The following is a 44,668-nucleotide window of genomic DNA, read 5'->3' as shown; positions in this document are numbered from 1 at the left end:
GCAAGTAACTTGGACCAGTGTTGATCATTTAGCATTGTTCGAGGCATAGCGAGTGTAAAATTGGGTTTGGCGATTTAATTTTACTATCTCGCTATTTTTTTAATCAACAAATGTCAACAGACCCTAATAAAATTTTGTGCTTCAAATACTTTGCTTATTGAACAAAACGCGATAAATCTTCTTCAGGACGAGCAGTTAGCACTTCTACACCATTTTTTGTTACAAGTAGCGTATGTTCGTACTGTGCAGACAAGCTATGATCTTTAGTAACGACAGTCCATTTGTCGCCAAGAAGTTTGGTTTTCCAGTCACCACCGTTCACCATTGGTTCGATGGTAAAGGTCATGCCTTCTTCTAAGATCATGCCTGTATTGGGTTGACCGTAGTGTAAAACTTGTGGTTCGTCGTGGAAAACAGTACCGATACCATGACCACAGTATTCACGTACAACGCCAAAACGTTCTGATTCCACATATTGTTGAATAGCATTACCAATATCACCCATGGTTGCGCCTGGTTTTACCACCGCCATACCACGGTACATGGCTTCTTGAGCAACTTTACATAAACGGTTCGCTAAAATAGATGTTTCACCGCCTACGATATACATCATGTTGGTATCACCGTGGTAACCATCTTTAATCACAGTGACATCGATGTTTAAGATGTCACCTTTTTTTAACTTTTTGCTTTCAGATGGAATACCGTGACACACCACATGGTTCACTGAAGTACAGATCACGTGCTGGAACGCTGGACGACCCGGCGCAGCACCATAACCTAAACAAGCAGGAATAGCTTCTTGTTTGTTGACAATATAGTCATGACAAATCGTATCAAGTTCTAGGGTAGTCACACCTGGAACAATATGCGGTTTGATCATATCCAAAACTTCTGCCGCCAGTCGACCCGCGACGCGCATTTTTTCAATTTCGTCAGGCGTTTTAATTAATCGACGTGGAGCTTCGTAAGTACTGTTCATGATCTCTAAAAACTTTTGGAAATTTGTATGTGACTATGGTATAAATAGCCGCCCATTTTATCAAATGCTTTTTCGTGAATATCTTTCACGAGCTTTGTGCGATGGGGCAATAAAATCCGCACATATATCGACACATTTCTCTGGGTGCCTTTTTAGGTGGAGAATGCGGGTATATGGAGGCCTAACCCAAACTTTAAGGTAAAGAAAATGGCAGATTACAACGTAAGCATGCGCGACCTTCTTCAAGCAGGCGCACACTTCGGTCACCAAACACGTTTTTGGAATCCAAAAATGCGCGAATACATCTTCGGCGCGCGCAACAAAATTCACATCATCAACCTTGAGCACACTGTTCCTGCGTTAAATGATGCTTTGAACTTTGCTAACAACTTGGCTAGCAAAAAGAACAAAGTTTTGTTCGTTGGTACAAAACGTGCAGCTTCTGCAATCATCCGTGAACAAGCTCAACGTGCAGGTCAACCATATGTTGATCACCGCTGGTTGGGTGGTATGTTGACTAACTGGAAAACTCTTCGCCAGTCAATCAACCGTCTAAAAGACCTTCAAACTCAATCTACTGACGGTACTTTCGCTAAACTTACTAAACGTGAAGCTTTAGAACGTACTCGTGAGATGGAAAAACTTGAACGCGCTCTTGGCGGCGTTAAAAACATGGGTGGTTTACCTGACGCATTATTCGTAATCGATGTTGATCACGAAGCAATTGCAATTAAAGAAGCTAAAAACCTTGGTATTCCTGTTATCGGTATCGTTGATACAAACTCTAACCCAGACAACGTAGACTACGTTATCCCTGGTAACGACGATGCAATCCGTGCAGTTACTCTTTACGCTTCTGCTATGGCTGATGCGATTCTTGCTGGTAAAGAATATGCTCAATCACAAGCAAATGCACAAGCTAAAGGCGAAGAAGCTCCTGCTTCTGAGGCTTAATGCGTTTGACGTAAGCTTGTCATTTTTGCGACACGTGATGGTGGCAAAGTAAGCGTCATGTATGCAGACGGCCCAAGAGACAGCTCTGGGCCGTTTCTGTTCTAAAAAGAATTCATTTTCTACCGTATTTAGGAGATTAACATGACTGCAGTTACAGCAAGCATGGTTAAAGAATTGCGCGATCGTACTGGTCTTGCAATGATGGAATGTAAAAAAGCATTAACAGAAGCGGGCGGTGACATCGAATTAGCGATCGACAACCTTCGTAAATCTGGTCAAGCTAAAGCTGCTAAAAAAGCGGGTAACATTGCTGCTGACGGCGCGATCACTATCGCTCAAGAAGGCAACAAAGCAATCCTTGTAGAAGTTAACTGTCAAACTGACTTCGTTGCTAAAGACGAAAACTTTGCTGGTTTCTCTGCTAAAGTTGCTGCTGCTGCGCTTGCTGCTGGTGTAACTGACGTTGCTCAAATTGCTGAATTGAAACTTGAAGATGGTGCTACTGTAGAAGAAGCTCGTATCGCGCTTGTTCAAAAAATCGGTGAAAACATCCAAGTGCGTCGTGCTCAAATCGTTGAAGGCGACAACCTTGCAGTTTACAAACACGGTTTAAAAATCGGTGTTGTAGTTGCATACGCTGGTGATGCTGAAACTGGTAAAGGTTTGGCTATGCACATCGCTGCATTCAACCCAGTTGCTGTAAACGAAGCTGGCGTTTCTGCTGAACTTATCGCTAAAGAAAAAGAAATTGCTGAAGCGAAAGCAATTGAATCTGGTAAACCAGCAAACATCGTTGAAAAAATGGTAACTGGTTCAGTTCAGAAATACTTGAACGAAGTTGTTCTTGAGAACCAAATGTACGTTATCGACAACGATAAGAAAGTTGCAGAAGTTCTTAAAGCAACTGGTACTACTGTTGCTAACTTCGTACGTTTCGAAGTTGGTGAAGGTATTGAGAAAAAAGCTGAACTTTCTTTCGCTGAAGAAGTCGCTGCTGCTCAAGCTGCTGCAAAATAATCTCTGATTTTTTGTAGAAAAAAGCCCTCGTTTTAGAGGGCTTTTTTTATGGCTGTAGCTTTACTGATTTCAAAGCTATTTAAACTTTATATTGTGTACATTGTTGTTCACAGATTCTATTTTTATCCATATTAATGACTATAATGAGTTGAAAATTTAGATTTAAACTATCTTATGGCAAACAAAACAAATTTAACCATCGGCGGAATTATTGTTGCGCTTACAGCCGCTTATTTCGGAATCGATTTACAACAACAAAAAACTGCACCAGTTCAGACGACAGCGGAACAAAACGCACAGCCACAAATAGAATCAGTACAACCTGCAGATGCTCAACAAAAAGGGCAGAGTGCTGAAGATGTTATTGCGCATGCATTTAAAAATAAACTCAGTAATGTTCAGGTTGAGGGTACAGGTCAAGTGAAAGCGGTACTTCGAGATGATAATGAAGGTAGTCGCCATCAAAAGTTCATTTTGACCTTAAATAATGGTCAAACCCTTTTAGTTGCACATAATATCGATCTAGCCCCACGAATTGATAACTTGCAAAAAGGCGATACAGTTCAATTTTACGGTGAATATGAATATTCAGATCAGGGGGGTGTGATGCACTGGACACATCACGATCCGAATGGACGTCATCAGGATGGTTGGTTAAAGCATCAAGGTAAAACCTATCAATAAAAATCACGTAGTCATTTTTAACTTTAGTCATTTAAATGATCATGATTCAGATGAAGCTATCAACATAAAATTGGATTAACCATATTGAGTAAAAGCCAGTGTTTAAACACTGACTTTTTGGTCGTATAAATAGAAAAAATGATTGGAAATACCAGAGATAAATACACCTATAAATAATAGGGTTTTAAGCATCGAATATGAAGAAAACCGATCTGGAATAACTGAAAAAGAGATCCATGAAATTAATCGTGCTCTAAATGCTCTTTATTTGCGATTTATGGCGTATTTTCCAATTACCAAGTACTTTACCTGAAAATGTATCTAAACACCAAATAGGGCCAATGAGGAGGAATTGGAGATCTTTGAAAAAAGAGGGCTTTTTACCTTCAATTTTATGGCCATAAAATTGACCAATCCATGCGAATACAAAGAGTGCGATATAAAAGCCATATCCAACTGGTAACACCCAAATTAGCCATGCCATGATTAATGTTAACGCGGCCATTGCAACAGCAAGGACAATGTCTAAACGTGCGTAAAAGATAAATGCTAAAGCAAGTAAGACAGCAGTAAGTAGCGCGCTAAAATGCGCCAATATGCCAACGATTGAAAAATAAATCGTGGGTACGCAAATCCAGTGAATCATTTTATTGGTTTTATTTTGATGACTTTCGCTGTATTCATCAAACCATTCGTTGATTGTTTTCATGATAGTCCTTAATCATGGGGGAAGGACTCCAATATAAACAAGAATGGAGGAAGGGTCAAAATCAGGATTACTGATGATTTGAAAGGCTAAGAGGCTACAAATAAAAAAACCACGCTAGGCGTGGTCTGTTAAATGCAGTCACTTCATTGGAGAATTAAGAATTTGGACCGTCTACGCGCTCAATGCTCACATTTGCAGTACCCGCACTGGTAATACCCAATTGCTTAGCAGCACCATAAGATAAATCAAGAACACGGTTACCATGGAATGGACCACGGTCATTTACTTTTACCACGACGCTTTTACCATTATTGCGATTCGTAACACGAATAAAGCAATTAAGTGGCAGGCTACGATGTGCTGCTGTAAGTGCGTTCATGTCAAACGTTTCACCGCTTGCTGTTTTACGACCGTGGAATTGACGACCGTACCAAGAAGCAGTACCTGTTTGAGTGAACTTACGAACAGTATTCGAAGCGACAGTGTTTAACTTTTCAATCACTGAAGGCTCATCTTCAGGGATTTCGATTTTAGCAGCGATGGTTTGACGACGAATTTTATCGCCAGAACGCTCAGTGATTGAAAGGCTACTTAAATTCGTAAAGTTTGAATTGAAGCTTTGAGCTTCTTTATTCAATACACGAGCTGCAAGACGCGAGTTGTCATTATCATGATTGAATGATGACGACTGAACCATCTCAGCTTGTGACTGACTTAGCGCAACTGCCGTGGCAACCGCTAAGGCATATTTAATAATTGATGACTGCATTGTTTATCTCCCAATGGCATATTTACTGGTTCAACTAAGTCGCTGATATCCATGTAAACACGTCTGATATTTCACTTTTGCAACTACATTTAACGAGATGGATAATATTCATGCCATCGATAGGCTGTCTAGTGTTTAATTAAAATACTTTGAAAATGTCTAAAAAATTAACAGTAGTTGGTTAAAAAATAATCAATAATGTAACAAGGTGTGTAAAATGCCGAATAAATGTTCATTTTGATGAAAATATTTGTTGACTTTTTTGCTCTATGGGGGAAAGCCAGTCTTATCGACTGGTAACTTCAGTGCCTAAAAGCCATAGCGCAGTCGCATACATACGGCTTTTGTTATAGGTTGTAATGACCTGAAAATTTGGATAAGTGATGTAATAAATTGGTCCATAACTATCTTGCAATTGGATGACATTGACCAAATCCAGATCATCGATTTTTACCAATGGATTCATAGGGGTTACACCTTGAGCCTTGAGTACACCATAGGGTGTTGGCTGGTTTAAATCCTTTGCAATAATGGCATCTGGGTTGTTTCCGCTATAGCGAGCAGCAAAAGCAATCGGTTGATTACGCTGCCAACCATAATTTGCTAAATAATTTGCAATTGAACCAATGGCATCGACAGCTGAATTACGCAGGTCAACATGACCATTGCCATCGTAGTCCACACCAAATTTTGGAATGTTACTTGGCATAAATTGAGGATAACCCACAGCACCTGCATATGAACCGACGACAGAGTTGGTTGGAACACCATCTTTATATGACCAAGCAATCAGTGCAGCAAGTTCATCTTGGAAATATTGCGCACGGCGTTCATAGCCAAAACCAAGGGTCGCCAAAGCATCACGGGTGATAAAATTACCTTTATTGCTGCCATAGCCTGTTTCAACACCCAAAATGCCTAAAATCACGGATTGAGGCACACCAAATTGTTGTTCTGCACGATTTAAAGTGTCGGCATATTGATTTTTGAAGCGAACGCCGCGTTGAATTGTACTTTCAGCTAAAAAGTTGGTTTTGTATTGGTACCAAGGCTTTGATTCGCCAGGTCTATTCATAATACTAATAATGTTGGGTAGGTTTTTACTGCCTTGCATTGCCCAATCAATTTGATTTTCACTCAGACCATAGGTTTGCATTGCATTTTGTTTAAAGCTTGCATATGCCGGATGAGATTGGAAGTCGTTAGCCTGACAAAAACTGGTCAGTGAAATTGAACCGGCCATAATGGCAATATGTGATAGTTTTTTATAAAAATTTCGATTTAGCATAAATAAAAAATTTCCAGTTGCTTTAGCGATGAGTATGAACAAAATTTCGAGGGGAAAAGATCCTGAAAATTGTGATGACCTTCTGGTTTCATAGCTCATTAAAGGTAAACGTTACCAATAGCAACTAAGATACCACTGACAGCGCATGCTTTCATAAATAGATATACAAAAAAAGACAAAGCAAAGGGTTTTTTCGCAGTTAACATATTGAAAAGTGACATATTCATTTACATAACTTGCAAATATTCACAAATCATTTGAAATAAAGATGACTCTAAAACTCATGCGTCATAAAAACGCAGAACGAGTAAACTTTATCGCGTTGCGAAATACTGTTTAGAAGCTACAAAAGTTGCAATGTTATATCTAAAAATAAAGGGACAGGATTAAAAAGGTACCGCTCTAAAACACCCATATGCAAGCAGTGGTTTATTCATTACATAGTTTTTGTTCGCCAGCGCTTCAATGCTGTTGAAAACGTTGTTATATAAAGTAGAAATATGGACTGAATGATAAAAAAGAAAGAGATTGAATATTAAAATGGACGCATTGAAATTTAAGCCAAAATGACAGCTAACATTAAAATATGATCTGTAATCAGGTTCTTTCTTTTCTGTGTGTATTTTTAAAAATAGTACATTAAATGCACTGTCTTTTAATAAAAATCTGTTCAATTCTAGAACTGTGTTTGCATGACTATATATAGTCATTGTATCGGGATTCGATTTTATGCGTTTAGCCATAAAAAAACCTAGCGGAAGCTAGGTTTTGACGAGTAATGCGATTTATTTGTTAAACATCGCATCATGTGCTTCTGCAAGGGCACCTAGCTCTTCTTTGGTTAGATTTGGGAAAATCTTATCAATTGCAATATGAATAGCTTTAATCACGGCAGAAGAACCGATATCGGCTGCTTTACGCTTAATCATGCCTAAATCGAGTGTTTTATTAAAGTCATTCATAAAATGACGTACTGCAGCTTCAGCAAACTGTTTATACAGCTCACCAAAAGCAGCTTTATTGACATCTACACCCGATTTAATTTCGGTATAACTATTTTTAAGGTTAGTGACCAGTCCTGCATCTAAGCTCAGACCTACACGATGAGCACCGACTGTGTCCTGAAATAAACTTCGTTCTGAAAATTCAATGGATTGTTTCACCACATCATTCGGAGATTTACCCAGTAGCTGCTTTAACAATACAGCGACTGTTGATTTGACATAGCCAGCCAGTTTTTCAGCTGTGTCGCGCTTGTCGCTTGCAGGAAACAGATGAACAGGAGCTAATATAGTTGCACCAATGATTTCTTCATTAATCAGCAAAGCTGTTTTATCACGTAAAGGATAAAGGGGTTCACTCGAATTTTTTTTCGCGTGACCAGTTTGGATACTGCTTAGAAGTTCCTCAGAAGGAATAAAACCAAAAAATGGCATCACTAACCTCAAATTTTTTATTGTCGCGCCAATCGAATGGGGCGAGGCATCCATGTTAAATCCGATACACGACAAGGGTTGATATCCAATCCACCACGGCGTGTATAGGCAGCATATACCATCAGCTGACTTGGTTTTAAATGTTGCCAAATATCGGCAAACATTTGCTCCACACATTGTTCGTGGAAACCATTATGCTGACGGTAAGAAATAATATAAGCCAGAATACTACGATAACAAGGCTTAGTACCTTTATACCGTATAAATACCGTTCCCCAATCAGGTTGACCCGTGACTGGGCAGTTACTTCTTAATAAATGTGAATAAAGTTGAATTTCAACTTCTTCTTGCGTTGCATCTTCATCTAACGAGAGTAAAGCTGCATTTGGATGATTTTCTAACTGGGTGGGTTCTAAGTCATCAATACAGATGCCTTGTGGTTTTGAAATTTCAACATCATCGACATGAAATAGATCAATAGTCACAGCCGCATTGGCTGCAGCAGATAAGTCTTTTTCAACGGTTGCTTGAAACGCTGCCTGAGAATCAAATTTGGTAAAGTTCATACTATTAAAGTAGAGCTTTAAAGATTTGGATTCGATCAGGTTGTCTGAACTTGCAGGCAAAGTTAAACGGCCAATAGCGACTTGAGGCACACCAGAAGCATTTAACCAAGAAATTTCAAAAACATGCCACCAGTCTGTACCTTGGCGGATGCCTTCCACATGGGCATATTGTTCACGTGCAGTGGCACGTGCAATCGGAAACAGAATATCGGGTTGATATTCTGTTGGGTAGTTGGTGTCTTTACCTAAAAGGGATTGTTCTACACTCATTATTCACGCATTCCTGAACCACGAGAAAGTAAATGATACGCCACGCCATAAAGTACAACGCAACATGCAGTAATTACTGTCAGTGAAATGCCGACATTCACATCGCTATGGCCCAAAATACCGTAGCGGAATGCATTGACCATATACACGACAGGGTTGATTAAAGAGAGATTTTGCCAAAAAGGACTCAGTGATGAGATGGCATAGAAAACACCGCCTAAATAAGTCAGCGGAGTCAGGACGAAAGTCGGGATAATCGAAATGTCGTCAAAAGATTTTGCATAAACAGCATTAATAAATCCGCCAAGAGAAAACAGTAGCGAAGTAATGAGAACTGTATATATAGTTACGAAGATATTGGTCAGGTGTAATTCAGTAAAAAATAGGCTCATCGCAGTGACAATAAAGCCGACTAAAACACCACGGCAAACACCACCGATCACATAACCCCAAAGCACCATATGTAACGGCACCGGGCTCATGATTAATTCTTCGATGCTTTTTTGAAATTTTGCACTAAAGAAACTGGATGACACATTGGCATAGCTGTTGGTGATGACCGCCATCATAATTAAGCCGGGCACGATGAACTGCATATAGCTAAAACCACCCATTTGCCCAATGCGTGAACCGACTAAATTACCGAAAATCACAAAGTACAAACTCATGGTGATTGCCGGTGGGAGAAGGGTTTGCGGCCAAATACGCATGAAACGGCGAATTTCTTTATACACTAAGGTGTAGAGGGCAATACACAGTTGGTTAAAATTCATTGTGCTGCACCTTCAAGATTTTTTTCTACCATACGGACAAACAGTTCTTCTAGTCGGTTAGATTTATTACGCATACTACGAACCTGAATACCTTGAGATTCCATGAGTTGGAATAGATCATTTAAGGTATGGGCTTTATCCATAGTGACCTCTAAAGTGACGGGGTCAACTAAGTTGAAACGAACACCAATAATTTCAATATGGATCGGTTCAATGGGTTCGGCTAAATCGAAAATAAAGGTTTCTTCATTTAACTGACTGAGAAAACCTTTCATGCTGGTGTCTTCTTTAATCACACCACGGTCAATAATTGCGATTCGACGGCACAACATTTCTGCTTCTTCTAAATAGTGTGTCGTTAAAATAATAGACGTACCTTTTTCGTTCATTTCTGTGAGGAAATCCCACATCGAACGGCGTAGTTCAATATCAACACCAGCAGTCGGCTCATCTAAAATCAGCAGTTTAGGTTCATGCATCATGGCACGAGCGATCATTAAACGGCGTTTCATACCGCCCGATAACATACGTGCTTGGGTACTGCGTTTTTCCCAAAGACCAAGCTTTTCTAAATATTCCTCTGCACGTTTCTCTGCTATCTTTTTAGAAATACCGTAATAACCAGCTTGAGTCACCAAAATATCAAATGTTTTTTCAAATTGACCAAAGTTAAATTCTTGAGGTACAACGCCCAAACACTGCTTTGCATGCGAGGGATGGGTATCTAAATTGTGCCCAAAAATTTCGACAGTGCCTGAAGTTTTACGGGTTAGTGAACTGATAATACTAATCGTGGTAGATTTTCCTGCACCATTGGGACCTAACAGTGCATAAAATTCACCTTCGGGTACTGTTAAATCAATACCTTTAAGCGCCTGAAACCCATTTTTATAGGTTTTTGACAGCTGCTTTAACGTTAGTGCATCAGTCATAAATAATTCACTCTATAAATAGTGTGAGTATTGTGCGATATCGGGGCAAATAAACCAAGTAAATCGTATGGAATTCTGCATTTTATAAATAGAACGTTGTATAAAGCTTAAGCAGAAAAAAGCCTAACATCTATATAGTTGCTTTACCTTACAGTTTTTTTTGTTATGATGTGCGCAATCCAAAATAAGCGCTCATAGCTCAACTGGATAGAGTACAGGTCTCCGAAGCCTGTGGCGTGGGTTCGAGTCCCGCTGAGCGCACCATTTCCTTGTTTGATCATATCCGAATTAATCCTAATATTATTAAAAATTAATAACTTATATCTACTTATTGTCCGATAATGTCCGAGGGCGTTTTAGGATACCGTAATCTTTTACGGTATTTTTTACGGTACATTCCATTTCTGACAAAAATATACCGTAAAAATGCCTAAATTAGTTATCAGTCTGACTGACTCAAAAATTAAGTCTGCAATATCAATGCAAAAGAAATCATTTGAAAAGAATATTAAGCTTTCAGATGGTGGTGGCCTTTATTTATTGTTAGATAGAAAAGGTGGGGCATATTGGCGTTTTGATTATATTCGCCCAATCTCTAAGAAAAGAGCCACTATAGCTATCGGTATTTATCCAAGTTGTACATTGGCCAGAGCTCGTGCAAAACGAAGTGAGTTTAGAGAACTGCTTGCGCAGAATATTGACCCAGCAATTCAAAAGCAAGATAAACAGTCCCAATGTCGAAATAATAGTTTTAGATCAGTAGCAGATGAATACCGTAAGACTGAAGAGCTGGAATCAAGTACACAACGTCGGAATCAGTTTATCTGGGATAAGCTTTATGTTGCTATTGGTGAGTTCTCCATTGATTCGATAACAGCCACTCAAATTTTGGAAGTATGCCGTCTTTATGAAAGACAAGGTAAGACTGACTCAGCAAAGCGAATGAGAAGTAAAGCATCTCAGGTGTTTCGGTATGCGATTGCTTTGGGTTTATGTCAATTTAATGTTGCTGACCAAATTAGCGGTATTTTGAAGGTGGGTAAAACTAAGCATCGAGCGGCTATTACTGATGAGCAAAAGCTAGGACAACTATTAAAGAATATTAATACACATGCAGGTCGTGGGGATATTGCTATTGATTATGCAGTCAAAATCTTACCCCATGTATTTGTGCGTCCTGGAGAATTACGTGCAGCAAAATGGGCAGATATCGATTTTAAAAATAGAACATGGAGTTATACACCGCCTAAGACCAAAAATCAGACAGCCCTACAACATATTGTTCCTTTGTCTGATCAAGTCTTGAAGCTGTTCCAAGAATTGTATTGCATTACTGGATATACCGAATATTGTTTTGTGTCTATGCGAGATAAAACAAAAACCATCAGTGAATCAACTATTAATAAACGATTGAAACAATATGGTTTTGAAAATGGTGAGACAACAGGGCATGGCTTTAGAGCTACGGCAAGAACTTTATTAGATGAAGTTCTAAAATTTCCTATTGAACGTATAGAACAACAACTTGCACATCAGGTTCGCGATATGCATGGTCGAGCGTACAACCGTACTAAGTATTTGGAGGAGCGTTCAGTGATGATGCAAGCATGGTCTGATTATTTGGATCAATTAACGCATAAAAATGTAGAGTAATTAATTTAATAAATATTAGTAAGTTATAGTTTCAGTTAAGTTGACGCCACCTCTGCGAAATACATACTAAAGAAGAAATTTAAACGATAATTTGTACAACTGATGACATCTCCTGTCATTTTCATGCCTTATCTTCATTTTTCAATTGAATTGATACTTTAAGTAGTTAAGTTTGATAGAAATATTGAAAGGAAATTTGTATGAAAATATGCCCAACTCCATTTACGAACAAACAAAAGAAGAACGCCTTACAACGTATTTCTAGAGCATTAATACTTGGGAAAATAAAGTGGGCTGAATCAAGAAAATTCTATTTAGCAATGTTGCACCTAGCACGTTATTTAGATCGACTAAACTTAATTTAAAGAAAATAAGACTTAATTTTTTGTGAATTGGTGTAACTTTTTGTACATTTAATGTGTTATATTTCAAATATAAATCAAATATAACTTTGATGTTACTTTTTAAAAATTAGAGATAATTAATGAAACGTGATGATTCTACTCATGAGCGTTTAGCTGACCGATTGGCCAATATTTTAACGAAATTAAATATGGGATATCAGTTAAGTATAAAAGAACTAGCCTCAGAATTTGGGGTAAGTACACGTACTATCTCGAGAGATTTTGATCGTCTCAATACTTATTTGCCATTGCTACAAGATAATGAAAATAAAAGATATTACTTAGAATCAAATTATTTAGGGAAAATTGCACCAAAAGATATCCGTAATTTTGCACAGCTCTCAGGAGTTAGTCATTTGTATCCTTCATTGGATATGTCCTTTCTGCGTGAACTTTTAGATAGTCGAGCTCATCAGATTTATAGTGCTAAGGGGTACTCTTTTGAAGATGCAAGTCAGTTTAAAGGACTATTCAAAGTTCTTGGAAAAGCAATTCAAGAATATCGACAAATTGGTTTTGTATATAAAGGAGAACCTAGACTGGTTCAACCTTATCGCTTGATTCATCATCATGGTAGTTGGTATTTGGCAGCAGTTAGAAAAGATCAATTGCGTACTTATCGCATTTCACATATTCAGCTTACGCACTCTTCGCATGATTATTCACAATTTATTCCAGATCAAAATATTGTAAAACTTGTGGAAGATGATGACAGCATCTGGTTTGGACAGGATAAACAGGAAATCATTTTATCTATTGATAGTCAGGTTTCTTTTTATTTTAAGCAACGTCCGATACTGCCCGAGCAGCAAATTGTCAAAGAGTTACATGATGGTGGATTGCTGGTTTCTTCTAAAATTAATCATGACATGCAGTTATTGCCTTTGATTCGATTCTGGATTCCTCATTTAAAAATAGTGAGTCCGAAAGGATTACAGAGACAATTAGAAATAAGTTTAAAAGAATATTTGGTTTTAGGTTAAAAAAAATTTCATTTAAAAAATTATTTATGAGTTGGTTGGATAGGGGTAAGGGTACGTGAATAGTCATATTAATTTAAATCATCCTGAGAATATTTATGATGATTTAAAAGAGAAAATATCAGATTTGATTGCGAAAATTGTTAAAAATGAGCAGGTTTTAGATACTAATTTAGTGGGAGAAAAACTAAATGAATCTAAGCAAATTTTAAGCTTTCAGCAAAAAGAAATTGAAAGGAAGATAGATGAACTTAAACGTAATTCCGAATGGGATTACTTTACGATTGCTTTTTTCGGTGAAACTAATGCAGGTAAATCGACACTTATCGAAGTGTTACGTCTGCTGTTCGCTGAAAAAACTAAAAATGAAATACAAGCAAAATTCAAAGCACTTAAAGATGAATTTTCATTAGATGAAGAAGCATACGGAGAGTTAAAAAATGCTGATAATGAAATTAGTCATAAAATTTTAGAAAATAATAAAAAATTAAAGGAGATAGATCAAACCTATACTCAAAAATTAGAAGATTATCAAAAAATACTTAATGCTCTTAAATATGAGCATGATGAGCAGATTGTTAATCAGTCTTTATTAAATGACCAAAAACTTGAAATTTTTAATACTCAGATTGTGTCTTTAAAAGAGAAAGTTCAATATAAAAAACAAAATATGTCATGGTGGTTAAAAATTATTTATATTTTTAAGCGCCTAGAAGAGGAAAAACAAATTGGTTTAATTGAGTTAGAGTTAATTAAACAGAAAGCGCTATTAGATTCTGAACTGAAAGTATTGAAGCAAAAAATCGAAAAAGAATATGCATTGAAACAATCGCATCTTGCAACGATACAAGATGAATATGAGTTAACCAAAAAACCAATCAACTCTATTACTTTACAATTAGAAAATGAAAAGAAAGTAGTTGAACAGCAGTTACAGCAATTTGAAAAAATGTTGGAGAAGCTAAGAGAGTTTGAAGATGGCCAAATTATGGGGGATGGCCGTAGTGACTTCACTCGAGAGAGTAAAGAGTTTTTATTTGATATTAATGGCACACAGGTCAAATTAATCGATGTGCCAGGAATTGAGGGTGATGAAAAACTAGTTGAGAACGAAATTTCTAAAGCCGTTAAAAAAGCACATGCTGTTTTCTATGTCACAAGTAAAGATGCAGCTCCAAATGAAGGCACACTTCAAAAAATAAAAACGCACCTATCAGATCAGACAGAAGTTTGGACTGTTTACAATAAACCAGTTACATCGCCTAGATCATTAAAAAATGGACTGATCAGTAATGATGATGAAAGAGGTGCCTTAAATGATCTGAATAAACAGATGGAATCAGCATTAGATAAACATTATAAGAATTATACTGTGGTGGCTGGACTTGCTGCATTTTATGCAGTAGCCAATTGCTTGGTGCCATTTGGTGAAAAATATCGTAATCAGATCAAGTTTTTAAATAATTCTGATCGAGATGAATTAAAGGAAAAGTCAGGACTGAGCGCATTTCAAAACCACTTAACTCAAACAGTCATTGGAGACGTACCTTATAAAATTAAGGCGAGTAACCTCAATAAAGCGAATTATGTTCTAAAACAAACAGTAGAGAAGTTAAATAATATTCATAATGGCTTTAGTGATCTAAAGCTGAATATTGATAAGCAAGTGGCTGTCACTAAGCAAGAAATTGATAGTGAATATTTGGACCTAGTGCAAAGCCTTAAAACGATGATTGAAAAAATCATTCAAGATTTTGAGCGTAAGACTCGTCAAGAAGTCTATAAACGGATTGAAAGTGATATTAGTAATGATGAGTTTAAAGGTATTCTGAAGCGACATATTGATAACAATCTTGAATTAGTGAGTAAAGATCTAATTGCTGGTTTTAAAACAGAAACTTCGCAGTTTGATGAAAATTTAAAGGAAAAATTACAGAAACTTTCTTCACGGTTAGCCAGTATTCAAAATAACTTTAAAGCTGATGATGTGACAGGATTGAATAATAATGTTTCATTGAAATTTGATATCAATAATGGCATCAACAAAATGGGACTACTTGGTGTTGGTATTGGTGTAGGTGCTGCAATGTGGTGGAATCCAGTCGGCTGGGTTGCAATATCATTAACGGCTGCGGGTTTGTTATTTAGTTTTGCAAAAGCAATTTGGAGCTTTTTTGATTCAGACTTTAAAAAATCTGAGCAAAAGAAAAGTGTTGATAAAAATTTATCAAATATTGTGAAAGAGCTTAAAAAAGTTGCTAGGGAGAATGTGAGCGATGTTGAAGAAAAAATTGAGCCATCAATATCAGATTTGAAGAAAAAGTTGAATGAGCCAAGTGATCAAATCACAGGGCTTGTAGAAGATATGTATCAATCAATCAATATGTTTAAAACGTTATCAAATAATATTAGCAGTGCTTATGAGGTCAAATAAATGTCTGAAACTTTAAAAAATCATCAGGATAATCAGGCTAAAATTATCAACTTATTGAGTAAATTAGAAGGTTTTATTACACAAGGTCAAGAGTTTGGTTTAGATGTATCAACAGATATTAAAGCTAAGTTAAAGAACTCATTGAATACTTTGCAAGGAGATAAACTTAAAATTGCACTTATAGGTGGATTCTCTGAAGGAAAGACCTCAATTGCTGCTGCATGGTTAGGTAAAATTGACCCAGCAACCATGAATATTAGTGCTTCTGAATCATCAAATGCAGTTAAAATTTATGACATTGATGAAGAGTATCAACTCATTGATACACCAGGATTATATGGTTATAAAGAGCAAGTGAACACCGATGCCCAAGAGATTGAAAAATATAAAGACATCACAAAAAAATATGTAAGTGAAGCACATATTGTTCTTTATGTCATGAACTCTAAAAATCCGATCAAAGAAAGTCATATTGAAGATTTAAAATGGTTGTTTAAAGATCTGAACTTACTTCCACGAACAGTATTTGTTCTTAGCCGTTTTGATGAAGTTGCAGATGTAGAGGATGAATTAGACTACCAAGATAAATTTAAAATTAAAGAGCAAAATGTTAAAGAAAGATTAAGTTCGATCTTATCTCTTTCTATGCAGGAAACCCATAACTTAAAAATAGTGGCAGTTTCAGCAAATCCATTTGATGAAGGTGTTAATTATTGGATGGAAAATCGAGATGAGTTTGAACAATTGTCTCATATCAAATTGTTGCAAAATGCAACTAGTGAAATTGTGAAAAAAAGTGGTGGTTATACTGGTTTAATTGAAGAAACGAGAAAGTCCATTATTAGTGATATTTTGATTAAGAAAATACCTGAAATTGAAGAACAACAATCCCTGCTATCAAAGGAAATGGAAAAACTTAATCAAGTTTATGAAATTGAAACTGGTGCACTGAATGTAATTTCCAAAAAAATTGCCAATGCAAAAACAAATTTAAGATCTAGTTTTAATGGATATTTCCAAGACTTAGTAATGCAGGTCCAAGGTACGAGTCTAGAAACAATTGGTGAATTCGTAGTGAGGGAAGTTGGTGATAAGGGATCAATTATCTCAAGTAAGATTAATGAATATTTTCAAAATGAAACCAATCAAATCAATATTGCATTAAATACACAAGCAGTTAATTTTAACGCAGAAATTGATAATATTGACACCGCTGTTGGGTCATTGACTAAAAAAGGTCTCAATCATTTAGCGAAGAATATTAAGTTGGATAATACAACTATTTTAGCTGCAAGAGATGGCTTAGTTGCGGGTGGGCAATTTATTGGGCTTAATTTAAAAGAAGCTTTAAAGTTCCAACCGTGGGGAGCTGTTAACCTGGCGAGCAACATTAACACAGCATTACCACTTATTGGTATTGCGGTAGAAGCTTGGGATACTTGGAATCAGGCGAAGAAACAAGAAGAGTTTCAGTTGGCAAGAAAGAGTTTAGTAGCGAATTTACAAAACCAGCAAAGAGAGATTTTAGAGTTAATTGATAAAGATGAATTTATTTTAAAATTTTTCCCTATTTACAAAGAACTCAAAGATAAAATTGAAGAGATAAAATTGATGCATATGGATCATGAATCAATGACTAAGTCTTTTGCCTCTTGGAGAAAAGAGGGGATGATTATTGAAGGTGAATTTAGAAGCATATCATAGATTTTATCTTTGCTAATTACCTTAAAAATAATGCTGTTTTATTTGAGAATCTCCTTTTAATTTAAAGGAGATTCTACTGATTTTATGTTGAGGCTATATTGAAGAATTTTTTTTTAAATCATTTAGTTTATACATCGAGTAATCTAAAAAAGATTCTAATACTGCTTGTTATTAATATTTTGGGAATAAGTACAATACTTGGTATTCCAGTAGTAGTTATTTTTGATTTAGCATTTATTTACTATAATTTGAATAGGATTTTCAAAAATCAAGGAGGGATTGGATTTTTATTGAAAATAAATGATATTTTATGGTTGTTTTTGTTATTAGTAATAGTTTTTTTTATTGTGCGAGCAATTGTTTAATAAGTGATAATGTTTAAGTATTTTGTATAAGTAATAAATTATTGGTTTTAAGAATATTTTATTATAAGAGGTTAGTCATTGCTTTAGTTTAATTTAGCTGAAGAACTTCAGAATGTTTCTAGAGCATGTAAAATGATGGGTGTCTCTAGAGATACTTTAGTGTCTGAATGATATTTATTTCATTGTTCTGTAGGGTAATACCCCCTAAAAATAATTGAAGTTTCAAGTAGAGGCCTAGTAGATATACTTAAATCCCCAATACAACTTGATATGGTTTAAATCCATCAAGCACAGCCTCAGAAACTAATTGGATAAATGCTTCAGTTTTACCATAAGCCATCCATTGATCTAAAGCTTCATAGTAAGCCAAACGATTTTCTACTGTAATCACACAAGGCGGATATCCAGCTTTAAGTAATTCGAGATTCATCAATAAGCGTGATGTACGACCATTCCCATCAATAAATGGATGAATGCCTACAAAGTCTGCATGTACTTTAGCTGCACGTTCAATAGGATGTAGCTTATGTGCCTCAGTATTGTACCAATCGACAAGCTGAGCCATTTTATCATTCAACAGTGTATAGTCGGGTGGGTTAGTCGTAGCACCTGAAATCAACACGTTTTGTTGGCGATAACGTCCTGCATTGTCATCATCGATATTTTTTAGAATGAGTTGATGGATATTACGAATCTGCCATTCAGAAAAAGGTTCTTCTTTACGAATAATATCTTCAACATAATAGATCGCATTTCTATGGTTAATTGCCTCGAAATGTTCTCGTAATGCTTTTCCACCAACGGTAATGCCTTCCAAAACCACTTTTGTTTCTAGCAATGTCAGTGTATTGCCTTCAATTGCATTTGAATGATATGTCCAGCGAACAATAAGATCTTCTTGTAGATTTTTTACAATTGCAGGAGAAAGAGGACGATGCTGATCTAATTTTGTTTTTAAGGCATCTATATTGTCAAACATAACTTTCACCCTGAAGTTGTACTCTTGAATGATACATGAAAAAAACAAATATAAAAAAGTAATGTTATAACATATCTTTTAATATTGAATGCGTACGTGTTAAAATCGGGACACCATTTCAAATCCTGTTAATGGATTTGAACAAAATAAATTTTGTGATTCAATGCACTAAATCTAATTTGGGTAAAAAATGGGTACAGGAAAAATGCTATTGGCTTTATGGTTCACTAAATCAATAGCTTGGGAGTTGAGTTCAATTGACGCCATCACAGCTACTTTACTAAATATGGCTATGTATTACGTTATTGATAGCTGGAATGTTAAAGTCTAAAACGTGTTATTATTTTATATAAAATTATGAAATATATAAAAATATAGGTTTATTTTTGTTTGTTTGTTTGTTTGTTTGTTTGTTTGTTTTTTTAATCAATATTATGAAAAAATTATAACAGTAAGAGAAATTAATTTAATAAAAATGGTGTGCTTTTTTAATTTGGTGTGTTGTAACTAAATTTTCATATATATTTAACTAGACATTAATTATTCGATTCAAAAACTTTTCTTTAATCTGGCTTGGAGAATGGAATTGCTTGTTATTCGCTATAAGCCTTGGATCATGATTATACTACTGGTTTTGCTCGTCAGTTTTGCTACATATCGCTGGTGGCAAGGATCATTGTTACCTGGTTATGAAGTCGTATCTAGTCCATTGATTCAGACAGTTGTTGCTTCAGGACGAGTAGAGAAAGTATCTCGGACTCAGATTGGCAGTGAAATTACTGGGGTTGTTCTTGAGCGCTTGGTTCAAGAAGGGGATCAGGTCTATCGAGGGGACGTCCTTTTAGTACTGAAGTCTGATGAAATTTCAGCGCAAGTGCGGCAGGCAGAAGCTGAATTAAAGGAGCTCACAACCACTAGACGGCCGCAAGCAGAAGTCGATTTAGCGAATGCCAAAGTGCAATTAGAACAGGCTCAAAGAGAGGCAGTACGCAGACGAAATGCCGAATTAGGAATATTGTCAGCAGAGGAAAGGGAGAAATCGATAGAGGCAGAAAAACTCGCTCGTAATAATTTGGAATCAGCTCGATTAAAAGTTGCCTCACTAGCCCCAGATAAAGTTGAAGAGACAAAACTACGTGAACGACTCGCTGCACTACAAGCTCAACTCGCCAAGACCAAAATTCGTGCAGAAGTTTCAGGTATTATTTTAACCCGGAATGTTGAGCCGGGGGATTTGGTACAACCGAGTCAGACTCTCTTCACTATTGCATTGGATGGTGCGACTGAAATTCGAGTGCCATTTGATGAACGAAATTTATCACTGCTGGCTTTACAACAAAAAGCAGTAGTGATTGCGGATGCTTATCCAGATCAACCTTTTCCTGCCCATATTAATTTTATTGCCCCAAGTATTGATGCTCAACGTGGCACAGTAGACGTCCGACTAACAGTTGATCCAGTCCCAGATTTTTTGCGTCAAGACATGACGGTATCGGTAAATGTTGAAACCAACCAGCGCGAGCGAACCATGGTCATTCCAAATGATGCTTTAAGCAGTATAAGTGGCAACAAGGCTATGGTTATTTTAGTAAGAGATAGAAAAATTCAACGTCATTCTATCACACTGGGTTTACGTGGTTTGGTCATGTCGGAAGTTGTAGCTGGATTGAAAGAAGGTGATCACGTCCTTACCGATGCAGAATCAGTGCTTAAAGATGGAACTCGTGTCCGAATAGAGCAAACTAAACGTGTCTTGCAGAATCAAACGGATCCGACAAATAGCAAAAATGAATTACCGGTGAAATTCGATTGAAAAACTTTTTTGGGCGACTTTGGGCAGAGTGGACCATCGCAATCAGTTTTTTGCGAGAGGGTCGCACACAGTCGATTATGATTACCATTGGCGTCGCGGTGGGGGTAGCGGTCATTGTGTTCATTAGCGCCTTAATTCAGGGCTTACAATCGAATATTGTAGAAAGGACTTTAGGGACGCAGGCGCATATTCGTTTGCTTTCACCAGATGAGGTGAATCACATTGTGCTACCAGCAGCAGGAACACTTCAGTTGTTACAAGAAGATCAGCGTGCGCAACGCTTACGCTCTATTAATAATTGGCAGCAGATTACTGAGACTTTAGATCAGTTGTCAGTGTTGACGGCGGTTTCTCCTGTGGTCTCTGGTCCTGCATTTGTACAGCGCGGAGATGCGATTCAATCGGTTGCTTTAGTTGGTATCAATCTTGAACGTTATCAACAGATTATTCCGTTAAAGCAATATATGGTGAGTGGTGAATTACGGGTCAGTGCAGATAATGTATTAATTGGGCGTCAATTGGCCAAAGATTTGGGTGTGCAAGTCGGGAGCAAATTAAGGTTAGATACTGGGCAACAGAAAAATGCGGTGGTGAATATCTCTGGAATATTTGAACTGGGCGTGCGTGAATTGGATGCGCGCTATGTTTATCTGGATTTGAAACAGGCGCAATCTTTACTTAATTTGCCGGGTGGGGTGACCGTGATTGATCTGACGATTCAGGATATTTTTAAGGCGGATCAAATTGCCTCGCAAGTCGGACGCCTGACAGGATTAAAAGCAGAAAGCTGGATTGAAACCAATGCTCAATTAATGAATGCGATTACCGCTCAGAGCCTTTCGACCAACATGATTATTGTTTTTGTGGGGATTTCAGTCGCTTTTGGTATTGCCAGTGTGATGTCGGTGAGTGTGGTGCAACGGACTCGGGAAATCGGTATTTTACGTGCGACTGGGGCGACACAAGCGCAAATTTTAAGAGTTTTCTTATTTCAGGGAGCAATTTTTGGTCTGCTTGGTTCCATGCTTGGTAGTGTAGTCAGCTATGGTTTGATCTGGGGATTTAATCAGTTTGGTCCTGGTTTGTTTTATATTTCGATTTCAATCAAGCTTATCTTGTCGGCATTATTCTTAGCGACTTTGACAGGGGTTTTGGCTGCTGCAATACCATCCCGTCGGGCGGCTGCACTCGATCCTGTGGAGGCAATTCGTCATGTTTGATCCATCTCAGGAAGTACTGCGTTTAGAAGCATTACGAAAGTCCTACAATGTTGGGCAACCTAATGAAGTGGAGGTATTACATGGGATTGATCTGTGTATTCAACGTAATGACTTTGCTGCATTAATTGGTCCTTCTGGTTCAGGCAAAAGTACTTTACTGAATATTCTTGGCTTATTAGATCAGCCTAGTCGTGGTGAGTTGTACTTGTTGGGTCAGGCGACAAGCAGTATGGATGATACGGCTCGGACAGCGTTACGTGGCAATAGTATAGGTTTTGTGTTTCAGTTCCATCATCTTATACAGGCCTTTACTGCCTTAAATAATGTACTCATGCCATTAATGCTGAAGCAAGGCAAGCCAGATCAATTTGCGTTGCAATATGCCCATGAATTATTGACCGCCGTTGGCTTAGATAAGTTCGCTGACCGTAAACCGAATGAGCTTTCTGGGGGGCAGCAGCAGCGTGTGGCGATTGCACGTGCACTGATTACTCAGCCTGCGCTATTGTTGGCCGATGAGCCGACAGGTAATCTGGATACTCAAACTGCTGCGGAAATGTTTGAATTATTTCGTAAAGTACATCGCGAACATGACTGTGCAGTCCTTTTGGTGACTCATGATCCTAGATTGTCGGCAACCTGTGATAGAACCATTAATCTGGTGGATGGGAGAATTCAGAGTGATTCCAAACACGAGATGAAATGAGTGCGAATGTGGGTTACTCTTCTGGGAACAGCAGTTCAAAGCAGATGTCTTCTGCGCTATTGACTGCCTGATACATTCCCTGATGAAGCGTTAAAATGGATGCCACAATCGATAGGCCTAAACCACCCGTTTGATGAGGGCTTTGTCTGCTGGAACTGCACTGATAAAAACGCTCAAAGAGATGAGGCAAATGCTCAGGAGCAACTTCCAAACCACTGGTGATCACAGATAATGTAATCATCTGCATATTATTAATGTTCTTTCTGTGGCTAAGCACATAAATAGTTCGGTAATTGCTGCCGTGAATGAGCGCATTTAATATTAGATTATACAGCGCTTGTTGTAACAGTTCAGGATCTGCCGATAGCTCAGTCGCTTCAAGCCTTAAAACAAAATTGCAGTGTTGTTCTTCAGCTTGATACTCGAAAATACTGAATATATTTTCTATAAATGATTGAAGTTGAATCTTCTGTTTGTTTAAGCAAACTTTGTGTGCATCTGCGCGGGCGAGAAATAACATGCTGTCAATCATTCGTTTTAAACGTTGATAGTCCTCCAAGTTGGAAATCAAGAGTTCCTGATACTGTGCGGGACTACGTTCATTCATGAGTAAAATTTCGGTTTGCCCGATTAAATTATTCAATGGGGTTCTAAATTCATGGGCAATGTCTTCAGAGAAGCGATTCAGTTGGCTATATCCCATTTCAATACGGTCAAGCATGGCGTTGATATCGGATGCTAGTTGTTCAATCTCTTGAGGGGGATGAACCAGATTGAGTCGCTGCTCAAGTTGCTGAATATTAATGGCATGGGTTTGTTCTCGCAGAGTTCTTAATGCGTTCAATCCCAGACGGCTAGCAATGGCACAGAGTATGAAAATGGCTAAGATGCCTGTAAATACATAAATGAAAAGACGTTTTTGAAAAGGCGAGATGATGGCTAAACGTTCAGACCACTGTTTGCCTGCAATTAACACATAGGGCTGCTGATTGATTTGAATGGTTTTCCAAGCAATACGGGTGGGGTAAGTATGAGCTGATAAATCTCGGAATTGAATCTGTGGCTGATGGGTAAATTCAGGCAGAGGAATGCCAAGAGAATTGATGTTGATGAGAATCTGATTGCCCTGAATCAATAAAAACAAATTATCCTGATTTCCCAACATGTTTTGATACAGCTTCGGGCGAGCGATAATCTGTTCAATATTACTACTGTCTTGCAGCAAAATTTCCAGTCGCTCAATTCGTTCAACCAAAGCCCGATCTTGCTGAGCAATTAAAATCTGGTTGATACCCAGATAGGTCATAAATGCCACAGCGCACAAGACCATTGCAGCACACCCTGTAACCAAGAGCGTTAATCGGAGTTCTAAAGAGCGAATGGGCTTGAACATTATGCTTCAACCGAAATTTTATAGCCCAAGCCACGGACAGTATGAATTAATTTTATCTCATGCTCCTCGTCAATTTTACTGCGTAAGCGTCGTACCGCGACATCAATAAAATTCGTATCGGTATCAAAATTGATATGCCAAACTTCGGAAGCAATTTGCCTACGCGTAATAATTTCATTTGGGTGCCGCAGCATAAAGTGCAATAAATTAAATTCTTTTTTACTGAGTTCAATTAACTGCTCATGTCGCCAAACTTTATGATGGATTAAGTCCATTTTTAAGTTGCCCATCCATAGCTCGTTTTCCTGAACATACTGTTGCCGTCTCAGTAAGCTTTTAATGCGCGCAAGTAATTCAATATAAGAAAAAGGTTTGGCCAGATAGTCATCGGCACCTAGTTCCAGACCTTTGACCCTATCAATAATCTGGTCTTTGGCAGTGAGAAAAATCACGGGTATATGGGAAAATTGACGCAATACTTTTAAGACTGCCCAGCCATCAATATCGGGCAGCATCACATCTAATATGACCAAGGTATAAGGTTGTATTTTTAGTTTTTCCAAGCCTTCGAGCCCTGAATGAACACATTCAGCGGCATAGCCAGATTCATTTAAGCCCTTCACGAGATATGAGGCGATCTTCACTTCATCTTCGATAATTAGAATACACATTTTGCTCAGACTCATTTTGAAGATGACAACTTTGTAATGTGATTGTCATGCTTCAAATCATTCAGGTTGTATAAGATTTTGTAAAACTTAATTCGGGGCAATCATGATGAACAACCTCAAAGGGTTTGTTTTAACAGTAATGCTGATGAGTAGCAGTACTTTTGCACAAACCATTCAATTGAATCAAGTTTATTCACTCGATTCCAACGCTGCACACATCCTTGTTGATGCCGCAGTGGCTGCTTGTCAAAAAATACAGCACAATATTGCTGTGGTCGTGGTTGATCGGGGAGGAAATACCTTGATGGCGAGTAGGCATGAAAATGTCGGCCCCCATAATTTGGGCGCAGCCGAAAAGAAAGCTTATACCGCTTTATCGACCAAAACAGCGACCTTGCTGTTAAGTCAAAATGCTCATGAAAACAGTGATGCAAAAAATTTAACCACTTTATCTAATTTGCTGTTGTTAGGAGGTGGTTTACCAGTGCGTTATGAAAATCAGGTGGTCGGTGCAATTGGGGTTGCGGGTGCAGGAGGCGCCAAAAATGATCAGTATTGTGCTGAGGCAGCCATTCAGTATAGTTTTAATCGTTAAGGATTCCATTATGTTTAAGAAGTTTTTACCACTCTCAACACTGTTATTAACATCAATGACGTTTGCACAAAATAACCCATTAAGTGTGCATGTGTTAAATCTAGAAAATGGCTTACCTTCTGCTGATGTTGAAGTAGTGCTCGAAAAGAGTTCTGGCAATAAATGGGTGCAGCTGAATCAGCAAGTTACAGGGTCGAATGGTCGTATTACAGCACTTTTTCCTGAAAATCAGCCGTTAGCGCAAGGGATTTATAAGGTCACGTTCAAAACTGGTGACTGGTTCAAAAAGAATAATCAGAGCACTTTTTTCCCAGAAGTCCCCGTTATTTTCAAAGTTGATGGCAGTGTCAGTCACTACCACATTCCCTTATTATTAAGCCCTTATGGATACTCGACCTACCGAGGTAATTGATAATCTAAAGGGCTGGTAAAACTAGCCCTTTTAATTGCTTATAATTAGTAAACGTTAGAAAGAATCACAAAAAATTCATGCCCATATTTTTATACTCTTCACCGAATCAGAATAGATTCAAGTTGTACAAGGGATGTGATGAGGCTTAAAGGCCAAAAATTAGCTTTTACTATTATTTGATTAAAAATGAGAATGGCGTGAATCAATTTGCTGAACAAGATTTATCAAGAATTATCGAAATGGCCTGGGAAGATCGAACTCCTTTTGAAGCTATCCAACGTGAGTATGGTTTAAATGAAGCGACTGTGATTCGTTTGATGCGAAAAAACTTGAAAGTATCTAGTTTTAAAATGTGGCGTGAACGGGTTACCGGTCGAAAAACCAAGCATTTGCAGCTGCGATCACCTGATGTAATTCGGGCTTATTGTTCAAGGCAGTATAAACGTTTCTAAGCGCTTGACTTTGTACACCGTCTGGACTCACGTTTACATCGTTCAGAACAGTATCTGACTTCTTCCCAGCAACGTTGCCATTTCTTACGCCAGTTAAATGGGCGTAAGCAGTGAATACAGATTTTTTTAGGAAGATGATGTTTTTTCATTTTATAACTCATCAATCCGACTAAGGAGCTGCTGCGCATGGGTGATAATCTGCTGCCGATCTTGAAGTTTATCGAGTTGTCGATAGATCATGCCCATACGTGGATGAGTACGAAATATCGCTTCATGCCGAATCATAAAAAACCAGTATAGACTGTTAAATGGACAGCTGTCCGGCTCGGTACGGGTTTTGACATTGTAGGTACAGTGCTTGCAGTAATCTGACATTTTATTAATGTAATTGCCCGAAGCGGCGTAGGGTTTGCTGGCCATTAACCCACCATCAGCGTGCATTACCATGCCCAGCGTGTTCGGTAGTTCTACCCATTCATAGGCATCTGCATATACCGCCAGATACCATTCACTGATCTGCTGCGGGTCTACAGCACTTAACAGGGCAAAGTTGCCAGTAATCATCAAACGCTGGATGTGATGCGCATAGGCATTTTGGAAAGTATTGCGGAAACACTCAGCCATACAGTTCATCCGAGTACGGCCAGTCCAGTAAAATTGTGGCAATGGTGCTGAGTGCTGCAGTGCATTGCGGCTGGCATATTCTGGCATGTACAGCCAGTAAATTCCGCGAACATATTCGCGCCAACCCAGAATCTGCCGGATAAAACCTTCAACTGCATTCAGTGGTACATGACCGGCATGGTAGGCAGCTTCTGCCGCATCACAGACTTCTTTGGAATAGTAGGCCACAGTTTAAATAAGGTGAGAGCAGGCTGTGAAACAGCGTGTCTGTACCCTGTGCCATAGCATCCTGATAATCACCAAAATAAGGCAAACTATAGGCAATAAAATGTTCCAGAACACGCTTGGCATTACTGCGTGTGGTGGCCCAACGGAAATTGGCAAGACTTCCAGAATGCTGGCAAAACTCACGTTTAACCAGTGCAAGCACATCTAAATCAATCTGATCTCGTTCAAAATTAAGTTGCGGGGGCAAGGGCGGACTGCCCAACCAAGCCTTGCGATTGGCGCTGTCATAGTTCCACTGTTGCCCTATGGGCTGCTGTCTCTGCATCAAGTAACCAGTCTGCTTGCGCATTTCTCGGTAAAAATATTCCATACGCAGTGTTTGGTAGCGACTGGCAAAGTGGCGGAACTGCTCCAGACTACAGAAAAAACGGTCGTCATTCAGGCACTGTACGGGCAGTTGTAGCCGTGGGCTCCAGTGCTGTTGAATCTGCTGCTGTAGGCGGTATTCTCCACAGTGTGTAATTACCAGTCCTGTTACGGGGAGCAGTTGTTGTTGTGACTGCACAAAATCCAGCAGGCTACGAATAGGACTATCAGATTCAAAAGCATGATACCGTACACGCCAACCATCAGCTTTAAGCGCCTTGGCAAAGTGACGCATCGCACTAAAAATCAGCGCAATTTTCTGCGGATGATGGGCGACATAAGTGGCTTCCTCAACCACTTCGGCCATCAGAATTACATCCTGAGTGCGATCCAGTACTTTGAGCGTAGCTAGCTGATGATGAAGCTGGTCTCCCAGAATTAAACCGAAACGCATACCAATCTCAAAGTTTATAAACACTAGAACAGTGTAAATGTAGGCAGCTCAATTTTTTGTGAAAATACAGATCATCCCAAAGAGACTGTGTCAGATGCGGATCAACCATTGCACAGAAATCATCATCACTTGAGCAAAGCTGTATTTATCTATAAAAATTTCAAACCATTTTACAATACTCGAATTTAATGATTGTTTAATGCATAGTCGGTGTGAAAATTATGTGATTTTAATCAAAAAGATACAAATTATTGTGTTTGTAATTCAGGCAGCTTTCGCCTAGTATCTGGCTAGAAGTTACTCCATGTAAGCTTCCTTAGTTTTGTCCCATACATCCTCTGTGTGGGATTTTTTTTAATCAAGGAATTGTCATGAGCATACATTCAAAAGCGTATATTTTTAGACAGCAACAATTACTGGTGGATGAGCATTTCCAGTTGCCGCATGTAGAACGACTGCAGCATGACCTGAACCTGTTGGAAAATGGCGCGATCATTGCTCGTGACCTGAAAGAAGACGAACCAGTGCCTAAAGGTTATCAATTGGTTCCGATCCGGCAACTGGTGCAAGTCTGGAGCAGACCGCAGTTTGAACAGGCCAGCCGTGCGGTACAGTTGCTAGAATGGCGCCGTAATCACCGCTTTTGCAGTAAGTGCGCTCACGCCACCCAGCAGCACGCCAGCCACTATGCCATGCTCTGTCCATCCTGTGGCTATAACCAGTATCCGCGGGTAAATCCTTGTGTGATTACCATCATTACCCGGGGTACAGATGAAATTCTGTTGGCGAAAAACGCCCGCAGCAAAACCCAGATGTACAGCCTTATTGCCGGATTTGTCGAAGTGGGCGAAACTCTAGAGGAGGCGGTACGCCGTGAGACGATGGAAGAAGTGGGGCTGCAGATCAAAAACATTCAATATCTGGCCAGCCAGCCGTGGCCTTTTCCCAGCCACCTGATGATGGCTTTCAGGGCAGAGTATCACTCGGGTGAGATTCAGATTCAGGAAGATGAACTCAGCGACGCGCAATTTTTCAAGTATGATCAGTTACCCGAAATTCCGTTCAAGGGTAGTATCGCTTATGCCATGATTCAGCACGTGATGCATGAAACGCCTGTTGCAGATGACAGTAAAGAATGGCTTTGAAATTTAAAAAGAGAAATGTTTGAATATTTAGATGATAATTTCAGGCTGAAATAAGAACGGAAATCTAGAAAAGGAACTCTCAGCACTTGCCACGGACTTTGCCCGTTTTCACTCTATAGACTGAAATAAAGAGCTTGGCAATGATGGTGCTGCATAGTTTTTTAGTGTGGTATCATCGGTTCGACCATGTGAATGTGCTGTATTTTACAGACCTCTATAAACAGATGCCGTCCTGAATAGGTTGGGAATAATTTAGATAATCTTGAAAATTTTTCCACTTGAAGAACTTTGGAAAAACATATCAAAGCTAGGTCGAATATCTTCACCATCCACGGTTATATATTTGATATGGGAGTAAGACTGGCTAGCGTCAAAATGGTGATTAACTGTGGCCTGAATAGAATATTTGATTCCGAATTGATCTTTTATATTTAGATTTTGTTTAAGCATTTACATATACCTTTAATAACAGCACGAAAGAGAAACAATTACATGGCTTCATTATTCATAAATTTTTAGTTAAATCACTTTATGATTTAACTTAAATAATTGATTCATGGAGATATAAAATGTACGACTATCTAAATTTAAATCTACTTCAACGCCAGATTCTAGACGTACTTTTTTACCAACTTCGATCGTTTTAAACCCTTCACGTGTATTTTGCATTTTATTTAAAGGGATTAACGAGACAATAATTTCAGTACCATTTTTAGATTTTGCAATTAATTCATTAACTTTTAACAATTTGTATCCTATTTTTATGATTTTTTTCCATTATGGAAGAACAACTTTTTCTTTAAAATTAAAAAAGCACTGAGTAGTGCTTTTTCAACTCGTATTAGTGCTTATATAGCAACAATATTGACTGCATTCGGTCCTTTTTGACCTTGAGCAATACTAAATTCAACCTGTTGGCCTTCGAATAAGGTTTTAAAACCTGAGTTAGCAATTTCACTGAAGTGCGCAAAAACATCTGGACCTGATTCTGGTTGAATAAAACCAAAACCTTTAGTTTCATTGAACCACTTAACGGTACCTTTAACAACATTTGAGTTTGACATAATAAATCCTACTGATTTTTAATAATTTTTAGTCATTTTATTGACTGAATATAACTTTGAAAATAATAAAGAATGAAACTTAAAATCTGAAAAAACGAAGAATTATGAATAAAACGACGATACTTAAGAGAGATTTAATGAAACAAGACTTTTTTCTAGTTGAGTTAACTATACCCTAAAAACAGGAGTAATCAAGTTTTTTTATATGTATATTTAATTATCTTATTAAAAATCTAGTTATCTGACTGATTTATATATTTTATTGTAATTATAATAAAACAAAGTTAATCTACTGGGGCAATAAATTTGACCAGTAAATGAATGCGATTATATAGCTCTGTAATAATAATATTAATGTTTTTAATTTCAGGAATGATGATTTTTTTACATATGCATAAAGCTTAAGCTTATATTAGCTTTCAAATTTGACTCTATTAATGATCACGGGATGTAAGAAAAAATCACCGAACCAAGCGGGTAGGACTAAATCTACTCATTTGCGACTGTGTTAGCTAAACCTATATAAAGATACTGATAATAACCTCATTCTAGGATAGCTAATTTTTCTCATAAAATGATTGTACGGACAATAAGGTTAATCCAGCTTAAATTATTCAATCACAAATACTGAATTTCACCATTTTATCTTCACGCTTTGTTCACACCCACCTGGGTTATCTTAAGTCTCAAATACAACAAGGCTTAAAAATGAAGATGCTATTCAAGTCGGTTTTTGCAGTTACAGCGCTGGCCATCATCAGCTTAAGCTTTACTGCTCGAGCTGAAACGGTTAACCCTCGGGCAGTCAATCAGGTGGATATCCAGCAGTATGCTGGTAAATGGTATGAAATTGCGCATTTACCGATGTATTTTCAGCGTAAATGTGTCTTGGATATCTCGGCACACTACACTGTCAATGCCGATCAGACCATGGGCGTCTTAAATAGCTGCCGAATTGAAAATGGTAAAATGATCAGCTCTGAAGGGGTGGCCTATCCGCAAAATCAGGGCAACAGCAAACTGAAGGTCAGCTTTTTGCCGCCAGGTTTAAGATGGATTCCGTTTACCAAAGGGCATTACTGGGTATTACGCGTCGATCCGGAATATAAAGTGGCGCTGGTCGGTGGACCGAGTACCAAATACCTGTGGATTTTATCGCGTGAACCGCAACTGGATGAAGCCACCTATCAGTCCTATCTGGAAACAGCAAAATATTATGGTTATGACATCACAAAACTGATCAAATTGCCGCATTAATCTGCTACCCTTTTGCCGAACTGCTTAGTCTCTCTACAGTTCGGCTTTTTTTATTTCACTTCACATAAAATTCATATCTGACTGATTAGACTCATCAAATAGAATAAAGACAACCGCTTGAAAGTAGGATGAGTCCATGTTGAAAAGCCTGATGCGATGGATAGACAGCTGGTCTACACCCACAGCGCCCGACACACTGACGGCTGAAAACAGCAAGATTCAGTGGCTCCGGATTTTACCCTTTATTTTGTTGCATCTGGCCTGTCTCGCCGTGTTCTGGGTGGGGGTGTCATGGTTTGCGCTGGGCTTTATGCTGGCGTTCTACCTGATCCGTATGTTTTCCATCACCGCTTTTTTTCATCGTTATCTGTCACATAAAACTTTTCAGACTTCGCGTCTGGTACAGTTCCTGTTTGTGCTGATGGGTACCATGAGTGCGCAGCGTGGCCCGCTCTGGTGGGCGGCGCATCACCGTTATCACCATCGCTATACAGATACCTTGCAAGACCCGCATTCCTCCACGCATGGTTTTTGGTACAGCCACGTTGGCTGGTTTTTAAATGAATATAACTTTGCCACGCGAAAAGAAGTCATTAGAGATTGGCTAAAATATCCGGAACTGATCTGGCTGGACCGTTTCAGTTTAATTGTGGTGCTGCTGACCGCGGGCGGGATTTATGCGCTAGGAGGGTGGCTGGCTATGACCTGGCCGCAACTCGGTACCTCCGGCCTGCAATTGCTGGTCTGGGGATTTGTGGTCTCCACTGTGTTACTGCTCCATGCCACTTTGTGTATTAACTCACTGGCACATCATTATGGTAGCCGGGATTTTGACACTGAAGATCACAGCCGCAACAACTTATTCTTGTCCATTATTACCTTAGGCGAAGGCTGGCACAACAATCACCATTATTATGCCGGCAGTACCCGGCAGGGTTTTTACTGGTGGCAGATTGATGTGACCTATTACCTGCTGAAACTCATGTCTTTGTTCGGGCTGGTCTGGGGACTCAAGCCCATTCCGGCACGTGTCTATGATGTCAGTAAAATTGCACGGGCTCGAAAACAGAAAAAAGCTGTGAAGACCGGCACTCCGATTATTCATTCAAAGGAATCACCATGAAAATTGCAATTATTGGTTCAGGTATTTCCGGTCTGTACGCTGCGTGGAAACTCAGCAAAGCGCATGAAGTCACAGTCTTTGAAAAGAATAACTACTTTGGTGGTCATACCGATACCCATCAGCTGAATATCGATGGTGAACAGGTTGCGGTGGACAGTGGCTTTATTGTCTTTAATGAGCATAACTATCCGCTGTTCTGCGCCATGCTAAAAGAACTTGGCATTCAATCGCAAAGCAGTGACATGGGCTTTTCGGTGAATAATCAGGTCACTGGCTTACAGTACAATCCTTCAAAAAAATTCTCGTTATTGTTCCGACCTCAAAACTTTTTTAATGCAGATTTTCGCGCGATGTTGTCGGATCTGTTCCGCTTCTATGCCGCCAATAAAGATCTGGATGTCGAGCATGTCGATGCACAGCTCAGTATAGATGAGTATCTGGATCAGCATGGCTATTCCGAAGCCTTCCGTCAGGAACATCTCTATCCGATGTGCGGGGCGCTGTGGTCCTGCCCGGTGGAACAGGCCGGACAGATTCCGTATAAGTTTGTGGTGAGCTTTTTCCAGCATCATCGCATGTTGCAGCTCAAAGACCGTCCTTTATGGCTGACGGTCAAGGGTGGATCAGCTCGCTACGTCCGTGCCATTCAGGCCCAGTGCAATATCACGCTTCGTAAAACTGCTGTGCATCAGGTGTCTCGCAGTGCCAATGATGTGCTGATTGAAACCCAACAGGGCAGCGAGCGTTTTGACTGGGTGATTTTCGCCAGCCACGCCGATGACAGCCTGAAACTGCTGAAAGACCCGACCGCGCAGGAGCTGGACGTGCTAGGCAAGTTCCGCTATCAGGATAACCGCATGGTGGTACATTCCGATACCTCTATCATGCCCAAATCCCGTCGCCAGTGGGCCAGCTGGCATGTACACGTCACGCCGACTCAGGTCACTGAACAGACGCCATTCCAGCACAGTGGCACACATTATGGCTTTAGCTACTGGATGAACCAGTTGCAGAACCTGAACTGCAAAACCCAGGTCTTTGCCACCCTGAATCCTAATTTTGCCCTGAATCCAAAAAAAGTCTGGGTAGAACGACATTACCGTCATCCGGTGTTCGATGCCCCGGCGATTGAAGCACAGCAACGCTGGGCCGAGGTCAACGGCCAAAACCGCACCTCATATTGTGGAGCTTACTGGGGTTGGGGCTTTCATGAGGATGGGGCGCGTAGCGCATTATGGGTAATCGATCAGCTATTAAAACAGGCTGAACAGGCAGCCTAGGAGCGCATGATGCAGATGTATCCACTGGCGATTGCCACTGCTGAAATCCGGCATCGACGTTATTTGCCCCAAGCCCATGCTTTTAGAACCCAGCTGAGCTATCTATGGTTTGATCCAGATCAACTCGCGACGTTTACCGGAAAATCCTGGCTGTGGTCATCTAACCGCTGGAATTTCCTGACCCTAGATGAGCGCGATTTTCTGACTATGGAATGTGGCTCGATTCGGCAGAAGATTGCACGCCTGCTGATCAAGCGGGAAAACTATCTGTTACCGCATGCCGCGTCTATCCGGGTGCTAGCTTTGCCACGAACACTCGGCTTTCGTTTTAATTCCGTAGTGTTTTATCTGGTCTTTGGTGCCACCGACCAGTTGCTCTTTGTGCTGAGTGAAATCACCAACACACCGTGGAATGAACGACAGGTCTACATTCACGATTGCCGGAACAATCCAGACGAATATGCGCCGTACCAGAGTCACCAGTTTGACTTTAAAAAGGCCTTTCATGTGTCGCCGTTCATGCCGATGGGGCTGGATTATCGCTGGCACTTCAGCTTTTCGGATCGGCAGAACGTGATTCATATGCAGCTGTTTGAGCAGGGAATCTTGCAATTCGATGCCACCCTGAAATTTTCCTTGCAGGCCATCACGGTTCCTTCACAGCAGCATCGCTATGCTGTACTCAAAGTTCTTGAACCCTTCAGGATGGTCAGCGGAATTTATCTGCACGCCTTTCGTTTATGGAAAAAGAAAGTTCCATTTTACCGACATCCTAAAAAAGAAAAAGGAAACACATTGCGATGAAGACACTATTCATGGGAGAGCAAAGCACACTGCCGATGGTACTTCGCCACCTGCTGAAATTACGCCATGGTCAGCTAATTTTTAAAGGCGTCTGGAACGGGGCTGTCGGGGAAAATAGCGATTTACAGGCGGTGATACAGGTGCATGATGTTCGTCTGATGGATCTGCTGTTCCGTAATGGTGTACTGGGTGCTGCCGAAGGTTTTATCCGTGGCTACTGGAGCAGTGAAGATCTGGTCGATGTGATCCGCATTTTGGCACGTAACCGCGATGTGCTGGACCAAATGAATCAGAATGCAGTGGCCAAAGCCAGCCAGTTACTGTTAAAGGTCTGGTATAAATCGCGCAAGAATTCGATTGATGGCAGCCGCAAAAATATTGCCGAGCATTATGACCTGAGTAATGACTTTTTCAAGCTATTCCTGGATTACAGCATGATGTATTCCAGTGCGGTGTTTAAAGAACCCTGTATGAGCTTGGAACAAGCTTCAGATTATAAAAAAGAACTGATCTGCCAAAAACTTCAATTGCAACCGATGGACCATTTGGTTGAAATTGGCAGCGGCTGGGGAGGCTTTGCCATTTATGCGGCTCAGCATTATGGCTGTAGGGTGACTACCATTACCATTTCCAAAGCTCAGTACGATGAAGCACTCGCCCGAGTTGCTGCAGCCGGACTGTCACATCGTGTGACTGTGCAGCTGAAAGATTACCGCTTACTGGAAGGCAAATACGACAAGCTGGTGTCGATTGAAATGATCGAGGCCGTAGGTGAGCAGTATTTATCCACCTATTTCCAGAAATGCCGTGAGCTGCTAAAACCGAATGGTCTGGCCCTGATTCAGGCCATCACCATTGAAGATGCACGCTATGCCAAAGCCCTGAATACCGTGGACTATATCAAGCGCTATATTTTCCCGGGCAGTTTTATTCCCTGTATCAGTGTCATGACCCAGACCGCTTCCGAACAAAAACTGCGTCTCAAACATCTGGAAGATATAGGCCAGAGCTATGCCCAGACCTTGCACTGCTGGCGTCAGCGTTTCTTGCAGCAGCATGATCAGGTACTTGGGCTTGGCTTTGATGAGCGTTTTATCCGCATGTGGGATTTTTATCTGTGTTATTGCGAAGGTGGCTTCCGCGAAGGCGTGATCAGTGATGTACATCTGCTGTTCGAAGCCAGTGCCTACTAAGCCAAGATAAAGCAGGAGGGCCGAAATGCTGCTGAACTTACTGATGCTGAATGTCTTTATCATGCTCTGTAGCTGGGTGTTGGTGACCTATAACCGTAGAGCAGGGCTGGTCGATGTCGCTTGGAGTTTCAGTATTGCCCTCAATGTGATTATTGCCGCTTGGGCGATTGACAGTGCACCGATGTTGGTTCGCTTATTTCTGGGACTGGCGAGTGGGATCTGGTTTTCACGGCTGACTTGGCATCTGTTACGGCGCTATGCCAGTGAAACCCAAGAAGACACGCGTTATGCCAACATGCGCCGAGCGATGGGGGATTATCAGCATCTTGGTTTTCTGGTGTTTTTTATATTTCAGGCAGGTTTGGCTCTACTGTTTTCTTACCCAATGCTGAAGTTGATAAGTATCTCGACCGAGCAATGGAATGACTGGACTTTGGTCACTGTGATTGTAGCGGGCATGATCATGCTATCCGCTTTGATAGGCGAAAGCACTGCCGATCAGCAACTTTACCGTTTTAAGCTAGATGCACAGAATCAAGGTAAAACCATGGATCAGGGCTTGTGGAAATACTCACGCCATCCGAATTATTTTTTTGAATGGCTGCATTGGTTTGCCTATCCAGTACTTGGTCTGGCAGCAGGATGCTATGAATTATGGATTTATCCGCTGCTGATGTGGCTATTCCTGTACTACCTTACGGGTATTCCATTTAGTGAAAAACAGGCCCTCACCCACCGTGGTGACAACTATAAAGACTATCAACGACGAACTTCAATGTTTATTCCGTGGCCACCCAAAGAGTAGGTAAATACATGGACTTTATGATTCAAAAATCTTTAGAACTGATCGAAAATGGCAAGGTGCCAGACCCAGTGATTCGTGCTGGTATTAAAATCTTGAGCAAAAAACGTTTGGCACAAGAAGGTCGGTTTAACCCCGCATTGGCAGCGCAGCGCTATATGGATGTGCTGACCATGCTGAAAAACAGCAAAATTGCCATTGAGACAGACAAAGCCAATGAGCAGCATTATGAACTGCCGACCGCATTTTTTCAGGCAGTACTCGGTAAGCGTTTGAAATATAGCGCGAGTCTATTTGAACATGCCGATATGACGCTAGACCAAGCCGAAGAAGCTGCCCTTGCATGCTATTGCCAGCGAGCACAACTGAAAGACGGGCAGGATATTTTGGAAATTGGCTGCGGTTGGGGTTCTTTAAGTCTATATATGGCCGAGCATTATCCAACGGCCCGTATTACAGTCGTGTCAAATTCTTCAACGCAGCGCGAGTATATTCAGGAACAAGCCCGTTTAAAAAAACTGGATAACCTTAATGTGATCACTTGTGATGTCAATGTGTTGCAACTTGAACCTGCGTCATTTGACCGTGTGGTATCGGTGGAGATGTTTGAGCATGTACGCAACTATCAAAAACTGTTTGAAAATATTAGTATTTGGCTCAAACCAGATGGCTTATTGTGGTGTCATATTTTCTGTCATCGTTTCTTGCATTACCCGTTTGAAGTCAAAAATGAGTTTGACTGGATGTCGCAATATTTCTTTAGTGGTGGTTTGATGCCAGCAGCCTCAACTTTCCTACATTTTCAGCAGCATTTACAGCTAGAACAGCACTGGCAATGGGCGGGTACGCAGTATGAACGTACCGCAAATGCTTGGCTAGAAAATATGGATGGTAAACAGGCCGAGCTAAAACCCTTATTTGAAAAAACTTATGGCGCGGATGCCGCAATCTGGTGGCAGCGCTGGCGGATTTTCTTTATGGCCTGTGCCGAGCTATTTGGTTATGACCATGGACGCGAGTGGGTCATTGGCCACTTTCTGTTAAAGAAGAAAGCCGTATAATTGAACAATGGGATTGGCCAGCGGGGAATGCATCAATGTTAAAGCTGTTTAGAGACAAACGTGATCATCCTCTGGGTGAGGTGTTTAACCGCTATTACTGGCTGCAAATCGGATTCATTGCCCTGTCTGTGGTGATTGGGATTGGCTTCAGTGCCTGGGTGATTAAAGGTTCTTTGCTCAGAACGGCGCTAGAACAGGAGATGTCACACTACTGGCAGCGATTAGAACGTAATCCTGCCGCAGAATTGCCCGATACCAAAAACCTGTATGGTTACCGCTGGAACACTGTGCCACCCTCCCAATTTAAGAATATGTCACTTGAGCAAGGGGTGAATCGGCATTTTGTCGATGGTAAGGAACGCATGACCGTTTATGGCGAAAAAGATGGGCAGCATGTCCTGTTGGTCTTTGGCGAAAGCAATGTCAATAAACTGGTCTGGCTGTTTGGTCTGGCACCACTGATGGTCAGCTTGTTTGTACTTTATAGTATCTTATGGTGGTGGAACCGCCGTGCCCGGCGCTATTTTTCTCCCATTACTAGGCTTGCCAACGCACTGGAACATATTGATTGGGAAGATTATAAAAATCAGGCTTCACCGTTTCATGGCATCCGGACTGATTCAAATCTGGAAGCGGAATATCTGAAGCAGGCGCTAGAAAAATATCATCAGGTATTAAGCGAGTTTATTCAGCGTGAACGTGAATTTACTGGTGATGTGAGTCATGAGCTTCGCACACCACTCACCATCTTAAAAGGTAATGTGCAGTTGTGTCAGGCACGCTATGGGGACAATAAATTATTTACTCGCTTGAACAACACCATTGAAGACATGCAACTATTAGTTGACACACTACTGGCTATCGCCCGTAATGCCACCAATACTTTAACCGCTGAATCGACTTTGCTTTCAAAATGTCTGGAAAATCTAGTTCAGGATCTGGATATTGTTAGCCATAACAAAGGCATGCGGATAAATTTTCAAAAAGATCTAGACGAACAGCCACGTAAACTTTACCCGTCGATGACCAAAATGGTATTTGGCAATATTTTGCGGAATGCACTGAATTATTCACAAGGCACAGAAATTGATGTCATTCTGCAAAAAAATACAGTATTGATTGCAGATAATGGTGTCGGCATTCCTTTACCGAATAACTCAAAGGTGCAAGAACTGTCGGGGCAGCAATTGCAATTAGAGATCAAAGGTCATGGCATTGGACTGCAATTGGTACAGAAGTTGTGCAAGCAGCTTGGCTGGCGGGTGGAGTTGTTTGATCGCCAGTATTATCTCAATACCCATCAGGATGTTGATCTGGCGATAACGACCGGACTGATTGTCGTCGTGTATTTAAATTAAGGCTGGGCTTCGAAAGCTTAATCTTCTAAAGTGATCTTTAACCCTACACCAGATATGGTATGAATTAGCTTTTGCTCAAAAGGCTTATCGACCATTTTACGCAAATTATAAATATGACTACGCAGGGCATCGCTTTCAGGCTCTTCATCCCCCCAAAGCTCTATCATAATTTCCTGTTTAGTCAGAACTTTAGGCGAATGACGCATCAGTAGTTTGAGCAGTTTGAACTGAATGGGAGGCAGTTCAATGGGTTGTCCTGCACGAGTCAGTTGCTGTGTTGCCGGATCCAGAATCAGATCATGAATTTGAAGACGGCCAGAGGAGACTTCACCCAGTGAGCGCTTGATCAAAGCTTTGACTCGAACCACCAGCTCATTAAAGTCAAATGGCTTGACTAGATAATCATCCGTGCCTGAATTGAAACCTTTGAGTTTGTCATTCAACGTATCGCGTGCGGTGAGCATCAGCACAGGGAGGTCCATACCTTCTTTATTTCGTAGCCATTCACATAGTTCATAACCCGAACCATCAGGTAAATTAATATCTAAAAGTAAAATATGATAGCGTTGCTGCTTGAGCAATTGGCGCGCAGCATTTAGGTTTCGAGCATGATCGACCACAAAACCATGCTCTTCTAGAAACTCGCATAAGGTAGATGCCAGTTCGTAATGATCTTCAACCATCAAAATAAAATGTTTAGACATAACTGTAGAGACTACTTTATTAATTGCTGTTTTAATTTAGCACTAAATGGCTGAGGACCTAGCCATATATTAAAATATTGCTGGGCCTGCTGGTTCTGGAGTTGTCCCTGCAGTTTCTGGTTTAAGTATAGGCTTAATGTGTGTGTGGCATGGCTATATTTTAGTTGGTATAGATCTCCTGAGTTCACTGGACGATACAGATCGGTGATTGGATTGAAAACAGCCTGAATCTTTTGATCTTTGATATTACGTTGGAGTAGATGTGTGGCCGCACGTTTGAATGCCCATTCTGGAATATTCTGAGTATAGGTAAAATCCATCTGCATGTTTTGGCCTTGCCAAGGCTGATTACAGTTTTGCGCAAAGTAACTGGCAACACCGACCTGTTTTTGTCCCACCATGAGTGGGCCATTACCACATTTATTTAAGGTCTGCGCATGCGCCCACGAACCGAAACTACCGAGCATCAGTACAGTGGTTATGGCTACTTTTTGAAAGGCAGTACCCATGAATAGGTTCCTCCTACATATGGCAAAGAACGATACAGACCATTGGCTGGATCCCAGAAATCTTGTTGGAAAATAATCTGATGGTTTGGGTTGACCTTTATTTCACTGATTCCAAATGAATCCATTGTTCGTGTCTTCCCGAACATTTTAAAATCATAAACCATATGCCAATGCACATAGGCAGAGTCTTGATGATATGAAGTATTTAATAGACTGACAGTTACATTACTCACCCGCTGGTTCATACCTTGAAAATGTTCAAGCAGTTTTTTACGCGATGAAAATTGCGACAGAGTGTCGTTAATAAAAAGCTGATCTGCATACAGTGCTCCAGCATTTTCAACGAATTTAGGTGTGCCCAACGTATTAAATGCGGAAGTGAAGCGGGTGCCGATTTCTAGTGCTTTTGCATCATCTAAGGGTATTCCTTGAATACTCGCTCTGGCATTTGCATAATCAGAGGAATAACGAGGAACACTTTTACATCCTGACAGGAAAAGCACGGGTAAGGATAAGGCAATTGCCATTAACGTTTTGACTTGATTCATGTTCACTGTCCATCTTCACCGTTTATCCTCACACTTTAGGGGAGCTAGAGTGAACAGAATGTGAAGATAGAAGTTCAAGTCAGTACATTGAATAGAATTGTGGTGATCAATGATTAATTTTTTTTAAACTTTTTCTTCAGCCATTAACCAATGAATAATATTCATGACATCATGATTCTCATTGTTTTTTCTGACCAGTGCATAAAAATTATAGTCACAAAAGATAAAACCAAAAGGGGCAATGATTCTTCCATTTAAAATTTCTTTTTCGACTAAAATTTGAGGGGCTATGGCAATTCCTAACCCAGACACAGCCGCTTCTATCATTAAATTGAGACTATCAAAATAACGATCATTCGCTTTTGGGGAAAAGTTAATTTTGGACTGATCAAACCATGTATGCCATGCACTTTTATTTGAGTGGGTATGAAGTAATGGATAGTTTAAAAGATCATTTACGCAATGAAGAAGATTTATTTCACGATTACAAATAGGCCCCATGTTATCGGGAAATAAAAGATATTTATTCAAAAAGCTGGGAAGTAGATAATGCTCACTGACGCTATTGATAAATATGTCAACTTTCTCTTTTTCTAACAATTTTAAGTCATTACATGTCATTAATTTGATATGGATATTGGGATAAATGACTTCGAGCTTTTCTAATCGAGGAATCAGCCAATTGGCCATAAAACTATGAGAAGCGCCTATGACAACTTCTACTTCTGATGTTTTATTTGTTAACTCAAAGACGCATTGTTCTAAACGATTAAAAAGCTGCGTACAAACTAGCGATAATTCTTCGGCATCCGCCGTCAGAGAGATGGTCGAGGAATGTCGAATAAACAATTTTTTATCGAACCATTCTTCTAGCTGTTTTATTTGATGGCTAATCGCACTATGGGTGACACATAATTCTTCCGCAGCTAAGCTGAAACTTTTATTTCTGGCGACGGCCTCGAATGCTTTTAAAGCATTAAGGGGAGGGAGTGTTCTGCGCTTCATGTTGTAAAATTTTCTAACATCATCAGCTCAAAATATATCAATTATCAAAAAAATGAAAATATTTTAAGATCAAACAAATTTTGATAGTAAAAGAGATATGAGATGACAACCCCTTATACAGGTAATGGTCCTGATGAATTGGGATTTTTTGGTAAATTTGGCGGATGTTACATGGCAGAGAGCTTAATGCCTGCACTTCAAGAATTAGAGCAAGCCTTTAATACTGTTCGGCATAAACCTGAATTTTGGGCTGAATATCAACAGATTTTAACGGACTTTGTTGGTCGCCCTAGTCCGCTTTTCTATGCAAAAAACCTAACAGCTTATGCAGGAGGTGCTCGAATATATCTCAAGCGAGAAGATTTGAATCATACGGGTGCGCATAAGATCAATAATTGTGTTGGGCAAATCTTATTGGCCAAATTTATGGGGAAAACCAGAATCATTGCAGAAACTGGTGCTGGACAACATGGGGTTGCAACAGCAACAGTTTGCGCACTGTTTAAGATGAAATGTACCATTTTTATGGGAGAAACAGATATTCAGCGCCAACAAATGAATGTTGAACGCATGAAATTACTCGGTGCTGAAGTCAGAAGTGTTCAAAAAGGTCGTGGGACTTTAAAAGATGCGATGAATGAAGCATTACGTGACTGGATTCGTCATGTTGATACAACCTATTACCTGTTGGGTACGGGTGCAGGCCCTCATCCATATCCCACGATGGTCAGAGAATTTCAGAAAATTATTGGTCTAGAAGCCAGAAACCAAATACTCCTCAAAGAAAATAAACTGCCTGATGCTTTGGTTGCTTGCGTTGGTGGTGGATCAAATGCACTAGGGTTGATGCATCCTTTTCTAGAAGACCTAAATGTCAAAATGTTTGGCGTTGAGGCTGGTGGAAAAGGAACAAATAGCGGTGAACATGCCGCCTCTATTTGCAAAGGTCAAGTTGGTGTGCTGCATGGCAATTTAACCTATTTATTACAAGATTTAGATGGGCAGATTTTAGAAGGACACTCTATATCAGCCGGCTTAGATTATCCTGGCGTTGGCCCTGAGCATGGCCTTCTGTTTGAAACAGGACGCGTGACATACACGGCTATAACCGACCAAGAAGCTGTAAATGCATTTCAGCTTTTAAGCCAACGGGAGGGCATTATTCCTGCTCTTGAGAGTTCCCATGCGATTGCGTATGCGATTCAACTTGCTCAAGAAATGCAGCCAGAACAGATCATTATTGTCAATTTAAGTGGCAGAGGTGACAAAGACTTAAACACGGTCAAAAAATATCTTGCAGGAGCTACAGCATGAACCGTCTAGATCAAACATTAGAGCAATTGAAACTGGAAAATCGAAGCGGTCTGGTCTGTTATTTTACTGCTGGAGATCCTAATTTCACAGAAAGTTGTCATCTGTTAAGCCAATTGGGTCAAGCTGGGGCTGACATTATTGAAGTTGGCATTCCATTTTCAGATCCAGTGGCAGATGGAGAGATCATTCAGGCAGCGCATCTTAGGGCTTTAGGTGCAGGTCAAACGCTAAAACAGACCATTGAGTTGGTAAAAGCAATCAGGCTACATGATGAAAAAACACCAATAATTTTCATGACTTATTTAAATCCGATTATGCAATATGGTTTCGAGATACTTATCGCCGAAACAGAAAATCTTATAGATGGAATATTGATTTTAGATGCTCCATATGGATATCGAGAAAAATTCGAAGTGCAGTTAAATAAAAAAAATATGCATTTAATTGCAATGACCGCGCCGACGACCCCAGTTGAAAGGTTAGAGCAAATCTCAGCGCGCGCGACAGGTTTTTTATATCATGTTGCAGAAAATGGCTTAACAGGAGGAGACTTCAATCTGTCTAATCTTGAGAAAAAGATTGCTGAAATCAAGCCTATTTTTAATATTCCAGTTGCAATTGGTTTTGGGATCAAAAATGAAAGTCATGTTAAAGCATTAGCCAATAAAGCAGATCTTATTGTTATTGGTTCAGCGCTCGTCGATACTTTTTTTAATAAGGGGATGAATGCGACTTTAGAAAAAGTCACAGCTTTTTCGCAAATACTTAGAGAAAATAAATAATTTCCTGTTTCTTTAATCCGTATATTTAAAGTTAATTTATCAAGAACCATATCTGATAAAACCCTCTCCCATGAGGGAGATGGAACTTTGTATCTGGATTTTTTACCGAAAGTGATCGCTTCTTAGAAATCACTATTATCATACAGATGTGACATACGTTTTTGCTTTGTCTCTAGATAAGCTTTGTTAAAAATATTTAAGCCAACTTTTAATGGAATCCGTTCAACAACATTAATTCCTAAATCAGTTAAAGATTTAATTTTAAGCGGATTATTTGTAATGAGTTTTACATTCTTTATTTTTAAATAATCTAACATAATGGTGCACATGTCATATTTACGAGCATCTGCTGGTAAATTTAATAATAAATTGGCGTCAAGAGTATCATGTCCTTGGTCTTGAAGTGCATAGGCTCGAATTTTATTGGTTAAGCCTATGCCACGGCCTTCTTGGCGCAGGTATAAAATTACCCCTTGACCTGCATCATGAATCATTTTCATGGTTGAATGTAATTGGGGGCCACAGTCACATTTGAGTGAAGCAAAAGCATCACCTGTTAAGCACTCTGAATGTATTCTGACTAGTACAGGTTGATTTGGACCAGCATTCATCCCTTTAGTAAGAGCGATATGTTCTTCACCAGTACGTTGGTCTTGAAACGCTATAATTTCAAAATCGCCAAACGCAGTAGGTAATTTTGATTTAGAAACAAATTCTATAGCCACAGAAGAATACACCTATATAAATTTATATTTGATACAATAGATTTCTTTCATAAGTCATTTTTCACTCAGCTCCAAGTTATAAATTCCAGCAATTAGATTGAATCTCAATGCTAGTCTTTTGCCTCGATTGCGATATCGCTCAGCAAGAATTTTGAAGGTTT

The 44,668-nt window shown here is 39.7% G+C and carries 44 protein-coding genes, 1 tRNA gene and 2 pseudogenes; 25 read left to right on the top strand and 22 right to left on the bottom strand.

The genetic code is table 11. The features are described 5' to 3' along the window. Nucleotides 1–154: 154 nt before the first annotated feature. Nucleotides 155–982, bottom strand: a complete 828-nt coding sequence (map, locus tag FTU36_RS12770) for a type I methionyl aminopeptidase (RefSeq protein ID WP_168378021.1) — start codon at nucleotides 980–982, stop codon at nucleotides 155–157. A 207-nt stretch (nucleotides 983–1,189) separates the two neighbouring features. On the opposite strand from map, the gene rpsB reads away from it, so the two are divergent. From rpsB to FTU36_RS12755, 3 genes are all read left to right on the top strand, one after another. Next, a complete protein-coding gene (rpsB, locus tag FTU36_RS12765; protein ID WP_078190314.1) occupies nucleotides 1,190–1,936 on the top strand; it encodes a 30S ribosomal protein S2 in 747 nt (248 codons plus the stop codon). Between the two features lie 141 nt (nucleotides 1,937–2,077). After that, on the top strand, nucleotides 2,078–2,953 hold the full coding sequence (gene tsf, locus FTU36_RS12760; RefSeq protein ID WP_078190313.1) for a translation elongation factor Ts: 876 nt from the start codon (nucleotides 2,078–2,080) through the stop codon (nucleotides 2,951–2,953). Nucleotides 2,954–3,127: 174 nt separating this feature from the next. Then, nucleotides 3,128–3,637 (top strand): DUF3465 domain-containing protein, encoded by a 510-nt coding sequence (locus FTU36_RS12755; protein WP_180118163.1) that lies wholly within the window; start codon nucleotides 3,128–3,130, stop codon nucleotides 3,635–3,637. Nucleotides 3,638–3,890: 253 nt separating this feature from the next. Here the strand turns inward: FTU36_RS12755 and FTU36_RS12750 are convergent, their stop codons facing one another. From FTU36_RS12750 to FTU36_RS12720, 7 genes are all read right to left on the bottom strand, one after another. Continuing rightward, nucleotides 3,891–4,346, bottom strand: a complete 456-nt coding sequence (locus FTU36_RS12750; protein WP_180118162.1) for a DUF962 domain-containing protein — start codon at nucleotides 4,344–4,346, stop codon at nucleotides 3,891–3,893. Nucleotides 4,347–4,500: 154 nt separating this feature from the next. Continuing rightward, nucleotides 4,501–5,115, bottom strand: a complete 615-nt coding sequence (locus FTU36_RS12745) for a septal ring lytic transglycosylase RlpA family protein (protein ID WP_078190310.1) — start codon at nucleotides 5,113–5,115, stop codon at nucleotides 4,501–4,503. Nucleotides 5,116–5,401: 286 nt separating this feature from the next. Beyond that, nucleotides 5,402–6,403 (bottom strand): lytic murein transglycosylase B, encoded by a 1,002-nt coding sequence (gene mltB / locus FTU36_RS12740; protein WP_078191987.1) that lies wholly within the window; start codon nucleotides 6,401–6,403, stop codon nucleotides 5,402–5,404. Between the two features lie 785 nt (nucleotides 6,404–7,188). After that, entirely contained in the window at nucleotides 7,189–7,839 is a 651-nt protein-coding gene (locus FTU36_RS12735) for a hypothetical protein (protein ID WP_180118161.1), read from the bottom strand. Between the two features lie 17 nt (nucleotides 7,840–7,856). Further along, on the bottom strand, nucleotides 7,857–8,675 hold the full coding sequence (queF, locus tag FTU36_RS12730) for an NADPH-dependent 7-cyano-7-deazaguanine reductase QueF (protein ID WP_180118160.1): 819 nt from the start codon (nucleotides 8,673–8,675) through the stop codon (nucleotides 7,857–7,859). Beyond that, the gene (locus FTU36_RS12725; protein ID WP_078190306.1) at nucleotides 8,675–9,448 is read right to left on the bottom strand and encodes an ABC transporter permease; all 774 of its coding nucleotides are present in this window, start codon (nucleotides 9,446–9,448) and stop codon (nucleotides 8,675–8,677) included. The genes queF and FTU36_RS12725 overlap by 1 nt, the downstream gene beginning before the upstream one ends. Next, nucleotides 9,445–10,380, bottom strand: coding sequence for an ABC transporter ATP-binding protein (locus FTU36_RS12720; protein ID WP_111883996.1), 936 nt, complete (start codon nucleotides 10,378–10,380; stop codon nucleotides 9,445–9,447). The genes FTU36_RS12725 and FTU36_RS12720 overlap by 4 nt, the downstream gene beginning before the upstream one ends. A gap of 188 nt (nucleotides 10,381–10,568) precedes the next feature. Here FTU36_RS12720 and FTU36_RS12715 point away from each other — a divergent pair. The 5 genes from FTU36_RS12715 to FTU36_RS12695 all read left to right on the top strand — a co-directional run bounded on the left by FTU36_RS12715 (nucleotide 10,569) and on the right by FTU36_RS12695 (nucleotide 17,555). Next, nucleotides 10,569–10,644, top strand: a tRNA-Arg gene (locus FTU36_RS12715). A 162-nt stretch (nucleotides 10,645–10,806) separates the two neighbouring features. Beyond that, on the top strand, nucleotides 10,807–12,033 hold the full coding sequence (locus tag FTU36_RS12710; RefSeq protein ID WP_180118159.1) for an integrase arm-type DNA-binding domain-containing protein: 1,227 nt from the start codon (nucleotides 10,807–10,809) through the stop codon (nucleotides 12,031–12,033). Nucleotides 12,034–12,517: 484 nt separating this feature from the next. Continuing rightward, nucleotides 12,518–13,420, top strand: a complete 903-nt coding sequence (locus tag FTU36_RS12705; protein WP_120401119.1) for a YafY family protein — start codon at nucleotides 12,518–12,520, stop codon at nucleotides 13,418–13,420. A gap of 55 nt (nucleotides 13,421–13,475) precedes the next feature. Beyond that, a complete protein-coding gene (locus FTU36_RS12700; RefSeq protein WP_180118157.1) occupies nucleotides 13,476–15,851 on the top strand; it encodes a GTPase in 2,376 nt (791 codons plus the stop codon). Beyond that, nucleotides 15,852–17,555 carry a LeoA/HP0731 family dynamin-like GTPase gene (locus FTU36_RS12695; RefSeq protein WP_120401121.1) on the top strand — a complete coding sequence of 568 codons (1,704 nt, stop codon included), beginning with the start codon at nucleotides 15,852–15,854 and terminating at the stop codon, nucleotides 17,553–17,555. Nucleotides 17,556–18,167: 612 nt separating this feature from the next. On the opposite strand, the gene FTU36_RS12685 is transcribed toward FTU36_RS12695, so the two are convergent. Continuing rightward, a complete protein-coding gene (locus FTU36_RS12685) occupies nucleotides 18,168–18,899 on the bottom strand; it encodes a Fic family protein (protein ID WP_120403233.1) in 732 nt (243 codons plus the stop codon). Nucleotides 18,900–19,485: 586 nt separating this feature from the next. Here FTU36_RS12685 and FTU36_RS12680 point away from each other — a divergent pair. From FTU36_RS12680 to FTU36_RS12670, 3 genes are read left to right on the top strand one after another with little or no spacing between them, the layout of a single operon-like run. Then, a complete protein-coding gene (locus FTU36_RS12680) occupies nucleotides 19,486–20,712 on the top strand; it encodes an efflux RND transporter periplasmic adaptor subunit (protein ID WP_180118166.1) in 1,227 nt (408 codons plus the stop codon). Beyond that, nucleotides 20,709–21,932, top strand: coding sequence for an ABC transporter permease (locus FTU36_RS12675; protein ID WP_180022960.1), 1,224 nt, complete (start codon nucleotides 20,709–20,711; stop codon nucleotides 21,930–21,932). The genes FTU36_RS12680 and FTU36_RS12675 overlap by 4 nt, the downstream gene beginning before the upstream one ends. After that, nucleotides 21,925–22,638: an ABC transporter ATP-binding protein gene (locus tag FTU36_RS12670; protein WP_180022959.1), complete on the top strand. Its 714-nt coding sequence runs from the start codon at nucleotides 21,925–21,927 to the stop codon at nucleotides 22,636–22,638. The genes FTU36_RS12675 and FTU36_RS12670 overlap by 8 nt, the downstream gene beginning before the upstream one ends. Nucleotides 22,639–22,651: 13 nt before the next feature. Here the strand turns inward: FTU36_RS12670 and FTU36_RS12665 are convergent, their stop codons facing one another. Then, complete coding sequence (locus tag FTU36_RS12665) at nucleotides 22,652–24,034, bottom strand: heavy metal sensor histidine kinase (RefSeq protein ID WP_180118165.1); 1,383 nt, start codon at nucleotides 24,032–24,034, stop codon at nucleotides 22,652–22,654. Beyond that, the gene (locus FTU36_RS12660) at nucleotides 24,031–24,702 is read right to left on the bottom strand and encodes a heavy metal response regulator transcription factor (RefSeq protein WP_168378005.1); all 672 of its coding nucleotides are present in this window, start codon (nucleotides 24,700–24,702) and stop codon (nucleotides 24,031–24,033) included. The genes FTU36_RS12665 and FTU36_RS12660 overlap by 4 nt, the downstream gene beginning before the upstream one ends. A gap of 106 nt (nucleotides 24,703–24,808) precedes the next feature. Between FTU36_RS12660 and FTU36_RS12655 the strand changes: the two genes are divergently transcribed. The 3 genes from FTU36_RS12655 (at nucleotide 24,809) to FTU36_RS12645 (ending at nucleotide 26,161) form a co-directional block, all read left to right on the top strand. Next, a complete protein-coding gene (locus tag FTU36_RS12655; RefSeq protein ID WP_180027295.1) occupies nucleotides 24,809–25,297 on the top strand; it encodes a heme-binding protein in 489 nt (162 codons plus the stop codon). A 10-nt stretch (nucleotides 25,298–25,307) separates the two neighbouring features. Further along, complete coding sequence (gene uraH / locus FTU36_RS12650) at nucleotides 25,308–25,709, top strand: hydroxyisourate hydrolase (RefSeq protein WP_168378003.1); 402 nt, start codon at nucleotides 25,308–25,310, stop codon at nucleotides 25,707–25,709. A gap of 197 nt (nucleotides 25,710–25,906) precedes the next feature. Beyond that, nucleotides 25,907–26,161, top strand: a complete 255-nt coding sequence (locus FTU36_RS12645; RefSeq protein ID WP_180022958.1) for a TIGR03643 family protein — start codon at nucleotides 25,907–25,909, stop codon at nucleotides 26,159–26,161. Here the strand turns inward: FTU36_RS12645 and FTU36_RS12640 are convergent. Continuing rightward, on the bottom strand, nucleotides 26,158–26,310 hold the full coding sequence (locus FTU36_RS12640) for a DUF2256 domain-containing protein (protein WP_168379796.1): 153 nt from the start codon (nucleotides 26,308–26,310) through the stop codon (nucleotides 26,158–26,160). The genes FTU36_RS12645 and FTU36_RS12640 overlap by 4 nt on opposite strands. A 1-nt stretch (nucleotide 26,311) precedes the next feature. Continuing rightward, a pseudogene (locus tag FTU36_RS12635) lies at nucleotides 26,312–27,833 on the bottom strand (cryptochrome/photolyase family protein). Between the two features lie 371 nt (nucleotides 27,834–28,204). Between FTU36_RS12635 and nudC the strand changes: the two are divergent. Then, complete coding sequence (gene nudC / locus FTU36_RS12630) at nucleotides 28,205–28,978, top strand: NAD(+) diphosphatase (RefSeq protein WP_180118155.1); 774 nt, start codon at nucleotides 28,205–28,207, stop codon at nucleotides 28,976–28,978. A gap of 252 nt (nucleotides 28,979–29,230) precedes the next feature. Here the strand turns inward: nudC and FTU36_RS12625 are convergent, their stop codons facing one another. The 3 genes from FTU36_RS12625 to FTU36_RS12615 form a co-directional block, all read right to left on the bottom strand. Beyond that, a complete protein-coding gene (locus tag FTU36_RS12625; protein ID WP_180027292.1) occupies nucleotides 29,231–29,428 on the bottom strand; it encodes a hypothetical protein in 198 nt (65 codons plus the stop codon). Nucleotides 29,429–29,497: 69 nt separating this feature from the next. Further along, nucleotides 29,498–29,725: a hypothetical protein gene (locus tag FTU36_RS12620; RefSeq protein WP_180118153.1), complete on the bottom strand. Its 228-nt coding sequence runs from the start codon at nucleotides 29,723–29,725 to the stop codon at nucleotides 29,498–29,500. A 101-nt stretch (nucleotides 29,726–29,826) separates the two neighbouring features. Beyond that, nucleotides 29,827–30,042, bottom strand: a complete 216-nt coding sequence (locus FTU36_RS12615) for a cold-shock protein (RefSeq protein WP_019837890.1) — start codon at nucleotides 30,040–30,042, stop codon at nucleotides 29,827–29,829. A gap of 708 nt (nucleotides 30,043–30,750) precedes the next feature. Between FTU36_RS12615 and FTU36_RS12610 the strand changes: the two genes are divergently transcribed. The 8 genes from FTU36_RS12610 (at nucleotide 30,751) to FTU36_RS12575 (ending at nucleotide 38,920) form a co-directional block, all read left to right on the top strand. Next, complete coding sequence (locus FTU36_RS12610; RefSeq protein ID WP_168379793.1) at nucleotides 30,751–31,299, top strand: lipocalin family protein; 549 nt, start codon at nucleotides 30,751–30,753, stop codon at nucleotides 31,297–31,299. Nucleotides 31,300–31,435: 136 nt separating this feature from the next. After that, nucleotides 31,436–32,422 carry an acyl-CoA desaturase gene (locus FTU36_RS12605; RefSeq protein ID WP_120364913.1) on the top strand — a complete coding sequence of 329 codons (987 nt, stop codon included), beginning with the start codon at nucleotides 31,436–31,438 and terminating at the stop codon, nucleotides 32,420–32,422. Then, nucleotides 32,419–33,702, top strand: a complete 1,284-nt coding sequence (locus tag FTU36_RS12600; protein WP_180041919.1) for an NAD(P)/FAD-dependent oxidoreductase — start codon at nucleotides 32,419–32,421, stop codon at nucleotides 33,700–33,702. The genes FTU36_RS12605 and FTU36_RS12600 overlap by 4 nt, the downstream gene beginning before the upstream one ends. Nucleotides 33,703–33,711: 9 nt before the next feature. Continuing rightward, the gene (locus FTU36_RS12595; RefSeq protein WP_180118151.1) at nucleotides 33,712–34,506 is read left to right on the top strand and encodes a DUF1365 domain-containing protein; all 795 of its coding nucleotides are present in this window, start codon (nucleotides 33,712–33,714) and stop codon (nucleotides 34,504–34,506) included. After that, a complete protein-coding gene (locus FTU36_RS12590) occupies nucleotides 34,503–35,699 on the top strand; it encodes a cyclopropane-fatty-acyl-phospholipid synthase family protein (protein WP_180041921.1) in 1,197 nt (398 codons plus the stop codon). The genes FTU36_RS12595 and FTU36_RS12590 overlap by 4 nt, the downstream gene beginning before the upstream one ends. A gap of 25 nt (nucleotides 35,700–35,724) precedes the next feature. Beyond that, a complete protein-coding gene (locus tag FTU36_RS12585) occupies nucleotides 35,725–36,504 on the top strand; it encodes a DUF1295 domain-containing protein (RefSeq protein ID WP_180118149.1) in 780 nt (259 codons plus the stop codon). An 8-nt stretch (nucleotides 36,505–36,512) separates the two neighbouring features. Then, complete coding sequence (locus tag FTU36_RS12580; protein ID WP_180118147.1) at nucleotides 36,513–37,562, top strand: cyclopropane-fatty-acyl-phospholipid synthase family protein; 1,050 nt, start codon at nucleotides 36,513–36,515, stop codon at nucleotides 37,560–37,562. Between the two features lie 35 nt (nucleotides 37,563–37,597). Further along, entirely contained in the window at nucleotides 37,598–38,920 is a 1,323-nt protein-coding gene (locus tag FTU36_RS12575) for a HAMP domain-containing sensor histidine kinase (RefSeq protein ID WP_180118164.1), read from the top strand. 17 nt (nucleotides 38,921–38,937) lie between these two features. On the opposite strand, the gene FTU36_RS12570 is transcribed toward FTU36_RS12575, so the two are convergent. The 4 genes from FTU36_RS12570 to FTU36_RS12555 all read right to left on the bottom strand — a co-directional run bounded on the left by FTU36_RS12570 (nucleotide 38,938) and on the right by FTU36_RS12555 (nucleotide 41,686). Next, on the bottom strand, nucleotides 38,938–39,624 hold the full coding sequence (locus FTU36_RS12570) for a response regulator transcription factor (protein ID WP_180118145.1): 687 nt from the start codon (nucleotides 39,622–39,624) through the stop codon (nucleotides 38,938–38,940). Nucleotides 39,625–39,635: 11 nt separating this feature from the next. Beyond that, nucleotides 39,636–40,133, bottom strand: a complete 498-nt coding sequence (locus FTU36_RS12565) for a chalcone isomerase family protein (RefSeq protein WP_180118143.1) — start codon at nucleotides 40,131–40,133, stop codon at nucleotides 39,636–39,638. Further along, nucleotides 40,109–40,681, bottom strand: coding sequence for a nuclear transport factor 2 family protein (locus tag FTU36_RS12560; RefSeq protein ID WP_004981561.1), 573 nt, complete (start codon nucleotides 40,679–40,681; stop codon nucleotides 40,109–40,111). Before FTU36_RS12560 ends, FTU36_RS12565 begins: the two co-directional genes overlap by 25 nt. A gap of 123 nt (nucleotides 40,682–40,804) precedes the next feature. Next, on the bottom strand, nucleotides 40,805–41,686 hold the full coding sequence (locus FTU36_RS12555; RefSeq protein ID WP_180118141.1) for a LysR family transcriptional regulator: 882 nt from the start codon (nucleotides 41,684–41,686) through the stop codon (nucleotides 40,805–40,807). A gap of 102 nt (nucleotides 41,687–41,788) precedes the next feature. On the opposite strand from FTU36_RS12555, the gene trpB reads away from it, so the two are divergent. Next, the gene (trpB, locus tag FTU36_RS12550) at nucleotides 41,789–43,000 is read left to right on the top strand and encodes a tryptophan synthase subunit beta (RefSeq protein ID WP_180118139.1); all 1,212 of its coding nucleotides are present in this window, start codon (nucleotides 41,789–41,791) and stop codon (nucleotides 42,998–43,000) included. Further along, nucleotides 42,997–43,782 carry a tryptophan synthase subunit alpha gene (gene trpA / locus FTU36_RS12545; RefSeq protein ID WP_180118137.1) on the top strand — a complete coding sequence of 262 codons (786 nt, stop codon included), beginning with the start codon at nucleotides 42,997–42,999 and terminating at the stop codon, nucleotides 43,780–43,782. The genes trpB and trpA overlap by 4 nt, the downstream gene beginning before the upstream one ends. A gap of 122 nt (nucleotides 43,783–43,904) precedes the next feature. On the opposite strand, the gene ribA is transcribed toward trpA, so the two are convergent. Both ribA and FTU36_RS12535 read right to left on the bottom strand, forming a co-directional pair. Further along, the gene (ribA, locus tag FTU36_RS12540) at nucleotides 43,905–44,507 is read right to left on the bottom strand and encodes a GTP cyclohydrolase II (RefSeq protein WP_180118135.1); all 603 of its coding nucleotides are present in this window, start codon (nucleotides 44,505–44,507) and stop codon (nucleotides 43,905–43,907) included. Between the two features lie 54 nt (nucleotides 44,508–44,561). Beyond that, a pseudogene (locus FTU36_RS12535) lies at nucleotides 44,562–44,668 on the bottom strand (IS5/IS1182 family transposase); the annotation flags it as partial.

The sequence above is a fragment of the Acinetobacter sp. YH12096 genome (genome assembly GCF_013419215.1).
Taxonomy (GTDB): domain Bacteria; phylum Pseudomonadota; class Gammaproteobacteria; order Pseudomonadales; family Moraxellaceae; genus Acinetobacter; species Acinetobacter amyesii.
Note: the sequence above shows the minus strand (reverse complement) of the source record. Positions and strands in the feature narration are given on the sequence as shown.

Coding starts and splice junctions, on each gene's coding strand:
- map (WP_168378021.1), bottom strand. CDS start 982: ATGAACAGTACTTACGAAGCTCCACGTCGATTAATTAAAACGCCTGAC.
- rpsB (WP_078190314.1), top strand. CDS start 1,190: ATGGCAGATTACAACGTAAGCATGCGCGACCTTCTTCAAGCAGGCGCA.
- tsf (WP_078190313.1), top strand. CDS start 2,078: ATGACTGCAGTTACAGCAAGCATGGTTAAAGAATTGCGCGATCGTACT.
- FTU36_RS12755 (WP_180118163.1), top strand. CDS start 3,128: ATGGCAAACAAAACAAATTTAACCATCGGCGGAATTATTGTTGCGCTT.
- FTU36_RS12750 (WP_180118162.1), bottom strand. CDS start 4,346: ATGAAAACAATCAACGAATGGTTTGATGAATACAGCGAAAGTCATCAA.
- FTU36_RS12745 (WP_078190310.1), bottom strand. CDS start 5,115: ATGCAGTCATCAATTATTAAATATGCCTTAGCGGTTGCCACGGCAGTT.
- mltB (WP_078191987.1), bottom strand. CDS start 6,403: ATGCTAAATCGAAATTTTTATAAAAAACTATCACATATTGCCATTATG.
- FTU36_RS12735 (WP_180118161.1), bottom strand. CDS start 7,839: ATGCCATTTTTTGGTTTTATTCCTTCTGAGGAACTTCTAAGCAGTATC.
- queF (WP_180118160.1), bottom strand. CDS start 8,675: ATGAGTGTAGAACAATCCCTTTTAGGTAAAGACACCAACTACCCAACA.
- FTU36_RS12725 (WP_078190306.1), bottom strand. CDS start 9,448: ATGAATTTTAACCAACTGTGTATTGCCCTCTACACCTTAGTGTATAAA.
- FTU36_RS12720 (WP_111883996.1), bottom strand. CDS start 10,380: ATGACTGATGCACTAACGTTAAAGCAGCTGTCAAAAACCTATAAAAAT.
- FTU36_RS12710 (WP_180118159.1), top strand. CDS start 10,807: ATGCCTAAATTAGTTATCAGTCTGACTGACTCAAAAATTAAGTCTGCA.
- FTU36_RS12705 (WP_120401119.1), top strand. CDS start 12,518: ATGAAACGTGATGATTCTACTCATGAGCGTTTAGCTGACCGATTGGCC.
- FTU36_RS12695 (WP_120401121.1), top strand. CDS start 15,852: ATGTCTGAAACTTTAAAAAATCATCAGGATAATCAGGCTAAAATTATC.
- FTU36_RS12685 (WP_120403233.1), bottom strand. CDS start 18,899: ATGTTTGACAATATAGATGCCTTAAAAACAAAATTAGATCAGCATCGT.
- FTU36_RS12670 (WP_180022959.1), top strand. CDS start 21,925: ATGTTTGATCCATCTCAGGAAGTACTGCGTTTAGAAGCATTACGAAAG.
- FTU36_RS12660 (WP_168378005.1), bottom strand. CDS start 24,702: ATGTGTATTCTAATTATCGAAGATGAAGTGAAGATCGCCTCATATCTC.
- FTU36_RS12655 (WP_180027295.1), top strand. CDS start 24,809: ATGAACAACCTCAAAGGGTTTGTTTTAACAGTAATGCTGATGAGTAGC.
- uraH (WP_168378003.1), top strand. CDS start 25,308: ATGTTTAAGAAGTTTTTACCACTCTCAACACTGTTATTAACATCAATG.
- FTU36_RS12640 (WP_168379796.1), bottom strand. CDS start 26,310: ATGAAAAAACATCATCTTCCTAAAAAAATCTGTATTCACTGCTTACGC.
- nudC (WP_180118155.1), top strand. CDS start 28,205: ATGAGCATACATTCAAAAGCGTATATTTTTAGACAGCAACAATTACTG.
- FTU36_RS12625 (WP_180027292.1), bottom strand. CDS start 29,428: ATGCTTAAACAAAATCTAAATATAAAAGATCAATTCGGAATCAAATAT.
- FTU36_RS12615 (WP_019837890.1), bottom strand. CDS start 30,042: ATGTCAAACTCAAATGTTGTTAAAGGTACCGTTAAGTGGTTCAATGAA.
- FTU36_RS12610 (WP_168379793.1), top strand. CDS start 30,751: ATGAAGATGCTATTCAAGTCGGTTTTTGCAGTTACAGCGCTGGCCATC.
- FTU36_RS12605 (WP_120364913.1), top strand. CDS start 31,436: ATGTTGAAAAGCCTGATGCGATGGATAGACAGCTGGTCTACACCCACA.
- FTU36_RS12600 (WP_180041919.1), top strand. CDS start 32,419: ATGAAAATTGCAATTATTGGTTCAGGTATTTCCGGTCTGTACGCTGCG.
- FTU36_RS12595 (WP_180118151.1), top strand. CDS start 33,712: ATGCAGATGTATCCACTGGCGATTGCCACTGCTGAAATCCGGCATCGA.
- FTU36_RS12590 (WP_180041921.1), top strand. CDS start 34,503: ATGAAGACACTATTCATGGGAGAGCAAAGCACACTGCCGATGGTACTT.
- FTU36_RS12585 (WP_180118149.1), top strand. CDS start 35,725: ATGCTGCTGAACTTACTGATGCTGAATGTCTTTATCATGCTCTGTAGC.
- FTU36_RS12580 (WP_180118147.1), top strand. CDS start 36,513: ATGGACTTTATGATTCAAAAATCTTTAGAACTGATCGAAAATGGCAAG.
- FTU36_RS12575 (WP_180118164.1), top strand. CDS start 37,598: ATGTTAAAGCTGTTTAGAGACAAACGTGATCATCCTCTGGGTGAGGTG.
- FTU36_RS12570 (WP_180118145.1), bottom strand. CDS start 39,624: ATGTCTAAACATTTTATTTTGATGGTTGAAGATCATTACGAACTGGCA.
- FTU36_RS12565 (WP_180118143.1), bottom strand. CDS start 40,133: ATGGGTACTGCCTTTCAAAAAGTAGCCATAACCACTGTACTGATGCTC.
- FTU36_RS12560 (WP_004981561.1), bottom strand. CDS start 40,681: ATGAATCAAGTCAAAACGTTAATGGCAATTGCCTTATCCTTACCCGTG.
- FTU36_RS12555 (WP_180118141.1), bottom strand. CDS start 41,686: ATGAAGCGCAGAACACTCCCTCCCCTTAATGCTTTAAAAGCATTCGAG.
- trpB (WP_180118139.1), top strand. CDS start 41,789: ATGACAACCCCTTATACAGGTAATGGTCCTGATGAATTGGGATTTTTT.
- trpA (WP_180118137.1), top strand. CDS start 42,997: ATGAACCGTCTAGATCAAACATTAGAGCAATTGAAACTGGAAAATCGA.